Annotated in this window: 46 protein-coding genes and 3 pseudogenes; 34 read left to right on the top strand and 15 right to left on the bottom strand. The window is 47.9% G+C overall.

Annotation, left to right across the window (positions count from 1 at the left end; translation table 11 throughout):
* The 9 genes from ACE41H_RS21040 to ACE41H_RS21000 form a co-directional block, all read left to right on the top strand.
* Positions 1-751: C1q-like domain-containing protein (locus tag ACE41H_RS21040; protein ID WP_445974750.1), on the top strand; the 751-nt coding region annotated here is incomplete at its 5' end.
* 338 nt (positions 752-1,089) lie between these two features.
* A complete protein-coding gene (locus ACE41H_RS21035; protein WP_375357518.1) occupies positions 1,090-2,568 on the top strand; it encodes an Lsa family ABC-F type ribosomal protection protein in 1,479 nt (492 codons plus the stop codon).
* Positions 2,569-2,727: 159 nt separating this feature from the next.
* Positions 2,728-3,243 carry a TRAP transporter small permease gene (locus tag ACE41H_RS21030; RefSeq protein ID WP_375357517.1) on the top strand — a complete coding sequence of 172 codons (516 nt, stop codon included), beginning with the start codon at positions 2,728-2,730 and terminating at the stop codon, positions 3,241-3,243.
* Positions 3,243-4,532: a TRAP transporter large permease gene (locus ACE41H_RS21025; RefSeq protein ID WP_375357516.1), complete on the top strand. Its 1,290-nt coding sequence runs from the start codon at positions 3,243-3,245 to the stop codon at positions 4,530-4,532. Before ACE41H_RS21030 ends, ACE41H_RS21025 begins: the two co-directional genes overlap by 1 nt.
* Before the next feature lie 58 nt (positions 4,533-4,590).
* Positions 4,591-5,625, top strand: coding sequence for a TRAP transporter substrate-binding protein (locus tag ACE41H_RS21020; RefSeq protein WP_375357515.1), 1,035 nt, complete (start codon positions 4,591-4,593; stop codon positions 5,623-5,625).
* Between the two features lie 74 nt (positions 5,626-5,699).
* Positions 5,700-7,565 carry a cache domain-containing sensor histidine kinase gene (locus tag ACE41H_RS21015; protein ID WP_375357514.1) on the top strand — a complete coding sequence of 622 codons (1,866 nt, stop codon included), beginning with the start codon at positions 5,700-5,702 and terminating at the stop codon, positions 7,563-7,565.
* Complete coding sequence (locus tag ACE41H_RS21010; RefSeq protein WP_375357513.1) at positions 7,540-8,286, top strand: response regulator transcription factor; 747 nt, start codon at positions 7,540-7,542, stop codon at positions 8,284-8,286. The genes ACE41H_RS21015 and ACE41H_RS21010 overlap by 26 nt, the downstream gene beginning before the upstream one ends.
* A gap of 16 nt (positions 8,287-8,302) precedes the next feature.
* Complete coding sequence (locus ACE41H_RS21005; RefSeq protein WP_375357512.1) at positions 8,303-8,623, top strand: cupin domain-containing protein; 321 nt, start codon at positions 8,303-8,305, stop codon at positions 8,621-8,623.
* A 283-nt stretch (positions 8,624-8,906) separates the two neighbouring features.
* Complete coding sequence (locus tag ACE41H_RS21000; RefSeq protein WP_375357511.1) at positions 8,907-10,820, top strand: exosporium glycoprotein BclB-related protein; 1,914 nt, start codon at positions 8,907-8,909, stop codon at positions 10,818-10,820.
* Between the two features lie 186 nt (positions 10,821-11,006).
* Here the strand turns inward: ACE41H_RS21000 and ACE41H_RS20995 are convergent, their stop codons facing one another.
* Positions 11,007-11,903: a LysR family transcriptional regulator gene (locus ACE41H_RS20995; RefSeq protein WP_375357510.1), complete on the bottom strand. Its 897-nt coding sequence runs from the start codon at positions 11,901-11,903 to the stop codon at positions 11,007-11,009.
* A 182-nt stretch (positions 11,904-12,085) separates the two neighbouring features.
* Here ACE41H_RS20995 and ACE41H_RS20990 point away from each other — a divergent pair, with 182 nt between their 5' ends.
* From ACE41H_RS20990 to ACE41H_RS20975, 4 genes are read left to right on the top strand one after another with little or no spacing between them, the layout of a single operon-like run.
* Entirely contained in the window at positions 12,086-13,150 is a 1,065-nt protein-coding gene (locus tag ACE41H_RS20990; protein ID WP_375357509.1) for an extracellular solute-binding protein, read from the top strand.
* A 15-nt stretch (positions 13,151-13,165) separates the two neighbouring features.
* Positions 13,166-14,839 (top strand): ABC transporter permease, encoded by a 1,674-nt coding sequence (locus ACE41H_RS20985; RefSeq protein WP_375357508.1) that lies wholly within the window; start codon positions 13,166-13,168, stop codon positions 14,837-14,839.
* 2 nt (positions 14,840-14,841) lie between these two features.
* Positions 14,842-15,969, top strand: coding sequence for an ABC transporter ATP-binding protein (locus ACE41H_RS20980; protein WP_375357507.1), 1,128 nt, complete (start codon positions 14,842-14,844; stop codon positions 15,967-15,969).
* Positions 15,970-16,004: 35 nt separating this feature from the next.
* Positions 16,005-16,664: a metallophosphoesterase gene (locus ACE41H_RS20975; protein ID WP_375357506.1), complete on the top strand. Its 660-nt coding sequence runs from the start codon at positions 16,005-16,007 to the stop codon at positions 16,662-16,664.
* Positions 16,665-16,747: 83 nt separating this feature from the next.
* Here the strand turns inward: ACE41H_RS20975 and ACE41H_RS20970 are convergent, their stop codons facing one another.
* The 4 genes from ACE41H_RS20970 to ACE41H_RS20955 all read right to left on the bottom strand — a co-directional run bounded on the left by ACE41H_RS20970 (position 16,748) and on the right by ACE41H_RS20955 (position 22,462).
* On the bottom strand, positions 16,748-18,808 hold the full coding sequence (locus tag ACE41H_RS20970) for a serine hydrolase domain-containing protein (RefSeq protein WP_375357505.1): 2,061 nt from the start codon (positions 18,806-18,808) through the stop codon (positions 16,748-16,750).
* Between the two features lie 119 nt (positions 18,809-18,927).
* Complete coding sequence (locus tag ACE41H_RS20965) at positions 18,928-20,226, bottom strand: ATP-binding protein (protein ID WP_375357504.1); 1,299 nt, start codon at positions 20,224-20,226, stop codon at positions 18,928-18,930.
* 1 nt (position 20,227) lies between these two features.
* On the bottom strand, positions 20,228-20,968 hold the full coding sequence (locus ACE41H_RS20960) for a LytR/AlgR family response regulator transcription factor (protein ID WP_375357503.1): 741 nt from the start codon (positions 20,966-20,968) through the stop codon (positions 20,228-20,230).
* Between the two features lie 225 nt (positions 20,969-21,193).
* A complete protein-coding gene (locus ACE41H_RS20955; protein WP_375357502.1) occupies positions 21,194-22,462 on the bottom strand; it encodes an alkaline phosphatase in 1,269 nt (422 codons plus the stop codon).
* Between the two features lie 220 nt (positions 22,463-22,682).
* Between ACE41H_RS20955 and ACE41H_RS20950 the strand changes: the two genes are divergently transcribed.
* Positions 22,683-23,051 (top strand): MmcQ/YjbR family DNA-binding protein, encoded by a 369-nt coding sequence (locus ACE41H_RS20950; protein WP_375357501.1) that lies wholly within the window; start codon positions 22,683-22,685, stop codon positions 23,049-23,051.
* Between the two features lie 31 nt (positions 23,052-23,082).
* Here the strand turns inward: ACE41H_RS20950 and ACE41H_RS20945 are convergent, their stop codons facing one another.
* Positions 23,083-23,751, bottom strand: coding sequence for an NAD(P)H-dependent oxidoreductase (locus ACE41H_RS20945; RefSeq protein ID WP_375357500.1), 669 nt, complete (start codon positions 23,749-23,751; stop codon positions 23,083-23,085).
* A gap of 254 nt (positions 23,752-24,005) precedes the next feature.
* On the opposite strand from ACE41H_RS20945, the gene ACE41H_RS20940 reads away from it, so the two are divergent.
* Positions 24,006-24,239, top strand: a complete 234-nt coding sequence (locus ACE41H_RS20940; RefSeq protein WP_375357499.1) for a DUF896 domain-containing protein — start codon at positions 24,006-24,008, stop codon at positions 24,237-24,239.
* A gap of 261 nt (positions 24,240-24,500) precedes the next feature.
* Positions 24,501-24,809 (top strand): hypothetical protein, encoded by a 309-nt coding sequence (locus ACE41H_RS20935; RefSeq protein WP_375357498.1) that lies wholly within the window; start codon positions 24,501-24,503, stop codon positions 24,807-24,809.
* 64 nt (positions 24,810-24,873) lie between these two features.
* Here the strand turns inward: ACE41H_RS20935 and ACE41H_RS20930 are convergent, their stop codons facing one another.
* Both ACE41H_RS20930 and ACE41H_RS20925 read right to left on the bottom strand, forming a co-directional pair.
* Entirely contained in the window at positions 24,874-25,962 is a 1,089-nt protein-coding gene (locus tag ACE41H_RS20930; protein ID WP_375357522.1) for a low temperature requirement protein A, read from the bottom strand.
* Positions 25,963-25,966: 4 nt separating this feature from the next.
* Positions 25,967-26,884: an AraC family transcriptional regulator gene (locus ACE41H_RS20925; protein ID WP_375357497.1), complete on the bottom strand. Its 918-nt coding sequence runs from the start codon at positions 26,882-26,884 to the stop codon at positions 25,967-25,969.
* Positions 26,885-27,086: 202 nt separating this feature from the next.
* On the opposite strand from ACE41H_RS20925, the gene ACE41H_RS20920 reads away from it, so the two are divergent.
* Both ACE41H_RS20920 and gdhA read left to right on the top strand, forming a co-directional pair.
* The gene (locus ACE41H_RS20920; protein ID WP_375357496.1) at positions 27,087-27,824 is read left to right on the top strand and encodes an SDR family oxidoreductase; all 738 of its coding nucleotides are present in this window, start codon (positions 27,087-27,089) and stop codon (positions 27,822-27,824) included.
* A 455-nt stretch (positions 27,825-28,279) separates the two neighbouring features.
* The gene (gdhA, locus tag ACE41H_RS20915) at positions 28,280-29,659 is read left to right on the top strand and encodes an NADP-specific glutamate dehydrogenase (RefSeq protein ID WP_375357495.1); all 1,380 of its coding nucleotides are present in this window, start codon (positions 28,280-28,282) and stop codon (positions 29,657-29,659) included.
* Positions 29,660-29,712: 53 nt separating this feature from the next.
* Here the strand turns inward: gdhA and ACE41H_RS20910 are convergent, their stop codons facing one another.
* A complete protein-coding gene (locus ACE41H_RS20910) occupies positions 29,713-30,834 on the bottom strand; it encodes a glycosyltransferase family 4 protein (protein ID WP_375357494.1) in 1,122 nt (373 codons plus the stop codon).
* Positions 30,835-31,159: 325 nt separating this feature from the next.
* Here ACE41H_RS20910 and ACE41H_RS20905 point away from each other — a divergent pair, with 325 nt between their 5' ends.
* The 3 genes from ACE41H_RS20905 (at position 31,160) to ACE41H_RS20895 (ending at position 34,260) form a co-directional block, all read left to right on the top strand.
* A complete protein-coding gene (locus ACE41H_RS20905) occupies positions 31,160-32,659 on the top strand; it encodes a monooxygenase (RefSeq protein ID WP_375357493.1) in 1,500 nt (499 codons plus the stop codon).
* A gap of 79 nt (positions 32,660-32,738) precedes the next feature.
* A complete protein-coding gene (locus ACE41H_RS20900; protein WP_375357492.1) occupies positions 32,739-33,227 on the top strand; it encodes a MarR family transcriptional regulator in 489 nt (162 codons plus the stop codon).
* 31 nt (positions 33,228-33,258) lie between these two features.
* On the top strand, positions 33,259-34,260 hold the full coding sequence (locus ACE41H_RS20895; RefSeq protein WP_375357491.1) for an ROK family protein: 1,002 nt from the start codon (positions 33,259-33,261) through the stop codon (positions 34,258-34,260).
* A 12-nt stretch (positions 34,261-34,272) separates the two neighbouring features.
* Here ACE41H_RS20895 and ACE41H_RS20890 read toward each other — a convergent pair whose 3' ends face one another.
* On the bottom strand, positions 34,273-35,109 hold the full coding sequence (locus ACE41H_RS20890; protein WP_375357490.1) for a helix-turn-helix transcriptional regulator: 837 nt from the start codon (positions 35,107-35,109) through the stop codon (positions 34,273-34,275).
* 118 nt (positions 35,110-35,227) lie between these two features.
* Here ACE41H_RS20890 and ACE41H_RS20885 point away from each other — a divergent pair, with 118 nt between their 5' ends.
* The 4 genes from ACE41H_RS20885 to ACE41H_RS20870 all read left to right on the top strand — a co-directional run bounded on the left by ACE41H_RS20885 (position 35,228) and on the right by ACE41H_RS20870 (position 39,414).
* Complete coding sequence (locus ACE41H_RS20885; protein ID WP_375357489.1) at positions 35,228-36,073, top strand: NAD-dependent epimerase/dehydratase family protein; 846 nt, start codon at positions 35,228-35,230, stop codon at positions 36,071-36,073.
* A gap of 199 nt (positions 36,074-36,272) precedes the next feature.
* Positions 36,273-37,502, top strand: a complete 1,230-nt coding sequence (locus ACE41H_RS20880; RefSeq protein ID WP_375357488.1) for an MFS transporter — start codon at positions 36,273-36,275, stop codon at positions 37,500-37,502.
* A gap of 44 nt (positions 37,503-37,546) precedes the next feature.
* Positions 37,547-38,137, top strand: coding sequence for a TetR/AcrR family transcriptional regulator (locus ACE41H_RS20875; protein ID WP_375357487.1), 591 nt, complete (start codon positions 37,547-37,549; stop codon positions 38,135-38,137).
* Between the two features lie 236 nt (positions 38,138-38,373).
* A complete protein-coding gene (locus ACE41H_RS20870) occupies positions 38,374-39,414 on the top strand; it encodes an NADH:flavin oxidoreductase (protein ID WP_375357486.1) in 1,041 nt (346 codons plus the stop codon).
* 167 nt (positions 39,415-39,581) lie between these two features.
* On the opposite strand, the gene ACE41H_RS20865 is transcribed toward ACE41H_RS20870, so the two are convergent.
* The gene (locus ACE41H_RS20865) at positions 39,582-40,727 is read right to left on the bottom strand and encodes an epoxide hydrolase family protein (protein ID WP_375357485.1); all 1,146 of its coding nucleotides are present in this window, start codon (positions 40,725-40,727) and stop codon (positions 39,582-39,584) included.
* 345 nt (positions 40,728-41,072) lie between these two features.
* Here ACE41H_RS20865 and ACE41H_RS20860 point away from each other — a divergent pair, with 345 nt between their 5' ends.
* The 4 genes from ACE41H_RS20860 (at position 41,073) to ACE41H_RS20845 (ending at position 45,853) form a co-directional block, all read left to right on the top strand.
* Entirely contained in the window at positions 41,073-42,089 is a 1,017-nt protein-coding gene (locus ACE41H_RS20860; RefSeq protein ID WP_375357484.1) for an AI-2E family transporter, read from the top strand.
* Between the two features lie 98 nt (positions 42,090-42,187).
* On the top strand, positions 42,188-43,681 hold the full coding sequence (locus ACE41H_RS20855; RefSeq protein WP_375357483.1) for an aminotransferase-like domain-containing protein: 1,494 nt from the start codon (positions 42,188-42,190) through the stop codon (positions 43,679-43,681).
* 56 nt (positions 43,682-43,737) lie between these two features.
* Positions 43,738-44,676, top strand: coding sequence for a D-alanine--D-alanine ligase (locus ACE41H_RS20850; RefSeq protein WP_375357521.1), 939 nt, complete (start codon positions 43,738-43,740; stop codon positions 44,674-44,676).
* The gene (locus ACE41H_RS20845) at positions 44,669-45,853 is read left to right on the top strand and encodes an aminotransferase class I/II-fold pyridoxal phosphate-dependent enzyme (RefSeq protein ID WP_375357482.1); all 1,185 of its coding nucleotides are present in this window, start codon (positions 44,669-44,671) and stop codon (positions 45,851-45,853) included. Before ACE41H_RS20850 ends, ACE41H_RS20845 begins: the two co-directional genes overlap by 8 nt.
* Before the next feature lie 106 nt (positions 45,854-45,959).
* On the opposite strand, the gene ACE41H_RS20840 is transcribed toward ACE41H_RS20845, so the two are convergent.
* Entirely contained in the window at positions 45,960-46,802 is an 843-nt protein-coding gene (locus ACE41H_RS20840) for a helix-turn-helix domain-containing protein (protein WP_375357481.1), read from the bottom strand.
* 425 nt (positions 46,803-47,227) lie between these two features.
* On the opposite strand from ACE41H_RS20840, the gene ACE41H_RS20835 reads away from it, so the two are divergent.
* The 4 genes and pseudogenes from ACE41H_RS20835 (at position 47,228) to ACE41H_RS20820 (ending at position 51,507) form a co-directional block, all read left to right on the top strand.
* On the top strand, positions 47,228-49,546 hold the full coding sequence (locus ACE41H_RS20835; RefSeq protein ID WP_375357480.1) for a beta-L-arabinofuranosidase domain-containing protein: 2,319 nt from the start codon (positions 47,228-47,230) through the stop codon (positions 49,544-49,546).
* Positions 49,547-49,907, top strand: a pseudogene (locus ACE41H_RS20830) (PLP-dependent aminotransferase family protein); the annotation flags it as partial.
* Positions 49,908-50,486: 579 nt separating this feature from the next.
* Positions 50,487-51,104 (top strand): protein adenylyltransferase Fic, encoded by a 618-nt coding sequence (gene fic / locus ACE41H_RS20825; RefSeq protein ID WP_375357479.1) that lies wholly within the window; start codon positions 50,487-50,489, stop codon positions 51,102-51,104.
* Between the two features lie 10 nt (positions 51,105-51,114).
* The gene (locus ACE41H_RS20820) at positions 51,115-51,507 is read left to right on the top strand and encodes a type I restriction-modification system subunit M N-terminal domain-containing protein (protein ID WP_375357520.1); all 393 of its coding nucleotides are present in this window, start codon (positions 51,115-51,117) and stop codon (positions 51,505-51,507) included.
* Positions 51,508-52,117: 610 nt separating this feature from the next.
* Here the strand turns inward: ACE41H_RS20820 and ACE41H_RS20815 are convergent.
* The 3 genes and pseudogenes from ACE41H_RS20815 to ACE41H_RS20805 form a co-directional block, all read right to left on the bottom strand.
* Complete coding sequence (locus ACE41H_RS20815) at positions 52,118-52,597, bottom strand: IS5 family transposase (RefSeq protein WP_375357519.1); 480 nt, start codon at positions 52,595-52,597, stop codon at positions 52,118-52,120.
* Positions 52,486-52,728, bottom strand: a pseudogene (locus ACE41H_RS20810) (hypothetical protein); the annotation flags it as partial. The gene ACE41H_RS20815 and the pseudogene ACE41H_RS20810, both read right to left, overlap by 112 nt.
* 247 nt (positions 52,729-52,975) lie before the next feature.
* Positions 52,976-53,555, bottom strand: a pseudogene (locus ACE41H_RS20805) (transposase); the annotation flags it as partial.
* A gap of 215 nt (positions 53,556-53,770) precedes the next feature.
* Between ACE41H_RS20805 and ACE41H_RS20800 the strand changes: the two are divergent.
* Positions 53,771-54,648: alpha-helical endospore appendage domain-containing protein (locus ACE41H_RS20800; RefSeq protein ID WP_511055613.1), on the top strand; the 878-nt coding region annotated here is incomplete at its 3' end.

The raw sequence follows: 54,648 nt of genomic DNA, 5'->3' as shown, positions 1-54,648 counted from the left end.
AGCAACAGGAGCCGGAGCCACGGGCGCAACCGGAGCGACAGGAGCTACGGGAGCAACAGGAGCAACAGGAGCCGGAGCCACGGGCGCAACCGGAGCGACAGGAGCTACGGGAGCAACAGGAGCCGGAGCCACGGGCGCAACCGGAGCGACAGGAGCTACGGGAGCAACAGGAGCAACAGGAGCCGGAGCCACGGGCGCAACCGGAGCGACAGGAGCTACGGGAGCAACAGGAGCCGGAGCCACGGGCGCAACCGGAGCGACAGGAGCTACGGGAGCAACAGGAGCAACAGGAGCCGGAGTCACGGGCGCAACAGGTGCAACCGGAGCTACCGGATCAGCTGGGCCGCAATCCGCATTCAGAGCAGCAAGCACTACAAATCAATTGATTACTTCGACTGGTGCGCCAGTTCTTTTCCAGAACGAACTCTTTGATCTAAACAATGAGTATAATCCTGCGATTTCGGTATTTACTGCGAATCAAAGCGGAGTATATTCGTTCACTGCAAGCCTCCTTATGGTTATCGGTCCAGGCACCACAAACATTATTGCTGCGATCTCTGGACCGCAACAAATAACGAAGTATGTTAATGTTGCACCGGGAGACGTTATAACAGTCGAAATCATCGGAATTCAGCAGCTCAATGCGGGAGAGCAGTCAGCTGTGGTTCTGTTACCGAATGCGGGTGCGGTTACCGTGATTGGAAATTCGGTATTTACGCACTTTGAGGCAGCACGCTTTCCATCCCCATAAGGATACAACCATTCCAGGGATGGATTTCTTCCTGGAAACAGTTGTCCCATAAGCATTCGGTTGGCTTGAAAAACCTTCAAACATTGTGTTAAGCTATAGCTAACTTAAACGACAGGAGCTGAAACGGATGGATATTTCTTGCTAAGGATATAAAACAATAATGCGAGTTAGTTCGCATGTTTTATTCTTTATGCAAGAAAGTTACTTCATCCTTTCATCTCTGCGGTATATGCTTATCTGACGCCATACGTGGGTCGGTAGGGCTTGCTGTATATTGAGGCTGCAGGAAAGTAGTAACTTTCTTGCAGCCTTTATTTTTTTGCAGGAGGCTACCACTCATGTCATTAATCAATGTAAGCAATCTGACATTCGCTTATGATGGCAGCTATGACAACATTTTCGAGAATGTCAGCTTTCAAATTGATACCTCATGGAAGCTGGGCTTTACGGGCAGAAACGGGCGGGGGAAAACGACCTTTCTGAACCTATTGCTTGGCAAATACGAATACAGCGGCCATATTTCCGCAGATATCGGCTTTGAATATTTCCCTTTTCAAGTGCAAAACAAGGAAAATCAAACCCTCGACATCGTGGGGGAAATTTACCCGGATTACGTCCTCTGGGAATTGCTGCGGGAGCTTTCGCTGCTGAAGGTTTCCGACGACGTATTATACCGTCCGTTCGATTCCTTATCGAATGGAGAGCAAACGAAGGTGATGCTGGCGGCTCTGTTTCTCAAGGAAAACAGCTTCCTGTTAATCGACGAACCGACCAACCATCTCGACATGGAGGCAAGAAGGCTCGTCAGCGACTATTTGAACGGCAAAAGCGGATTTATCCTGGTGTCCCATGATCGGGCCTTCCTGGATCACTGCGTGGATCATATCCTGTCCATCAACAAGACCCATATTGAGATTCAAAAAGGCAGCTTCTCCGACTGGTGGGAGAATAAACAGCGTCAGGACAACTTCGAGCTTGGGGAAAACGATAGACTTCGCAAGGACATCAAGCGCTTGACGGAGGCTGCCAAACGGACGGAGGGCTGGTCTCATCAGGTAGAGAAAACCAAGAACGGGACAAAAAACTCCGGCTCCAAGGTGGATAAAGGCTACGTCGGCCACAAGGCCGCAAAAATGATGAAACGCTCCAAATCCATGGAACAAAGGCAGCAGTCCTCAATTGAAGAAAAGTCCAAGCTTTTGAAAAACATTGAAACCTCGGAAAGCTTGAAAATTTCCCAATTGAGCTACCATAAACCGCAGCTCGCCGAGCTTGAGCAAGTCTCGATTTACTATGGGAAGAGAGAGGTTTGCCGGGATGTCAGCTTTACGATCGAGCGGGGCGACCGGATCGCGTTATCCGGGAAAAATGGCTCCGGCAAATCCAGCATCATCAAACTGATATGCGGCGAGGATATCAGCTATACGGGCACGTTCCGCAGAGGGAGCCAGCTACAAATTTCCTATGTATCACAGGATACCTCGCATTTGCAGGGCAATTTATCGGACTATGCGCGGGAACACGGCATTGACGAAAGCCTGTTTAAAGCCATTTTGCGAAAGCTGGATTTTTCACGGCTTCAATTCGAAAAGGATATGGCGGATTTCAGCGGCGGCCAAAAGAAAAAGGTGCTTATCGCCAAAAGCCTCTGCGAGCAGGCGCATTTGCTCATATGGGATGAACCGCTGAATTTCATTGATGTCATTTCCCGTGTGCAGATCGAAGAGCTGCTGCTGGATTATGAGCCGACCATTTTGTTTGTGGAGCATGACCGGGAGTTTTGCGGCAATATTGCCACCAAGGTAGTGGAACTATAACAGTCAACAGGAGGCCCTGTCCGGTCATGAATCGGGCGGGGCCTTGCTTACAAAAAACAAAAATATTACAAGAAAATCACAATTCATTCCCCTGTTCAGCATTTTTGCAATCGCTTACAATTGGCGAAGACTGTTAATCATGCAAAGGAGGGGTGGATATTGAACCAAATCATACAGGGCTTGAAATCGGCTGCTTTAGGCATAGATCGGGCCATTGAAACGTTTGCGGTGAGCGCAGTCGCACTCATGACGCTGATCGTAACCGTGCAGGTCATCACGCGCAAGCTGTTCGGGTTTGTATTTTTCTGGTCCGAGGAGCTGACGCTGCTGCTGCTGATCTGGTTTTCGTTTCTCGGCATCGCGATCGGCTTCCGGGAGAAGCTTCATTTGGCCATGGACGTAATATCAGGCAGGTTATCCCGTGGTATCAACCGGGTGCTGGATATTGTGATCGGGCTCTCTACGTTTGCCTTCGGTTTGTATTTGATCAAATACGGCTGGGATTTTACAAAATTAATGCATCCCAACCGCATGTCCGCCACAGAATGGCCCAGCAGCGTGATGTATGTCGTTATGCCAATCACGGGTGTACTCGTATGCATCTATGCGCTGCTGCAGATGTTGGGCATGGATACAACCCGGCACAAGCAGCTTGACGAGGAGTTGATGGAATAATGACGACAGCGATTATCGTATTGACGGTCAGTTTTGTGGTGCTGATTTGGTTCCGCTTTCCCATTGCCCTGGTGCTGGCGTTATCCTCTCTGCTGACAGCCATAACGCTGAACATTCCTCTGGCAGTAATCGGCCAGCGCATGATTCAGGGCATGAACTCTTATTCGCTGCTCGCCATTCCGTTCTTTATTCTGGCAGGACAAATCATGAGTGAAGGCGGCCTTGCACTTCGTCTCATCAATCTGGCGCAACTTACAGTCGGGGCCATTCGCGGTGGGCTCGCCATGGTGAACTGTGTCGCCTGCATGCTCTTCGGCAACATAAGCGGATCGGCTGCGGCCGACGTATCTTCGGTCGGGGCGGTCATGATCCCGATGATGAAGAAGAAAAATTACGATGCCGACTATTCGGTCGCCGTCACCTCGGCTGCGGCGATACAAGGAGTCGTCATGCCGCCCAGCCATAACATGATTTTGTATGCGCTCGCGGCAGGCGGTGTATCTATCTCCAGCCTTTTTATGGCCGGAATTGTGCCTTGTCTCGTGCTGCTTGCGGCACTGATGACGACTTCCTACTTCATCGCCCGTAAACGGGGCTACGCCAAGGGTGAACCTGTCCAGCTGAAGGAAGTTCCGAAAATCCTCAGGGACGGTTTTCTGTCAATGATGACCGGTGTCATCATTCTGGGAGGCATTTTCACCGGCTGGTTCACCGCTACGGAAGCAGGAGCGATCGCCTGCGTGTATGCTTTTATATTGACCTTTTTCATATACAGAGATATCCCGCTCTCCCGGATCAAAATCATTTTCTTGCGGACCTTTCGCACGGTGGCTATGGTGCTGTTTCTTATTTCGGCTTCCAACGCCTTTGCTTGGGTTCTGACTTATCTTAAAATTCCGACCATGTTGACTAATTTGCTGCTGAGTATTTCGGATGAACCGTTCATCATTCTGCTGATCATCAACATTCTGCTGCTTATTCTGGGTGCGCCGCTGGATATGGCCCCGCTGATTCTGATTATGACACCCATCCTGTTCCCGGTCGTGACGGCGCTTGGCATGGATCCGGTTCATTTCGGGATCGTTCTGATCCTGAATTTGGGCATCGGGCTGATTACCCCGCCTGTCGGTACAGTATTATTCGTAGGCTGTGCGATAGGCAAGGTTACGATTGAACAGGGCACCAAAGCGCTGATCCCGTTTTTCATCGTGATGGTGGCGGTTCTGATGCTTATTACCTATGTACCGTCCATTTCCATGTGGCTGCCGAATTTGGTAAACGGCTCTTAACCTGTCAAGACAAAGTGTGTGTACACGAACCAACGATAAATGAAAGGAAGGTTCTTTAATGATGAAAAGACAAAAAAGAAAAGGTCTGTTATGTGTCCTTCTTGCCGGGGTTGTTACTTTCACAGGATGCTCTGCAGGGGGAGCAGAGAACCCTGGTACGGGGAATGAAGAACAGGGAAGCGGTTCGACATACAATTTCCGGCTGGCCGAGACTCATCCGGCCGATTATCCGACGACGAAGGGAGATATGAAATTCGCCGAGCTGGTGAAGGAAAAGTCAGGCGGACGTATTACGATTGATGTATTTCCGTCAGCTCAGCTTGGGGAAGAAAAATCGGCTATTGAGCAGGTTCAACTGGGTGCCATCGAATTCACAAGGGTCAGCACCGGACCGATGGCTGAATTCAACAAGGATTTCGGGGTGTTCAGTCTGCCGTATATTTTCAACGATGACGATCATGTATGGAAATTCCTGCAGAGCGATGGGGGAACAAAGCTGCTGGACAGTCTGGAGTCTTCAGGCTTAAAGGGTCTTACCTACTACAGCTCCGGTTCCCGAAGTTTTTACTCCACGAAACCTCTGACCAAGCTGGAAGATTTGAAAGGAATGAAAATCAGGGTGATCGAAAACAAGCTGAATATCGAAATCATGAAAGCGCTTGGAGCAAACGCGACGCCGATGGCCTACGGGGAAGTGTACAGTGCGCTGCAGACCGGCATTATTGATGCGGCGGAAAACAACTATCCGAGCTATTATTCAAGCAAGCATTTTGAGATCGCCAAAAACTATATCCTGGACAGTCACCAGAGAGTACCGGAAGTGCTGCTGGTCTCCAAGCAGGTGTGGGATACGCTGTCTCCGGAGGACCAGGCCGTTGTAAAAGAAGCTGCTGTCGAATCAACGGCATTTCAGCGGGAAGAATGGGCCAAATATGAGAAGGAGTCGGAAGAGCAGGTGCGCGCGGGTGGTGCCGTCATTACAGAAATCAGTGATGCGGATGCCTGGAAAAATGCAGTCAAACCTGTCATCGAAAAATACCGCAGTGAGTATGGCGAAATATTGGATGCCATCGAACAGGCCAAAGCCGAATAAATAGAGGATATAACACATAGCATGCAGAATCGTTCTACAATCCGGAAGGAATTGTAGGGGAGTGCTCGAATCAGATGCCATTCAAACGCCTTTTGCGAACCATTCTGCTCCGTGACCGGTCGCTGATGACCAAGCTGACCGTATATTCGGCCATCCTTGTGCTCGTGCCCATGCTGTTAATCGGTTATATTTCCTTCCGCCAATCTTCGCTGACACTGGAAAGTGAAGCAAGACGCTACAGCTGGCAGATTATCGATCAGGTGCAGCATTATGTGGAGGATTACTTTCGCGATTTTGAGATCAGCACGCTGAAAATCATTAACCATCCCGACACTACAGCATTTCTGCGAGCTTATACGAGCGGTAAACCGACGGATGCGGACCATGAAAGCAGAGTGCGGAATGTGCTGCAAAATTCTGCATTTTCCCGATCGGATGTGGCCAACATCTCCCTGATCCTGGACCATGAACGCATCATTGATTCGAATGATCAGCCGGGTACAGTGTCTGTACAGGATGCCGAGCGGGAGGCATGGTTTGACACGGTTCCGGTCACGGGCAAACCGAAGGTGCTGGCACGGGTTATTCATTGGAAAGGAGAGGCAGAGCCTGTCGTGTCCGTCGCCAAGCGCATTGCCAGTCCGCAGGATCTCAAGCCGTTTGGCATGCTTGTCATTGATCTGAATTACAAACGTCTGGAGGATACCGCCCGCAAGGTCCGGCTTGGTCAGTCCGGAAACGGCTACCTCATGATTCTGGATGAAGAGGGCAGATACGTATATCATCCGGACCAGAAGCTCATCGGATCCCTGGCGGATTACAGGATTGTACAGCAGCTGCAGTATCGCAGCAACGGTTCATTTACGTTCGAGCAGAACGGAAAGCGCCTGCTTACCTTCAGCCGCAGCGAGGGGCTAAACTGGCATCTTGTGACCTCGATTCCATACAATGAGCTTATGGAGAGCAGAACGAGGATGGCGCATGCTATTTTCGCCACGACCGCCTGGTTTGTGCTGATTGCGTATGTGCTGAGTCTGGGGCTGGCTGCAAGCCTGATCAGGCCGATCAAGAGGCTGCATCTGCACATGAAACGGGTGGAGATCGGTGATTTCAAAGGGCATATCAAAGTGGAAAACGCGGATGAAATTGGCATGCTGACAGCCGATTACAACCGGATGGTGAAGCGGTTATCCGAGCTGCTTGAAGAAGTGTATGTCTCGAGGGTAAAAGAAGCGGAGACCCATCTCAGGCATAAAGAAACGGAGCTGCGCATGCTGCAGGCGCAAATCAACCCCCATTTTCTCTATAATGCGCTGGAGACGATCCGGGGTATGGCACTTGCGGAGGAGCGGGAAGAGATTGCGGATATGTCTGCCGCACTGTCGCGCCTGCTGCGTTATAACGTCAAAGAAGATCAACCTGTCGTCACGGTCCGGCAGGAGCTGGCTGTTGTGGAAATGTATCTGCGTATTCAGAAGTACCGCTTTGATGAGCGACTGGAATACAGCTTCCATCTGCCCGACTGGGTGCTCGAGCAGCAGCTTCCCAAATTCACGCTGCAGCCCTTGGCGGAAAATTGCATCGTGCACGGTCTGGAAGCGAGCACTGAAGGAATAAGCCTCACCATATCCGCACATCGCATCGGGAATACCTTCGTGCTTGCCGTTGGCGATGACGGGCCGGGCATGCCCCCTGAGCGGCTGGAGAGCGTTCGCCAAAGTCTGCAGCATTCGAACGCCCGTTCCTCAGGTCATATTGGAATCGATAACGTGAACCGCCGTATTCGCTACTTGTTTGGAGAACAGTTCGGACTGGTGATCGAAAGCAAGCTGTCAGAAGGGACCACCGTTCAAATGGTCCTGCCTTACGAGGAAACGAAGCCGTTCCATGAAAAGGGATGGGGGGAGGTATGGAATGACCTATCAGATTCTGCTGGTTGAGGACGAGAAATGGGTCAGGACCGCGCTTCGCAAGGTGATCGAAAAAATCAAGCTGCCGTTCACTGTCGTTCATGAATCCACCAACGGGATGGAGGCGTGGAAGTGGCTGGAACACAGTCGTGCAGATATTGTACTGACAGATATCCGCATGCCGGTCATGGACGGTTTGACACTGCTTAAGCAAATCCGGAATAAGGGGAAAGCGACGGACATTATCATCGTCAGCGGTCACGATGAATTTGCTTACGCACAGCAGGCGGTCCGGCTTGGCGCCTTTGACTATTTTCTCAAGCCTGTCGATGCGGAAGACATGACGGAATGCTTCCGGAACTGGCTTCAGCGTCAGGAGCCCGGTACCGCCGCGACTAAGGTACAGCAAGATGGCGATCAGCATATCCGACCACCGGTTGACCAGGTCATTCATTATATCGAAAGCCAGCAACGTTATGATCTGATGCTTGCCGAAGCAGCAGCACTCGTGCATTTGAATCCCAGCTATTTCTGCAAGCTGTTCAAGCAGCAAAAAGGCGTGACATTTACCGACTATATGACATCAGTCCGCATGCGGGAAGCGGTCAGACTGCTGGAGCATACCACCCTTCGCATCACGGAAATTGCCGACAGGCTCGGATTCACGGATGCGGCTTATTTCAGCAATACATTCAAAAGAGAGGCGGGGACATCGCCTAGCGAATACCGGAAAAGGCTGCATCCTGCCTAGGAGAGGAGAACATGAGATGAGAACGTTCGAAGAGTGGGAACAGGCTGAGCCGGGTGTGAAGCGCAAAATTTTCGCACCTGGTACTGGGCTGATGATGATGGAGGTCCACTTTGAAGCCGGAGCCGCAGGCTATCAGCACAGCCATCCCCATGAACAGATGAGTTACTGTATTCGGGGGGAACTGGAGTTTACAATCGACGGTACGACCCGGCGTATCAGGCAGGGTGAAACCGTTGTCATTCCCGGAGGAGCCAGACATGGGGTGATCGCCAAAGAAGCCTCGGTGCTGCTTGACTGCTTCACACCGCTCCGTGAGGATCTGTTGAACAGGGGCTAGTGCAGGATTATAAATAATACCCGTATAGGGTTTTGTGATTCTCCTATAAATCCACTGGATTCTTCAGTGGATTTTTTTAATCCATTTTACGAGTCAGATGCCTCTTGACCTGCTCAAAGAAAAAGAGCCCTTGATCAATTGGACTTTGCCCTCCCGGTTCTTTGTGCCCAATTTTAAGTCTATTAGCCCTTCATTGGTAAAATAGGAGTTCAACCTAGTACCGTTTCAGGCAAATCCCATAATTATATAGAGTAAAATCTGATTCTATTAGGGAGGTGCCATTTTGTCACAAGCGAATATACCTAATATATCCCCGTTCATTTCAGTAACCCGAGATGACGCCATCAACTTATTGTTAACATCCATTGCAATGGAAGAACTCGGTTTAAGCCATATTCTCAACGCTGAAGGGGAAAAAATTCAATTTGTGCTCGGGACATTGCCAGGAGTGAGTTCGCCGCCGGCTACGTTAAGTGATATTTTCTCGGTTAATACGAGTGTACAAAATACCATTAGTAATTTGACTAAAAAAGAACTGCTACTTCAATCCAAGCTTGAGACTGTATTAGGAGCAGCTACATCTTCGGGAGTTACAGGAACAACAGGAGCCACGGGAGCTACTGGGGCAACGGGGACCACGGGAGCAACAGGAGCAACAGGAGCAACAGGAGCAACTGGGCCGACGGGAGACCCAGGGCCAACAGGAGCTACCGGAACAACAGGAGCTACTGGGGCAACCGGTACTACCGGAACAACAGGAACCACTGGAGTAACAGGGGCAGCGGGGACAACCGGGGCAACGGGAGCGACAGGTGCTACCGGGCTAACGGGAGACCCAGGGCCGACAGGTGCTACCGGAGCTACTGGTGCAACAGGGGGCACTGGTGCCACAGGTGATACAGGAGCCACAGGGGCAACAGGAACAACAGGCGCAACGGGAGTAACAGGTCCACCAGGAGGAACCACAGGAAGCACAGGGGTAACTGGAGCCACCGGGGCCACAGGTGATACAGGAGCTACCGGAGCCACGGGTACAGCAGGTGCAACAGGAGCAACAGGAGCCACGGGAACAGCGGGAGCCACCGGAGTCACGGGAGCTACCGGGGCCACAGGTGATACAGGAGCTACGGGTACAGCAGGTGCAACAGGAGCAACAGGAGCAACGGGAACAGCGGGAGCCACCGGAGTCACGGGAGTTACCGGGGCCACAGGTGATACAGGAGCCACAGGAGCAACGGGAGCCACCGGGGCCACAGGTGATACAGGAGCCACAGGTGCAACAGGTGCAACGGGAGCCACGGGAGCCATCGGGGTCACAGGAGCCACCGGGGCAACGGGAGTTACCGGGGCCACAGGTGATACAGGAGCAACAGGAGCAACGGGAGCTACGGGTACAGCGGGAGCAACGGGAGCCACCGGGGCCACAGGTGATACAGGAGCAACAGGTGCAACAGGTGCAACAGGTGCAACAGGAGCAACGGGAACAGCGGGAGCCACCGGAGTCACGGGAGCTACCGGGGCCACAGGTGATACAGGAGCAACGGGAGCTACGGGTACAGCGGGAGCCACGGGAGCCACCGGGGCCACAGGAGATACTGGAGCCACTGGAGCCACCGGAGCTACCGGAGCCACTGGTGCGACAGGGGGCACGGGAGTTACCGGTACCACTGGCGCAGGTGCAATCATTCCGTTTGCATCAGGTACCCCGGTTACAATGACTACTCTTTTAACAGGGCTAGTCGGTACAGTGGGTCTGGTCGGATTTGGAAATTCAGTCTCGGGTGTTTCTGTGCTTGGCGGTGGAACTATTGATCTTACAGGGGCAGGAGGAACACTTCTTGACTTTTCTTTCTCTGTTCCCCGCAATGGAACGATCGACTCAATAGCGGCGTACTTTAGTACGACAGCGGCTTTGAATCTTATAGGATCAACAGTTACGGTAACAGCCCAGTTATATAGCTCAACAGTACCTAACAATATTTTTAGTCCAATCCCCGGCGCGATAGTTACGTTAGCTCCATCACTTACAGGGTTACTTCCAATTGGAACAATTAGTAGCGGGCTAGTATCAGGTTTGGGAATACCGGTGACCGCGGGCACACGCCTTCTGCTGGTGTTTGCTATAACTGTAACTGCCGGCATTGCTATTGCTACCGCGGTTGCAGGTTATGCAAGTGCCGGTGTCGGTATTAATTAACAAAAGAAAATATGATTAAATAATATAGTATCTACGCTTTTGGAATGGTTTCTATTTACCTTCCAGAAGCGTTTTTTAGTACTGGTTGGGTCAGCCCATACTGCCGCCTGAAGAAGTTGTACTCTGTGTCTAAACGGGTTGGGTTCTCTATCACGGAGAACATGCTGCGGTTAAGCTGCATGTAGCCTAGCGTTCCGCTACAGTCTGCATATAATCAATAAACATTTTAGTATGCTGAGAATAAATGGGCTCGTCCCGGTACACCAGACAGATATATCTGCGGTTGGTATACCCGCCGCCCGGGAGGGACCGTTTCACAAGCTCCCCGGCTGCTGTCTCCCTAAGCACGCTGCGCAGAGGCAGCACACCTATCCCCATACTGTATTTCAAAGATTCTTTTATCGTCTCAATAGCCCCCAGCTCCATAGTGGATCTGAACTCCAGTCCAATAGCGGACGCCCATTCTTCCGCCAGCCGTCTTGAGGTTGTGCCGCCTTCGTGCAGCAAAAAGGTTTCATCTTGCAGATCATCTGCTGTCAAATGCTCTATATTGGCCAGGGGATGCTGAGGGCTCATGACCAGCTGCAGTTCATCTTCAAGCAGCGGAATTACACAAATTCCTTTTTCTTCATCCAGGGGCAGAGAGACGACCGCTACGTCAATTTCATAATTTCGCAGCATATGCAGCATGCTCTCTGCCTTTTTTACATTCAGCAGCAGGTGAACAGATGAATATCTGTGCCGGAATTCGGCCAGATAAGGCGGCAAATAGTAGGTGGCTGGTGTATAGCTTGCCCCAAGCTTCAACTTGATGCCCGTTTTGGCCGCATGCATGCTCATCCGCGCTGCAGCTTCATCCATCAGGGACAGAATATGGCGTGAATAGGGAAGCAGCTCTTCAGCCGCCTTGGTCGGCCGCAGGTTCCTGGAATGCTTGCGGAAAAGCTCCACCCCCAACTCCTCCTCCAATTTTCGCAGATGAAAACTGACCGTAGGCTGCTTCAGCCCCAAATGCTCCGCCCCGCCTTGCAGCGTTCCTCTTTTCATCACTTCCACAAAGACTTTCAATTGTTGTACATTCATGGACAACCCTCGCTTTTTGCTTAAAATATAGATGATTTCTTTGTTACTAACAATACATATAGATAAATTTAATAAAAAAGGGCATTTGCTTTAACTTCGTGGTTACATTGTTTCGTTAAAGTTTGAGATAGCGCATCAGCGTTTCAGTAAATAGCTAAGTTCATATGAGGGGGAAAAGTATCGTGGGTAACAAATGGATGAAAAAAGCAGGTATTGCCTTCAGCGCGCTGGCCTTAATGACGGTCACGGCGTGCGGAGGTCAATCTCAGACTGCGGCAGGCGAGGAGCAGGGGAAAACTAACACATCATCTGCTCAAGCTCAAGAGCTTACCGTTTATCTGAATGATTTTGATGCCGTAATCGGCGACACGTTTGAGAAAAAAACAGGCATTAAACTCAATATCGTTTCCGGTAACGGAGCCGAAATCATGTCCAGGATTGAAGCGGAAAAATCCAATCCGCAATGGGATGTGGTCTGGATCGATGCCATGCCTTCGATCTATGGCCTTGACGCCAACGGACAGCTGCTGCAGGGCTGGACTCCCGATAATGCCGCAGGCTTGAAGAAAGCGTACAAAGCCGTTATCCCGGAAGATGGCGCTTATTACCCGACAGGCGCACACGCTGCCGGAATTATTGTATATAACAAGGATAAGGTGTCTGAGGAGCAAGCTCCCAAGACATGGGATGATCTGAAAAAGGATACATATAAAGGGCGTATCGGTATGGCCGACCCGGCGGTAGCAGCACCGGCGTATCCGTTCGTGTCCTGGTTTTTCAATCAACAAGGCATGGAAGGAGGACAGGCCTATTTCGACAGCCTGATGAAGCAAGGACTTCATGTATATCCTAAAAACCCGCAAGTGGTTCAGGCCATGACTTCAGGAGAGATTGACGTGGCAGCACTGCAGGAATCCAATGCGTACAGCATGCTGGCGGATGGAGAGCCGGTGAAGCTGGTATGGCCCGCAGAAGGGGCGCCTGCGTCGGTAAGGGTGGCTGCTATCCAGAAGGATTCCGATCAGATCGAAGCAGCCAAGGAATTCGTGAACTTTCTTCTTGATCCGCAAGTTCAGCAGCAGCTGGTGGATGAAGGGGACGAAAGCTATTTCGAGCCTTCCGCAGAGGGCGCCAAGCCCAAGCCGGAACGAGATCCGAATGCCAAGCTGAATATTGCCGATGCTGCCTGGGCAAGTGAACATGAAGCTGAAATCAAGCAATGGTTTGCCGACCAGTCTGTCCAGTAAGCGACAATGAAAGGTTTGAGTATAAATCGGCTGGGCTGGGCAGTCAGCCTGTTATTAGCCATTTTGGTTCTGTTTCCCTTGGGAGCGGTCATCATCCAGGTACTGCTCCCTGGTATCTTTTTTGGTGATCTGAATTTCGGAGATATCTCTTTGCTGGGAGATGTATTCACCCGGCCCTTGTGGCGAAAATCGCTGGAGAATTCGCTTCTGCTCGGGATCGGGACTGCGTGCTTCGGCACGCTGCTCGGTACCGTGCTGGCGATGGCGCGTACCCGCTGGCGGTTTCCCGGTGCGGGGCTGCTGGATGCCACTGCCTGGATACTGCTCATCATGCCATCCTTTATTCTTGCCCAGGGCTGGATTATGTTCTCTGCAGGCAATGGATTGGCCGTTTCCGTGCTCGGCTGGGAGTGGGTGACGAGAGCTGTTTTTTCACCGGCCGGACTGATCGTAGTGATGACTTTAAGCAAATTCCCGCTCGCATATCTCACGGTACGTGCGGCGATGGAATGGAAAATGGAGATGCTGTCTGATGCCGCGAGATTATGCGGGGCTTCTCCTTTCCGGGTATGGAGAACGATCCAGACGCCGCTGCTGCTGCCATCCATTTGCTCGGGTGCTGCGCTTGTTTTTATGGACACCATCGGTGATTTCGGACTTCCATCGGCGATAGCGGTCGTATATAAGTTTCCGACACTGCCTTATTCCATTTACTCTGCCATTTATACGTCACCGATCCGTTTTGATATGGCCGGTGTGCTTTCTCTGTATCTGGTTGTGATCATTGCGGTGGCGATGGCTCTGCAGTTTTATGTGCTGCGCAGGGCCCGATATGATATTTTATCCGGCCGTGCAGTACCTTCCGTGCCGACAACGGCTGGCCATTACCGATGGCTGCTCGCGGGCGGAACTCTGCTCTTTGTTCTGATCGTGCTCGGCATTCCTATCGGCTCAAGCTTTGTCATGTCACTGCTGCGTGTTCAGACCGACGGGTTGTCCAGCGGGAATCTTACGCTCGATAACTACCTGGAATTGTTCAAGCAGGGTGCGGCCTTGTTTCCAGGGCTTGGCCGATCGCTCATGATTGCAGGAGCTGCGGCCTTATTCGGTCTTCTCATTGGACTGGCGGCAAGCTTTGTGCTCGCTTATTCCAGATTCAGGTTTAAGCGGCTCATTGAAACAGCGTCACTGGTTACCTTCGCCGTTCCGGGGGTTGTGCTCGGGATTGGCTACATATTCGTCTGGAACCAGAAGTGGCTGGAGCCGCTTGGACTCCGGTTATACGGCCAACCAGCGATTCTGGTGCTGGCAGCGATCGCGGGAGCCATACCCATTATTACGCGGGTGATGAGCGGGGCTATGGCCAAAGTGCCGCAAAGCCTGCTCGATGCAGCGCAAATGCAGGGAGCATCGCTGCTGAGCCGGGTGAGGATGATCCTGATTCCGCTCGTGCGTGGAGCGTTGGTATCCGCTGGCCTTGCGGCCTTCGGGTCAAGTGTGTTCGATCTGGCGGTGAACTCGATTCTGTTTCCACCCAATTTTCAAACACTGCCTGTCGCCATTGACGATGCTTTTGAGGACATGCGTTTTGGCTACGCAGCCGCAGCCACGATCACCGGTGGGGGCATCATCGTATGTATCATGATTATCGCCGAACGTATTTTTTATAGAAAAGGGGCGAAGAAATAAATATGAAAACATCAGCTGCCCAAACCACAAGTCCACTGCTTGAGATCAGCAATATGGTTAAACGATACGGGGAGGTCAAAGCATTAAACGGAGTCAGCCTTGATCTGAAGGAGGGAGAGATCATCAGTGTGCTCGGCCCTTCAGGCTGCGGAAAATCAACACTGCTGCAGCTGGTGGCAGGGCTTGCCCAGCCGGATGAAGGCGAGATTCGGCTGCTCGGGCAGAAGATTGCTTCTTCTACCAAAATGGTTCCGCCGGAGAAGCGCGGCGTGAATATGGTTTTTCAGGATTATGCGCTGTGGCCGCATATGAATGTGTACGACAATGTCGCCTACGGATTGAAGCAAAAGCGGCTTGGCACCGACGCCATCAGGAAAAAGGTTCAGGAAGCGCTTGCGCTGCTTCATCTCGAAGGCTTTGAACACCGCTTGCCTCCCCAGCTGTCGGGTGGACAGCAGCAGCGTGTCGCCATCGCCCGCGCGCTGGTGACCGAACCGCGCTTGATGCTCCTGGATGAGCCGCTGTCCAATCTGGACATGAGGCTGCGTATTGAAATGCGCTCGGAAATGGCCGTTTTGTTCCGGCGGCTGAAAATGAGCGTATTTCATGTGACACATGATCCGGAGGAAGCGTTCGCCATGGCGGATCGTCTGCTCATTATGCGCAGCGGCGCAATCGATCAGTTCGCGTCACCAATCGAATGTTATAACCGCCCGGCCAGCAGGCAGGCTGCTTCGCTCCTTGGCGCAATCAATCACCTGTCCGGTGAATTCGTAGCAGCTCCGCATGGCCTGGCGCTCAAGACGGCAGCCGGGATACTGCAGGGAGTCCATTGTGAACCCGGAAATGTTCCCCGGGAAGGAACGGCGGGCGAAGTCCGCTTTCGCCCCGAGGCATTGACTGTACACACAGCTAATGAGTCGCAGTTAGCAAATTCGCATGACTTGCCCAAGCATAGTTTGCTTGAAGCACAGGTCATTCACTGTACGTTCGAGGGCAGCCATTGGCGCTCCCTGCTGGAATGCGGGGAAGGGAGCCGGCTGTATATGCTGAGTGCAGAGCCACTGCAGCCGGGAAATCTGGTCAGCTTGAAATTACCTCGTGAAGCTGCGTTTCTATATGCGACTTGATCATAGATTAAAGCAGAAAGGCCGTAGATAATTTGTTGAATTCAACTGAAAACACTGGCCGCCTTTTGGTCATTTCAGATATCCACGGGCACAAGCACGGATTGTCTTTACTGCTGTCCGAAGCTGCATATAACCCCCGTGAAGACCGCCTTATTCTGGGTGGAGATTACATTAATGACACGCCTGACACCTGGGACACGCTTGATACCATACAGGCGCTGGTGCAGGGCGGCGCGCAGGCCATCCTTGGCAATAAGGAGACCAAGCTAATGAATCAGCCAAAAGAGAAAACGAAAGCTGTTCGTGCCCTGATCGACTGGCTGCATTCACTTCCAGCTTACATAGAGGAGGATGGATTTCTATTTGTACATGCCGGTTTTCGACCAGGGGTGCCGCTTGAAGACCAGACGCTTAAAGATATGACCGAGATTCGTGAGGAATTCTGGGGAGAGAGTGATTCAGTCAATGATCAGCCGGGTACGGTCATCTTCGGCCATACGCCGACGTTCCGGATAGGGGCAAGTCCTGGGGAGCTATGGCGGGCAAACCGGAAAATCGGCATCGATACCGGTGCCAAGCATGGCTGCCGGCTGACACTGCTTGATGTGCATGCCCAAATGACTTATTCCTGCTCAACTGCTGCGGGTAGCATGTACGAGGATTTGCGCATACAAGATCTGAATATACTGAAATGAACTGATTATTACGGAAATCAGGATTTGATAAAAAATGGGCGAATCGTCAACGCGGAAGAAAGCGTTGCGGTTCGCCCATGATTTTATTGTTTTTTTAATGTAACTTTAAAGACATCTCCCGCATTGCCGCCAAAAACGATCAAGCCACCTTTGGGAAGGATGACCGAGCGCTCAGAGTCTACCGTTGATAAGTGCACAACCGAGTCATTTTCATCATAAACAGCAAAACCGCCGTTTTTCGGGAAATCTACAGTCATGGTTTTATTTGCTGTACTTTCGTCAATTTTAAACCATTGAGCAAATCCATTAGATGGTACTGTATATTGGGATGTTTCCGCAGCAGGCAGCGGTTTCATAGCATCCTCACGAATAAAGTGTTGATCACCAGACTGCAAGTACTCCGAGTTATCCTTTTTGTAAAAATTCAAATCAAATGTATCTCTCCCGTTCATCACAGGTATTTCGACGGCATTGACAGCATGGTTTTCATCTACAATTCTAGTGCCGCTGGCATAACCTTTATCAACAGCTATATTTTTTATTAAAATTGCTGCAGGCACCAAATAAAATAGTGAATTTATTTTTTCATCCAGGGCATAGTATTTCTTATTATTTCTATCTCCCCATGCCTTTTTCACAGAATCATTTACAGGGTTATCGTCCAGCTTTTGATATTCATAATACACCGCTTCCGTTTGACCCAAACCTGGGAAGTCCAAAAGCACATTCGCTTTGATATAGGTTTTTCCATTGGTTTGTTTCTCAAAGCTTACTTCAGCACTGCCGTCACTGCTGGTGAAGCGGCTGTTGCCTGTATAAACATATTTCTGGGCTGGTATCATTTCACTCATCAGACCAGGCAGCTCAAACTCCCCGTTTTGAATATTCACATGTATGGTTGCACCAACGGTTCCGTATAAGCCTGAATTAGCGGCCAAATCTGCGGGCATATCCACTTTTACAGGAGGTATAGCTGTTTTTGGAGGAGTGATATCTTTAATAATGCCTTTCTCCTTTAAAACCTCCTGCAAAATATTAGAAGCAAATATCGTATCATAAATTGAAGATCCGCCGGAAGAAATGACTGCCATTGACAAATGATGCTCGGGTAAGGAAATCAGGGCAGAGTGGTACATTATGGTATCCCCGCCTTTGTTTAAAGCAGTGATGCCATAATCACTAAACGGAGCCAATTCGACCGCATCCCAGCCGAGCCCGTAATTATAAATATTTCTCTCTTCAGGAACCCAGACTCCTTTCCGGTATTCGGGATTTTCCATGGCAGCTGCCGATTGCTTGGATAAAATATCCGGCTTCTGGCCCATTAAGACTTCAGAAAATTTGGTCAACTCTTCTGCTGTAGAGTAAAGACCGCCTGTCCCGAGAATATTGGGATTTTCAACAGGCAGGGGTCCCTCAATTCCAGGAAAATATGTTTTGGCCAGCTGCTGTCTGTCAAATGAATCAAGCGGTGTTTTTGTGAAATTTAAATTCAACGGTTTACTGATATGGGTCGCAAGGAATTCGCTGTATGTCATACCACTCACACGTTCAACCAGAAGTTCCAGCAGCTGAAATCCGTCATTGGTGTAAACGGAGTATTCACCAGGGTTCGATTTCAAACGCTCAGACTGCAGCTTTTCCAATAGCTCATCATGCTTTTCTGTGGAATTGTCATCGAATAACATGCTGTTTTTATAATGGGAACCATAAAGACCTGACGAGTGATTGAGCAGCATCCGCGGTGTGATTTGCTTGTATCTTTCATCCGCCATTTTAAAATCCTTGATATAGGTCGTAAGCGGCTGATCAATATCGACCTTACCGGCATCAACCAGCATCATCGTTGCGGCAGCTGAATACATTTTGCTGACAGAACCAATGGCATACATCGTATCTTTATTAATGGAATCATCGGCTTCCTTCCCATTTACTCCTGCGCTATCGGATAAGGTAATTGCACCGTTATCCAGAATGGCATATTGAACGGAACTAACCCCATAATCGGATATTAGTGCCGAAGCCAGCTTGCGGGCTTTCTCTGCAACCGTATCATCATTGCCTTCGGCCGAAGCCCCGGAAGCCCAGGGCACCTGCAGCAGCACAAGCATTATAGCGATAACTGTAATCCCTATTTTTTTCAATTTCTTTTTCCTCCTTGTATGCTCTAAATGAATAGCTGCTTTCAGCATACATTCAACAAGGAGCAGGAAGGGCAAGAAGACCCTCAAACGCAAAAAACAATCCCCAAACGACAGAAGGCTTAGGGATTGTTCGTATGAAAAGGCAGTACAACCATGTTATTAAATACTTTATTTTTCATCTCAATCGTCATGTTCCCGCCGTACTTCTCGCATATTCTTGAAATATTGGTTAAGCCAAGTCCATGAAATTCCGGATTGGGTTTCTGGCTGTACAATGATACGTCCTCTTTTTCCACATGATTGAGAATGTGAAGGAAGAGGGCGGATTCATTAGAATGGATTTTAATAAGCATATACCTGTCATCCGCGATCTTGATCTTTTTGGATGCTTCTATCGCATTATCCAGCATGTTGCCCAAAACGACACATAAGTCGTACCGTTCAATATGAATGTCTTTCATGGCTAGACTGAGTTTTGTATCTATTTTAATGCCGTTTGCCTGTCCGATATTCAGCGTATTCGTAACCAGGGCGTCGATCACCAGGTTGCCAGTATTTACTCTATGATAGGCGTCTTCAATTTTATTTAATGTAACTCTTATGTGTTCACGCGCCTGTTCGAGCTCGTTTCTTTTGATACATTCCTCGATATACAAAAACTGCTGGTTCGTATCATGAACGATTCTTTTAATGTTTTTGAAGCTGTGCACCGTTTTCTCATAGTTGGCATCCTGATAGTCCATCTGATTTTGCAGTTGGGAATTCTGATGAATCAATTGGAATTTTTCGACAATATTATCAAAGATATAGACAATGAACACATTCAATAAAAGAAGGCCAAAGATGGATATGAAATAATATATGTTTTTTTCACTATACATAGACATAACATTGCCTTGGATAATGCTCACAACCGGCACAATCAGGAATAACAGATAGTAGCGGGTATGGATCGGGAAGCTTTTTCGTTTGGCAACCAGCCGTATGATCTGAATGAGGGGAAACATGAGCATACAGCTGAGTAGCATAATTTTGGAAAACAGAAATTGTGCATTGTTCATGTTATGCAGACTATTGAGATCAAATGTCTCCACATCATACAGAATGTAAGTAGATATATAATTAACCAGAGTAAGCAAAACGGCGTAAAGTGTTGAGAAAATGATCTTTAATTTTAAATCCACATGATAAGCATGAGCCAAACTGAAGATCACAACTAATGCACTAAGGGAAGAGACCAGAGCAGGCAGCTCGGCACATAAATATAGAAAATCCAATACCCAAAATATAAGCAAATAAACCATACTGTTGGCCTTCTTGGTGGACTTGCTCAAAACCGAGTTGAAATAAAAATTCAGTTGCAAGCACATGACGAGTGAAACAACAAAATTAAGCAGCAATAATCTGTAGTCCATCATCTCATCCCATCTCTGTGACCATAAACTTGGTATATGCGTCTTTTACTTCTTTTATTTTCGAGCGCCCAATGGGCAATTCCATTGCATTTGACATGAATACCTTGCCTCCGGCAAATTTTTTCACATGAAGCAGATTGATAATAATGGACCGATGAATTTGCAGGAAATGAAAATCCTTTAGCGCTGATGCATAGTTCGAAATAATGCCTTTGCTCTCATAGGTTTGATTCTGGGTCACAAAATGCAATTTATTTTTAATCGTTAAGCTTTTGGCAGCTTCAATGGCAATAATCTCATGATGCTTCAATATCACTTCTTCATAAGCCGACTTAATAACTATAAATTTTGGATCCTGAGCTTGAAAATACTGATGCAGCTTTACTATTTTTTCTTCAAAAATATGGGGTGCTACCGGTTTGATTAAATACTGGTATGTCACTACATCAAAGCTCTCCAGCATGTACTCCGGGTAACTGGTCAAAAAAATAATTTGCTCATCAACGTTCTTCAAGCTTCTTATTTTTCTGGCGGTTTGAATACCGTTGATGCCGTTCATTTCAACATCCAATATCAAGATATGGAAGGAGGGATTATTGTTTTCATAATAGGCTGCCAGTTCTTCTCCGGAACTGAACATTTCAATGTCAAAGTTTAAATTCGTCTTGACCGATAAAGCGATCAGCATATTTTTTACAAGCTCTCTTTGCTGCTGCTCATCATCGCATATAGCCACTTTATACATAAAATCAGCTTACCTCGCTATGGCTGTTTTTAGAAAACGAAAGTCAACTCACAGTGTATGATAGGATGGGTTAATTGTCCACTTTGTATCCATACTTTAAGGGCAAGACAGGGAGGGACCGGAAGAAGGGAAGAGGATGGTCTCCGCAAAAATTATCGAAAAAGAACGCCGGTATAATGCCGGCGTCCATGGACTTCCTGTATGTTCATTTAACACTGTTCATGCTTATTTCTTCAGTTTCAGCAATTGCACGAGCTTATCATGAATGGCGGTATTCGGATAACTGCCTGCGAATTTCTCGGAGCCAGGTCCCATGGCCGTCAGTGGCACGTTGATCGCTGTATGGCCGCCGGTAGTCCAGTCGATATAGAACTTTTCGTTAGAACCATGGATCGCAAATGGGCCGTCCTCCTTGGACATACCGTCACCGGACTCATCTTCGTCGTCCTCGCCTTCAATGGCCATACCGCCGGTTTCATGATCTGCTGTCACAAGAACAAGCGTGTCAGGGTGGGACTTGGCGTAATCCTTGGCCACCTTCACGGCTTTATCAAGCTGCTGGCCGGCCTTGATCGTTAATTCGGCTTCATTGTCATGTGCCATTTCATCCGTGGCTTCTTCCTCGACCACGAGGAAGAACCCTTTTTTATTTTTGGAGAGCACATCGATGGCTTTTGCCGTCATATCAGGCAGTGGAACCGTCGGTTTATAGGAGTTACCCAGTTCATTATGCGCCTGGAACATCTCCTCATTTGCGAACAGGCCGAGCAGCTTGCTGCCGGAAGCGGCTTTCATTTCAGCGCTGGTGGTTACATATTTATAACCCAGCTTTTTGGCCTGCTCAACCAGATTGCCCTGGGTGCCTTTGCTTGCTTCTTCAGGATCTTCAGCCGGGGCATCTTTGTGAGCGCCAGGTGTTCCTTTCGGATACCAGAAATCTTCCCCGCCGCCGAGAATGACATCTACTTTACTTTTTTCCAAATACTGCTTGGCAATGTCGCTTTGGGCTGAACGGTTTTCTACATGTGCGCCAAATGCCGCACCCGTAGCATCCGTAACCTGGCTGGTCGTGACGATACCGGTGGAAAGACCCGCTTTCTTGGCCTGCTCCATAATCGTGGTGACAGGCTTTTTCTTCATATCCATGCCAATCGCGCCGTTATACGTTTTGACTCCGGTGGCAATGGCGCTGGCCGCTGCCGCGGAATCTGTCACCAGGTTATCGCCTGAATCCGTGCTGACAAGTCCGATAACTGGCATCTTGTCCATTTCCAGATTGCCGGATTTGCCGACCGTAGCCAGTGTGACCGCATCCCGGGTGGCTTGTCCCATCCCGTCGCCAATAAACAGAATGACATTTTTCGGATAGGGAGATTTCTGGTTGTCCGATGCTGCGGCAGATACTTGAGAGAAATCGGCGGCAAAAAGTGGCGCACCAAGTACTCCGACAGCAGCAATAGACAGGATTGCTTTTTTAACAGCACGCTTGTTCACTAAGCTCACACTCCAATGTGTAGAGTATATTACAACATGATCATATATGAGTTTTGTAAAACAGAAGCGCTATTATTGTTAAATGAAGGTAATACTTATCCATAACATAAAGTCTCCATTCAGTGTGGATGGGAGATGGATCATATTCCACTTTTGCGAAGCGAACATACGTGCTATTATAAAAGAAACAACGACATATTTCGCTTACGGAGGGCTTACTATGACTAAAGATGAAATCATTGAATACTGTCTGTCATACCTAGGCTCTTATGAAGACCACCCTTTTGGGGAAGATTGGACTGTTATGCGTCACAAAGGAAATAAGAAAATATTTGCGCTGATTTTTCATCATGACGGCCACTTATGTGTCAACCTTAAATGCGAACCCAGCCGTGCTGATTTTCTGCGCAGCCTGTTTAAAGAAGTGACGCCCGGATACCATATGAACAAAGAGCATTGGAATACTCTTATCTTGGATGGGGAGCTCCCGGAGCAGGAAATTCATGAAATGGTGAACCATAGCTTCGAATTAACACGGCCAAAGATTAAAAAAAGAAAGCAAGTAAACTCAAACAGCGCGCACCAATAGAAAATTGGTGCGCGCTGGAAGCTTGACCTTTTTATTCAACCCAGCGGATCACGTCAGTCGCTTCTCTTCTTGTCTTAGGACGCGGAGCTTTGACACGGTACCCGAACGCAGCCATCACGCTGATTCCGTACTGATCGTTTTCCAGCAGCCCTTCTTCGCGTAAAATGGTGTCCACAGCGTCTCTAGCGAAGCCTTCGATCGGACAGGAGTCAATGCCAATAAGAGCGGCGCTGGTCATCATGTTGCCGAGGGCAATGTAGGTTTGCTTGGAAGCCCAATCAAACAGCGCGCGTTCCGAGTCCATCAGCTTGAAATCTTCTTCCTGGAATGACTGGTAGCGGCCCATCATGTTTTTTACGTTCTCCGCAGGGATTTGCTTAACTCCGGTCAATTGCTGCCAGAAGTAGTCGGACTTGTAGCTTGCATCTTTGCGCGCCAAAACTAATACGACATGGCTGGCTGTAGGCATATGCCCTTGTGCGCCCCAACTCACGGCACGCAGCTTCTCACGCAAATCCGCATTCTGGACAACGACAAACTTCCAGGGTTCAAGGCCAACCGAGCTTGGAGAGAGCCGGGCTGTTTCGAGAATGAAATCAAAATCTTCGGCAGAAATTTTCTTTGTCGGATCAAATTCCTTGGTGGCATGTCTAAATTCAAAGGCTGCCAATATGTCCTCTTTTTTCATGCTGTGGTTCATTAAATCCAGCTCCTTTAATATAAATCGGCTCTAGGGGAGAGTCCCAACAACGTTCTTGCCGTGGAATCAATCATAGTTCAATCCCGGTGTTCTCACAAGAACGCACATTGTTGTGCGATAGTGTAATGGATGTAATCATGGGAGCTGCTTTTTATCTATTGACACTTAGATGAAAATCATATATCTTTATATCAAGATAAATTAATGTAGAATATTTTCCGCACTCTACATTACTATGAAAGAGGGGCATTACAATGATCCAAATACTTGATAGAATCAATGAGCTGAGCAGAAAGCAGCGCGGGGAAGGGCTGACTGAACACGAGAAGTCCGAACAGGCTGTGCTGCGGCAGGATTATTTACAGATCATTCGGGGGCAATTTAAAAATACCCTGTTAAGCGTATCCGTCGTCGATCCTGAAGGAAATGATGTGACCCCAACGAAGCTGGTGGAGGAAAAGCTGGCGCAAACAAGCGAGGCAAAATGAGTTTCTGTTCAACGTCAAAAGATGGGTCAGCCATGCATTTGCTGACCCATCTTTTTTTATGCTTCTTGCGTTTTAAGTATTCTTCGATCCACTTTAGGCATCGCGATAACACCAAACTTTCCTGAAATAGTGTACAATGGACTTCAGTTATCTAGCTGTATGTTTTCAGCACTTTTTTTAAATAATAGACACATCCATTACTTAACCAAGTATTATGATATGCAAAGCAAACGTATAACAAAACATATTGGAGGAGTCTTAATGAGCCAGCGGTTTCGCATCACCAGGTCATTTCAGGAAAATTCTGCGGAACAGACCATTACTTTGCAAGAGTGCAAACTTTACTTTGCATCCCAGCCCGATTTTACATACTCACCGGTCTATACCGTGTCAGGACCTGCCAGTACAATGTCCATTGATGGCGATTTTTTCATGTGGAGCTATGGCGATTTGCAAATTCCTTTCCGGCATTATATGGGTGATCTGTATGTAGCCGTTTACGATGAAGCCGTCATCCCCAAAATGATTGAAGTGGCAAGTGATTTGAGGGCGGATTTGACGGAAGGGTAAAAATTGAGAAAACAAAACCATCCTGGAGATCTATCATTCCTGGATGGTTTACCTTTTTTCAAAATCATGTTGTTAACTTCGCGTACCCGATAAAGAACACCATGATTTCTCCCACGATTACATAATTAGGGACTTGATAAATCAAGTCAAACGCTATACAACAACCGATAATCCCTAATAATACCGCCAAATGATAGGGTTTCAAACGCAGGTGCTTGTGTCTGTACCGGTGAAAAACCAAAGATGTAGAGAAAAAATACAATAGCACAGATCCAAATACAAAAATCAGCATAAATAAGTAATCCAGCTGTTCTTGGTATAATAATTGAATGGAAGCCGCTATCATGCTCATGGATAAGTATATAAATAGGTGACCATAAATAATCGTTTGGCCGGCAGTTTGTATATCCTTGCTCACTTTAGTCTCTATATTCTCAAAGTACTGCCACCATATTGCAATGATTAATATGCTTGTAAACGCCACAAACAAAATAGAGGGCAGATCCCAGTTATTAAACTGCAATACAGCAAGTATGCTGATTACGGATTCACCTAAAAGAATGAGGGTGAACAGGGCAAAACGTTCAAATAAGTGATGGGTATTGATTGGTGTTTTCACCAGATGCCGGCGTCCAATTAAAGGAAGTAGAATATCCACAGCAATTCCCATATACAAAATGACATACCGTATCCAGGAGTCAAAGAAAAGCGAGCAGGCCGATATCAATATGCCGATCAAAAAGTGTGAGCCCAAATAGGAAGCGGTCAATCGGTGATGATCAGCGTTGGTTTTACGTACCAAAAGATATTGAATGGCTGTCAGCGCTCTCGAGCCTATGTATCCTACAAAGAAGGGAAGATAGTATTGATCAAAGTCAGGGGACAGGCTCGCTGTCATGACCAATACAAAAAATAGTTGAAGAATGATCAATATTCTATGACTAACGATATCTTGACCAAATCTGTTAATAAAGAGAGTCTGTCCTACCCACCCCCACCAGATAGGAATAAAAATCAAAATAAATTTAAATAAATACTCCATAGGAATGATTCCATGGTCTGCATGTAATAAGACATGAGTTGCTTTGGATACTGCTGCTACAAAAAGTAAATCATAAAAAAGCTCCAACCAGGTGACCTTTTTCGGTACCATAACTTCAATATCTCCCTTCAAATCCATAGGAACCTGCAAGCGAATCGCGAAGCTCCTGCACATCCAGCACCGGCGGCCGTCCGTACATACGGGCATATTCCCGGCTGAATTGGGATGGGCTCTCGTAGCCTACACGGTAGGCTGCTTCGGTTGCTTGCACGGTTTCAGTCAACATTAATCGCCGGGCTTCCTGCAAACGCACCGTTTTCTGGTATTGCAAAGGGCTCATGGCCGTGACGCGCTTGAAATGTTTATGAAACGCCGACGTGCTCATGTTCACGGACTTAGCAAGCTGCTCAATCACGAGCGCACGGTTATACTGCCGGTTAATCAACTGAACCGCTTGGGCGATGCTGTGGGCATGGCTGCCAATGATCGCGAATTGATGGATGAGCGCGCCTTGTTCGCCTTGAAGCACCCGATACAGAATTTCACGGATGACGAGCGGCGCAACAATCTGAATGTCCCGAGGTGTATCAAGCAGCTGCATGAGCCGTACGATGGCTTCCAGCAATTCGGGAGTCGTTCGGTTCACAGTGATGCCGGGACCAGCTGCTTCGGGTGCAAAAGCAGGGTCGTTCATCTCCTTCACGATGTCCAGGATGACGTCGGCGTCGAAACTCAGCTTCAAGCTTAAATACGGGATCTCTGGCGAAGCTTCGACGATTTTGCCGATGATCGGCAATTCGACGGAAGTGACCAGGTAAGACGAAGGATCGTACCGGTAGCTTTCGTCGGCCAATGTGGCCGTCTTCGCCCCTTGCGCCACGACGCAAATGGAAGGTTTATATACAGATTCAAGCGGTTCAGACAAATGAGTGGCATACATTAGCGTCAAAGAAGGTACGGCCGTTTGATGTATGCCGTTCAAAGGAGCATGGCGACGTATCAGGAGTGCCAATTGCTGCAAGACTTGCTTCATACGTTGTGACTCATTCATAGTGTCCATTGTTAGCGGGCTCCTTTCAAAAAGGTTGTAGTTACTTCTATAATAACGATACGGAAGAGAAATAGGCAAGGATCGAACAGTTATGTTCTAACAGGTTCATTCAAACATTTACTACAATAAATTTGCAAGGCCGGGCACCGACCGGCCCAAATTCAGATATAAGGAGAGAACATAAATGAGTCTAAATGGAAAAGTAGCCATCGTTACAGGGGCGTCGCGTGGCATCGGACGGCAAATAGCCATGCAATTAGCGCAATCCGGAGCAAAGGTGGTCGTCAATTATTCCTCGAATCAGGGGAAAGCGGACGAGGTCGTAAAGACGATTGAGCAAGCCGGCGGCGAAGCTGTTGCCCTTCGCGCTAACGTAGGCAAGGTAAGCGAAGTCGAAGCGCTATTCTCGGAGACACTTGAGCGGTTCGGGCGCGTGGACATTCTGGTCAATAATGCGGGCGTTATGGAAAACATGGCGATCGCTGACGTGACCGAGGAGATGTTTGACCGCCATTTTGCGATTAACGTGAAAGGAACTTATTTCGCATGTCAGCAAGCGATGCAGCATATGGCACAAGGCGGGACGATCATCAACTTCTCGACCTCCGTATCGGGTGCAATGCTCCCGACGTATAGCGTCTACGCCGCAACGAAAGGGGCTGTCGAACAATTGACCCGCCAACTGGCCAAGGAATTCGGTCCTAAAGATATCATCATCAATTGCATTGCGCCTGGACAGGTATCGACAGAGCTGTTCCTGAACGGCAAATCGGAGGAGCTGGTTAATTCATTCCGCAGTATGAACGCGTTTGGAAGACTCGGGGAACCGGAGGATATCGCGAATGCGTTAGAACTGCTCGTCAGCGACAAAGCCCGTTGGATCACGGGACAGACGATTCGCGTAAACGGCGGGTTTAACTAAACATTGCGGAAAGTTCACCTTGCAACAGGCCAAAAGACGAACGAACCGTCAACGCGGAAGAAAGCGCTGGTGGTTCGTTCGTTTGCATTCCTCATCCATGCCGTCTATGATTTGATAGAAAATATTCGCCATTTCTTCCACCCTATGCATATCAGTATTCATAGGTGTTTTTTATTGGAAAGTGCAGATTCATAGAATCCGCACACATTCTTGTAAGCATTGTACAACGAGGTAGAGTGAGCCGCCGGCAATGTGGTCAGGTGGCAGCGAAATAACAAGGATTCAAACCAATAAAAAAGTTTTATCAGCATGAAAAAATAAAAACTTAACATCCGTTGTAAATAATTGTTGCCAATTCGTTGGTATTTCAATTAATATGTTGAACTAAATAGTGATGCATGGATTTGGATTCAGCCTGGAGTTTAATATTATGATGATGAAGGTGGATGAACATCGTGGCCCATGGTTCAGCGTTGGAGCAAGTAGAAGTAACAGCAAACAAGTATATCCAGAATGTATATGAAGCTGTAGTCAAACGAAATCCTTACGAGATCGAGTTTCACCAGGCGGTGAAAGAGATTCTTGAATCGCTGGTTCCTGTTATTGCCAAGCATCCGAAATATATGCAGCATGGTATTTTGGATAGAATCGTTGAGCCGGAAAGATTGATCACCTTCCGGGTTCCCTGGGTAAATGACCAGGGTGCTGTGCAAGTAAACCGCGGTTTCCGCGTGCAGTTTAACAGCGTTCTCGGACCCTACAAAGGCGGGTTGAGATTCCATCCTTCCGTAAACGCGAGTATTATTAAGTTTCTCGGGTTTGAACAAATTTTCAAAAACGCACTTACAGGCCAACCGATCGGAGGTGGGAAGGGCGGTTCCGATTTTGACCCGAAAGGGAAATCAGAAGGTGAAATTATGCGGTTTACCCAGAGCTTCATGACAGAACTGTACAAATATATCGGCCCTGATACCGACGTGCCTGCAGGCGATATCGGGGTAGGGGCCCGTGAGATCGGTTATATGTTTGGTCAATATAAACGAATTCGCGGCGGCAATGAAGCCGGTGTTCTGACAGGCAAAGGAATCGGTTACGGCGGCAGTCTTGGCCGTACAGAGGCTACAGGTTATGGTACGGTTTATTTTGTAAACGAAATGTTACAATCCAAGGGTTTGCATTTTGAGGGAAGTACGGTGGTCATCTCCGGTTCCGGCAATGTTGCCATTTATGCCATTCAGAAAGCCACGCAACTGGGGGCTAAAGTGCTGGCATGCAGTGATTCGAACGGTTATGTCTATGATGTGGATGGGATCAAATTCGACACGGTAAAACGTTTGAAAGAAGTGGAAAGAAAACGGATCAGTGAATATGTGAAGGAGCATCCGGATGCTGTTTATGTGGAAGGCTGTGAAAATATCTGGTCCATCCCGTGTGATATCGCTCTCCCGTGCGCCACACAAAATGAAATTGATGAGCAGGCAGCTATCACACTGGTTGCGGGCGGCGTCAAGGCTATTGGAGAAGGGGCCAATATGCCATCTACCCTCGAAGCTATTGATGTATTCCACAAAGCAAATGTACTGTTTGGCCCCGCCAAAGCTGCAAATGCGGGAGGGGTCGCTGTTTCTGCCCTTGAAATGGCACAAAACAGCATGAGATACTCCTGGACCTTTGAAGAAGTGGATGCAAAGCTCCATGATATTATGAAAAACATTTATACATCGTCCGTAAATGCAGCAGCTGAGTATGGCCATCCCGGCAATCTGGTTGTGGGGGCCAACATTGCCGGCTTCACAAAAGTGGCGGATGCCATGATTGCACAGGGCGTGATCTGATTCATATTGACGCTCAATTGTACCAAGCGTTAAATGAGATGCGAAGCAGAGCCCTATCGGTTCGATTCAGATTTACCTTGTATTCTCCGTCTGACCGTCTTTTTCCGTTGCGTGAGCATACTCCGTCTGGCGGTCAGCTTCCGCTTGGCCATCACACTCCGTCTGGCGGTCAATCTTCGTTTGGCCGTCACATTCCGTTCGTCCAACACTTGCTGGTATATTTTCAAGTATTCCTCCGTCATTCTCGTGTTCGTAAATCTCTTAACTACGTACTTGCGAAGAGCCGAAGGTGCCGGATAGGCCGCTTTTTTAACCTTTTTAATCATTTCGTCCACGGAAGAGCATATCAATTGAGGAAAACCGGACAGCACTTCAGGCACCGCCCCTTTTTTCAAGGCGAGAACGGGTGTACCGCAAGCCATGGCCTCAATCATGACCAATCCGAAAGGCTCTTCCCATAATGTCGGAAACAGAAGGCACTGGGCATGCTTTAACAGCTTCTGTTTTTGTTTCCCGTCTACAGCTCCGACAAAACTTACTTTCGGGTTACTCGATATACGGGGTTTAACCTCTTTTCTAAAAAAAGAGGGAGCTTTAATCGGACCAGCAATAACTAAATGTTTTCCCGTCTTTTTAGCGATATCAAGAGCCAGTAATATGCCTTTATTACGTATGATCCGCCCTAAAAACAGCAAATAACCGTGTTTATCTGCACTAAATTCGTACTCGTCAGGATTAATGCCGTTATAAACGCAATATCCACGATTTTTACCCATAACCTGCCGTGCTCTCTTGCTTACATATACAGGATATTCAACCTGCTGCTTCACCGGGAGATGGATCGTACATACGGTGGGCACATTCGGTTTTCTCAGTCCCAACGATGAGCGGAAGGAATGGTCATGAATAAGATCAACGTTCTGGGGAAGGCGGTCCAGTACAAAGTCGGAAAGCCCCTCATGCGTTAAATTTTCAGGATAGGTGATGAGTTTGGCGCTGCTCTTGCTGCCAGGCGGGGCAAACAGCGTAATTTCATGGTCGCGCCGCACCAGCTCCTCAGTCAATTCATACACAACTTTCTCGGTACCTCCTTTGTTGGAGGGGAGAGGCTGTGCATTCGGAGATATGACCTGAACGATTTTTAACCGTCTTTTCGTTTGCGGATTAGAGGTCATTGGACCTTCCCCTTTTGAGAAGATGAAAAACGGAAAATAGTGAAATATATGGGACACATGAAGGTACACGCTCCTTTTAATCGTTGGGAAGATATCCTTCTTCTCGGATTGGACATTCATCACTTGGTTCAACATATGAAAGGTTCAATTAAAATGTTATTCATTGAGGGAGACAGGTGGCAGTACCTATTGCAACTGACGGCTTTAGCAAAGTTGGGTTTGTTGCGGAGGTTGATAGTATCGTGATACTATTTAATTGTTTCTTGAAAAACAAAATTATGATAAAATTGTTTTGTTGAAAACAAAATAGAAAGGGGAAATGAAAATGAATTATGATGTTATTGTAGTTGGCGGAGGCCCGGTGGGTATGATGGTGGCCGGGGAATTGGCTTTGGCAAATGTGAATGTCTGTGTATTGGAAAGATTGGAGGCCGCCACGCCGTATTCGCGCGCGCTCACCGTCCATCCCCGTACCTTGGAGCTTCTGGACTTGCGTGGATTGAAAGAGGAATTGCTGAAAATAGGCAAGCCTCTGCCGACTGGACATTTTGCAGGACTTGAAGCACGTATGAATTTTGAAGTCATTGATTCTTCGTCTAATTATTCACTGTTCATCGCCCAGACAGAAACAGAGAAGATACTGGAAAAAAGAGCTGTACAACTTGGCGTCGAAATTCGCCGTGGCATCGAGGTATTATCTGTTAGCCAGGGTGCCAATGCAGTGAAGGTCGTTGCTTCCGGGGCCAACGGGCCATTTACATTGTCAACAGCCTATGTGGTTGGCGCGGATGGGGCTGGAAGTATCGTGAGAAAGCAAGCCAACATTCCTTTTAATGGAACAGACGAGACACTTACCGCAATTCAAGGAGACGTTGTTTTGAACAATCCGCCTGAATCCATGGTTACTTCCCGTTTCGATGAGCGGGGTATGATTATGATTGTACCTGTGAGGGATAAATTGCACCGTGTCGTTCTTATTGATCCGGAAAGAACGTCCGTGCCCAAAAACGAACCTGTCACATTTGAGGAGCTGCGCACCGGCATGATTCGCATGCTGGGTGATGACTACGGGATTTCAGACCCGTATTGGTTGACCCGCTTTGGCAATGCTACCCGCCAGGCTGAACGTTATAGAGAAGGCAGAGTATTCCTGGCAGGAGACGCCGCTCATATTCATTTTCCGGCAGGCGGACAAGGGATGAACGTTGGCTTACAGGAAGCCATGAATCTTGGCTGGAAGCTTGCTGCTGAAATCAACGGATGGGCACCAGCAGGGTTATTGGACACTTATCATGAGGAACGCCTTCCGGTAAATACTGCTTTGCTGAATAATACCCGAGTACAAACCCTGTTATTCGGAACGGACTTCTCGCCTACCATGATTCATTTGCGCAATATAATTTCGGATTTGCTGCAAAGCCCGGAAGCGAATTATCGCCTGGCCAGCCAAATAGCGGCAGTAGACATTCGCTACAACACCCAGGGAAACATCTCGGAACACGGCCTGAATGGTTTCCGATTGGCGGAGATCAAGCTGCGCAGTCAGAATGGCGAGTCATTCAGCAGCTATGAGCTGTTCCGTGAAGGAAAATATGTACTGCTGCATTTAGCCTCAGATGAACGCGTAGAGGCCCTGATCGATGAATTGCCTCATCAACATATTAAAACCGTAAGCGCAACGCTGGTTGCTCCGGCCCAAGGCTGGGATGATGTGCATACGGCATTGATTCGTCCGGATGGTTATATTGAATGGGCCATTACGGGAACAGAGCCGGATTGTCTTGATCGCATGCAGCAAGGAATTGCGTTAACCAGCAAAGGATAAGCAGAAGCATGCTGAAAATGTTTTTTTCAAAACCATCATGTATAATGGGAAGGAGATTTATAAAGAGGTGAAATAATGAATGCAGCCAACAGAGCTTTCTAAACAATGGATATTCAAAAACTTTATTCAGCTTGTTAGTCAACAAGAAGTTCGCGAGAGCAAGCTTGCTATCCGAATGCGTGAAGAAATGCAAAATTTTGAAAAAGAATTGGGCGAAAAGAGCAGCCTGACTTTATCTGATATTCATCTGATAGCATGTATCGGAGATTTCTCACCGATCAATGTTACCTCCATTGCTGAAAAAACCGGATTGACCAAGGGCTCTGTCACAAGAATAAGCAAAAAGCTGCTAAAGCTTGAATTAATCAAAAGGCAACAGATCAATGACAATAAAAAGGAAGTTTATTATAGCTTGACTCCAAAAGGCCAAAAAGTGCATAAGATCCATGATCGCTTGCATCATGAGGCCGAGGAGCGTTTTATGACATTTTTGGGTAAGTACACAGATGAACAACTGGCTTTTGCCCGGGTACTGATGCAGGATCTGACAGAGTGGGACTTCATCTGAATGAATATAGACGTCAGGAAAGAGGGGGATTATGAAAAAAGCAAGCGCCAATCTAATGAAAGAAATCAATTTAAACAATGTGCGCCAGGTGATGAAACGAGTTGAAACAGCAACCAAACCACAGCTGGCCAAACTGACCAGTCTGAGTGTAGTTACCGTGAATTCCCTTGTGAAGGAGCTGCATGATCTTGGAGAGCTATTTGAAGATGAGATCGTTCCATCCAACGGCGGAAGACCCGCGCTAACCTATCGTTATAATTATGATTTCAGTCTCGCCCTCGTCATTTATATCAAGGAGAAACAAGGACAGGAGCTTGTTTCCGCAACGGTCGTGAATTTGGAAGATCATATTTTGTTAAAAAAAGAATACTTAATGCCGGTTTTTGATCGGCAGCACTTCTATGAGATGATCCGGCACTTCCTGATACTGTATCCTTCCATTAAAGTGATTGGTATAGGCATTCCCGGACAGACCGTCAATGGTGAAATTACCGTGAGCGGTCATCAGGAACTGACGGGGGTTCGCATGATTGAGGAAATTGAATTCCAATTCGGATTGCCCGTGATGGTGGAGAATGATGTGAATGCTGCCGTCATTGGATATTGTGCGAAGCAGGATTTGGAGGACGGGCAAATTGTACTGGGCATCTATTTCCCAACTAAATACCCGCCAGGGATGGGGATCTATCTGGATGGAAAAATAGTCAAAGGAAAGAACGGCATGGCCGGAGAGATCAAGTTTCTCCCCATGGACCTGGATTGGTATGGTGAGATGGACAACGCAACGTTCGCGGGCTCGGTATGTCAAATCATTCAAACCGTTAACGCCGTTCTCGCTCCGGACAAAATAGTAATATATCAGGACATGGTGGGAGCAGATACATGGAACCCTGCATGGGAATCGTATCAGATTCGGCATCCCATGCCATCATTTCCTGAAGTGATTTTACAGGAGACATTTCAACGGGATTTTGAAGCAGGCATGCGGCGGCTAACACTCAAAGAATTGGAGCCGGCTCTGACCCATTTCTGATCACACAAGTGATCAGAAATGCTCCTGAGTGTTTATTAAACTTTGCAAACGCGCAGCCGTATCCGTTGAAGCAGTATAGATCATGATCTTCAGATCCGGATTGGTCGGCGGCTGCAAGGTCACATGTTCAAACTCCATCTCTCCGATATGAGGATCGTACCACCGTTTGTGGCAATCGGTTACGACCTGAACGTCATGCATCGGCCAGCTCTCGCGAAACAACTGGCTGGTCTGCATAAATTCCTCTATAAGCTCCTTGAATCCCGGATCATTAGGGAAGTGCCCGTAATCCGCACGAAAGCGTGCAATCATGATTTGTCTTTTGTTTTCCCAATCCTTTATGCCTGATCCCAGCGTGGTGTCCGTCAAAAAGAGTCTCAAATAATTGGGTCTGTGCTGCGTATGATTTGAAAATGGTGGGAATTGAAAAACGAACTCTGCTGCTTTGTTCCAAAACAGTAAATCCCAGTATCTTCCGATTACGAATGCCGGATTCGGTTCAAGAGCCCTGATCATCCGTTCCAAGCCTTCATTTAATTGCTGATTTTCTACCTCTTTCTGTTGGACCGGTCTTGCAAGAAGATGGAGATGGCGGCGTTCATCCTCGGTCAATCGCAGCGCTTTTGCTATGTTATTCAGTACATCCTCAGATGGATTGACACTTCTGCCTTGTTCCAAAGAGGAATACCATGATGTTCCGATATGGGCAAGCTGGGCCACTTCTTCCCTTCGTAGCCCCGGAGTCCGTCGTCGTCCATAGGATATTAACCCTACATCTTCCGGAGTAAGACGTTCTCGCCGCGAACGCAAAAAATCACCTAAAGACATGCTGGAAGAAATCCCTTCCACTTATAACTCCTCCTTATCCTGACACTTCCAATCGTACGATAAACGCAGGAAGGTTGTTACTTGCGCGTTCTATTATACTGCCAATGTAGCTTCAAAAAAAGTTAGGAGGATTTGAAAAATGAACATTTTTGTAACAGGTGCCACAGGAAAAGTAGGAAGCCGTTTTGTGCCGCGTATGTTACAGCGGGGTTATCACGTTAAAGTGTTGGTTAGGGATGCTGTAAAGGCGGACTGGCTTCACCAGCAAGGGGCTGAAGTTGTAGAAGGTGATCTTTTGCAAGCGGACAATTATGTTGATGCTCTCCGGGGCACTGATGTTGTGATTCACCTGGCAGCACAGTTCCGTGGGGTAGACGAGCATACCACCAAAATCTCAAACTTCGATGGCAGCATAGCCCTGGCACGCGCTGCGTTACAGGCGGATGTGCCGAGGTTTGTTTTTTCCAGCACCAATAATGTATACGGTGCGGGGGATCACGCGCGACCAAACCGTGAAGATGACGAGTTGAGGCCTGCCTATCATCCTTATCCTCAATCCAAAGCCGATGCCGAAGCGGCATTGCTGCAGCTTCATCGCGAACAGGGATTAGGACTGCGCATCGTACGGCTTCCATTTGTCTACGGTGAGCGTGATTCCCATATCACAGAATTTCTGCCGTTTTTGCGTAATTGGAATCCAGCCAAACGAATGCATATGGCACACCATGCGGATGTAGCTCAAGCCCTGATGCTCGCAGCTTCCACACCAGGTATCGATGGCCGAATCTACAATGTTGCCGACGATGCGCCGATCGCCGTTGCGGAATTGTTACAGCTTCATAATAGTGAAGTTTCGTCAGAAGCGCTGCAACAGGATTTTCATCCATGGGACCAGGTTGTCGATACAACACGGATCAGAGAAGAATTAAATTATCGACCGATTTACCCGTCGTTCTATTCCGCAAGAGATGCAGGTGCAATTTAATAAAAATAGTCATTTTTATTGTTGAACAAAAGGAGAAGGATGGCTTAATTAAGATCGCCAATAGGCGATCTTTTTGCTGTTTAATTCCACGTATTTGACTTCTTGACAAAGAAAAAAAATGTTGCATACTTAATAAATATACTTTATAAAATAAATTTATAAAGTTATGCTTTTAACACTCTGACTTAGGGGGACATGTATGAACCAACCATTAAACAGTCATCAAATTCATTTATGGCGTATCGCTATTTATTTCTTTTTTGCACTGCCCGGGTATTCAATGGCATCATGGGTATCGCGTACGCCAACGATTCGGGATGCTCTGGGAGCTACAACGTCACAAATGGGCTGGATTATTTTTGGATTGGCCCTGGGTTCTATTATGGGTCTGTTGAGTGCCAGCCATCTTATAGCGCATAAAGGCGGCCGTTTTGTCATGGCTGCCGGGCTGGCAGTCAGTACGATTGGACTTGTCATTGTAGGTATTGGCGGCTCATGGCTGATTAACGGCATCACGGTGTTTTTGGGATTGGCTGTCTTCGGCTTCGGGAATGGGATCTGTGATGTGGCGATGAACGTGGAGGGGACAGCAGTTGAGAAAGCTGTTCAAAAATCGCTCCTGACCAGTTATCATGCCGCGTTCAGCATGGGAACGCTGCTTGGAGCTGTCGCAGGATCGGCTGCGATTAAGGCTGGTATACCGGTAGCTGTTCATATGGGGCTTGTCGTGACTGTTATCTTGTTGTCTGTGATATTTTTAGTGCGACTCGTGCCTGCAGGCACCGGGAAAGAAACTGGCAATGATTCGAATGATCCGCCAATGAGCGCCAGAGAGCGCATGGCTGTATGGAAAGAGCCGCGTACGGCTCTGATTGGTATCATCGTGCTTGGCATGGCTTTTGCGGAAGGCTCGGCCAACGACTGGCTTCCGCTTGTCATGGTGGACGGATACAAGGTTACACCAGCTATGGGTTCATTTGCTTTTGGCTTATTTGTGGCAGCGATGACACTTGGCCGCGCAGCAGGCGGCATGCTGCTCGACCGGTTTGGCAGAGTTGCCATTCTGCGGGGATCCGCACTTTTCGCTATTGCAGGACTGCTGATTGTTATATTCGGGCAGAGTTACGCGTTTGCAACGGTCGGGATTGTGCTTTGGGGACTTGGCGCGGCATTCGGCTTTCCAGTGGGACTGTCTGCTGCAGGAGATGATCCCCGCGGAGTAGCGGCAAGGGTAGGCGCGGTTTCGACAGCCGGTTACCTCGCATTCCTTGTTGGCCCACCTTTTTTGGGCATTATCGGCGAATCGGTCGGCCTGCTTCGTGCATTGATCGTCGTGCTTATCGCTGTAACCATCGCCGGCCTGCTGGCACAAGCAGCGAAGCCCATTGGACTTGGAAAGGAAAAAAATGAAACAAAGCTCTCTCCATAAAACACGTAATTGACTGTGTAGTCAAGAATTGATACGATACCCTTATGAGCAGACCAAGAGAATTCGATGTTGATCGTGCGCTGAACCAATCCATGGAAGTATTCTGGACGAAAGGCTTTAAAGCGACTTCCTATGATGATCTGACCCGTACGACGCAAGTGAAGAAGCAAAGTTTGTATTGTGTCTTTAAGAACAAGCGTGAGTTGTTTTTAAAAGCATTGGCGCTTTATAGGGAGAAGAATATAGCCAAGCTGGAAGAGTTTTCCTCCCAAGAGGTGTCTCTCTTGAAGAAATTGGAGGCCATATGCGAGGCTGCGCTGAATCAAAGCGATGAACCGACCAATCGAGGCTGCCTCATCGTTAATGCAGCTCTTGAATTTGGAACTGAAGACGAGGAGGTCAACCGCGAGGTCGGGTTGATGTTTAATCAGGTCGAACAGGTACTTGAGAAGGTGATTCGCAGCGGCCAGGAACAGCGATTGATTACAACCCGCCTTACCAGCAAGGAGCTTGCCCTTCACCTTAACAACGCTCTTAGCGGGGCAAAGGTGATGGAAAAGTCCGGTGCTTCACGGCAGCAGATCGCGGACGTATTGCGCACGGCTATTGCGCTTATGATGCCCGAGATCGTTTGAAAGCTTGTGAGTGATACGGAGCTGGGGAATACAACGTGCATGTACTGTCAGCAAAATGCGTGCATGTCTTTTTTTGAAATTTTCTTGACTCAGTAGTCAAAAAAAATTCGTATGCAATAACCCCGTGAAGGAGGTGATACTAAAAGAATATAGAGTGCATTAAATTTTTTTCGATTTCTCTTGACTGTAGATTCAAAAAGCTGCCGTCAAAATACAAAATAAATCTGGAGGTTGTTATGACTAACTCTAAATCCGTTCAAGCTTTGTTCCAACCGTTTTCAATTAAAAATATGACTTTGTCCAATCGCATCGTGATGGCGCCGATGACCCGGCAATTTTCTCCTGAAGGCGTGCCGGGGGCTGATGTGGCTGCCTACTACCGCCGCAGGGCAGAAAACGGAGTCGGACTTATTGTGACCGAAGGCACGGTTATCAATCATCCGGATTCGTCCAATCAGGAAAATGTACCACACTTCTATGGCGAAGAGGCATTAAACGGTTGGGCCAACGTAGCGGCTGAGGTACATAAAGCGGGCGGGCGGATCATACCGCAGATCTGGCATATGGGAGCCCGCGGCCATGTCGGCGATTATACAGAAGAAGATATCGCCGCAATCGTGGAAGCTTTTGCGCAGGCGGCAGCCGATGCGAAGCGCATCGGTTTTGACGGGATCGAACTGCATGGCGCGCACGGATATTTGATTGACCAGTTTTTCTGGAACCAAACGAACCCGCGCACTGACCGTTATGGCGGTGATATGGTGGAACGCACCCGCTTTGCGGTGGAGGTCATCGAAGCTTGCCGCCGCGCCGTCGGACCGGACTTCCCTATCGTGTTGCGCTTCTCGCAATGGAAGGGCAGTGACTATACGGCCAAATTGGCAACAACGCCGGTTGAACTGGAGCAATTTCTGGCACCGTTAACCGCTGCGGGAGTCGATGTTTTCCACTGCTCCACCCGCCGCTTCTGGGAGCCTGAATTCGAAGGCTCTGATCTGAATCTTGCCGGATGGACCAAGAAGCTGACAGGAAAACCGACAATCACAGTTGGATCGGTCGGATTGGACAGTGAATTTATGGCTCTCATGACCGAAGGAAAGGGAGCGGGTATTGCCAACATCGATGGGCTGATCGAGAGACTGGAGCGTGGGGAGTTCGATCTGGTAGCCATAGGTCGGGCATTATTGGCCGATCCCGATTGGGTAAGTAAAATCCGCGATGGCCGTATCGACGAGTTGACTCCATTTTCGCCAGATGCGCTGAAAACACTCTATTAAGTTTAGAAGCACTTTTTGCGTAATGGGGAAGTAAAATAAGGAACGAAGTGCGCAAATTCGATGCTTTCAATGAACGTGCACCGATGGAAATGTGATAACATATACGCATATACGCGTAATTTAAACATCGCCACATTGCTGGCGATGTTTTTTTAGATGTCTGGCCTTTATAATGAGTGAAAAAAGTGATGAAGCTGCCCGGCAAATAATTCAGGATTCTCCATAGCAGCGAAATGGCCGCCTTTGTTCATATGCTCCCAATAGGTTACATTATACCCTCGTTCAACCCAGCTGCGGGGAGGCATGGGAAGCTCTTTAGGAAAGACGGAGACCCCTGTTTTGACAGTCACCTTCTGGCCTTCAGAGAAAGGCAAGGGCATTTTGGGGCCTTCTGCATAGATTCGGATCGAAGAAGCGATTGAATTGGTAAACCAGTAAATAGAAATGTTTGTAAGAAGATCATCGAGCGAAAAAGACGCTTCAATATCTCCGTTACAGTCACTCCAAGCCTGGAATTTCTCAACAATCCAGCTGGCAAGACCGATTGGGGAATCACTGAGTGCAAAAGCGATGGTTTCCGGCTTCGTCTTATGGAGGGCGCCATAAGCGCCTTCACGCTCCGTCCAGCCAGCTACTTTATCCAGGTATTTTTGCTCCTCGTCACTGAGCGGAGGTGTTTCCTCGCTGAGTAGCGGCTTGTAGCTTCCAGGAATAAAGTTGAGATGCAGCCCCTTTACCCGATCAGGGTACATAAGTGATAACCATGTGGAAACACCTGCCCCAATATCTCCACCCTGCACGAAATAGCTTTCGTAACCTAGACTATCCATTAATTTTGCCCAAAGCTCTGCGACATATCTTGATCCCACACCGGGCCGGGTCGGTTTGTCCGAAAATGCAAAACCCGGAATAGAGGGGATGATTACATCAAAAGAATCCTCGGATTTCCCCCCAAAAAGCGACGGAGTTGTCAAATAAGGGACCGCCTTCAGCATCTCCATGAATGAGCCTGGCCACCCATGAGTGATCAGCAAAGGTTTCGAGGAAGCTCCTTCTCCTCGTACATGTATAAAATGAATGTTCATGCCATCAACGGTTTCAATAAACTGTGGGAAACTATTAAGCCAGTTCTCCTGTTCGCGCCAATTATATTCAGAGCCCCAATAATCTATTAATCGCTTCATAAAAGAATGATCTGTACCAAGAGCCCACGGCTTTTCATGAAATATTGACGGCCAACGAGCCTGCTTTAGTCTTGAAAAAAGATCATCTACCTCTTGTTGAGGAATTGAAATCTTGAACGGTCTGACCAATACACTAACCTCCATTTAATTGTGATGAGTTTTGTTGATTAATAAATGCTCAACTTCAGCCTATCAGAGATGTTGTCCAACGAAAAACGGAAATATCCGATTATATATATCAATTTGTCCGATGTAGAAGAAATCAAGACATGAACAGCACAAGCAGGGAACCAGAACCAATAAAACCGCAAGCCTGACCTCGATTCCGCAGGGGCTTGGGGCGGGCTTGCCTCTTGTTTCAAAGTGGGTTATTCTTAAACAACATAGAACGGATGGAATAATTTGAGCAGAAATGCAACCCAGGATGCTCACCACCGTAATAGAGGTTTTAATGAATGTAAATGAGGGGAATTCATGGAAGCGTTGCGCACTTTTTTTGCCCAGACCTGGGTTCGAAGAATCTCTTTTCTTCTACTTGTCGTTGTGCTGTTGTACAGTCTTCGGCATATGCTGAATCTTTTGCTTCTCCTGTTCCTCGTTACCTTTGTCATGGGACGCCTGCAGGGATTCATCACCAAGCAATTGAACCGTTTTTTTTCCGTATCACCGACCGTCGTCGTCATCATCTTGTACGCGCTGCTTGTGGCGGGACTGGTCATCGGCATTTCAAACTATGTTCCGAAGCTCATCCGCCAGGTTAGCGACGTGATCGACAGCATCAGCCTTTTTCTTGCCACTCCCAACGACAATCAAGTCATCCAGTGGCTGATCGATGCACTCCATAAAGGAGATGTCAAATACGAGGACTATCTGGGGAATGTCATCGAATACATTGCGAAATTGGGCAAGTGGTTGGAGATCATCCTTTTCGTCATTTTTCTCAGCTTCTTCTATTTGCTGCAGCGGAAGAAAACCATCACCTTCACGGAAAAGTTCCGCACAAGCAAAATCGGCTGGCTCTACAAGGAATTCGAATATTTTGGCCGAAAGTTTACTTCCTCTTTTGGCAAGGTCATCGAAGTACAGCTGCTGATCGCGCTGTTCAATACGGTGCTGACCATGATCGGACTGTGGATTATGGGGTTCCCGTATTTGTTCGCTTTGACAATCATGGTATTCCTGCTTAGTCTCATTCCGGTAGCGGGTGTAGTCATTTCGTTCATCCCCATCGGCATCATTGGCTTCCAGATCGGCGGCGTTACGCTTGTCATCTGGACGGTCGTCATGATTCTGGCCATTCATGCGCTTGAAACATATTTTCTCAATCCCAGGCTGTATGCACACAAAACAAAGATCCCGATGTTTTACACGTTCATGGTCCTCATCTTCTCCCAGCATTACCTCGGAATTTGGGGGCTCATCATCGGTATTCCTATCTTTATGTTTTTCCTGGATCTGTTTGAGGTTGAACAATCGGACGCGAAAATTTAAACAAAACGAAGGAACCATCCTAGGATGAAAAATCCAGCAGGGTGGTTCTTTTTTTCTTTCGTCTACCGTGTCATCATTACAAGTGGGGGCGATGATGGATGTTCCAGGATTTCAAGCTTGTCGATGACCGCCCGGTCGCGATACAAGTGAAAGAATACGTCAAACGTTTAATTATAAAAGGGGCGCTTCAGGCGGAGCAGAAGCTGCCCTCCACAAGAGAAATGAGCAGTGTGTTCAAGGTGAGCCGCAATACAGTCATTGCAGCTTATGAAGGGCTTGAAGACGACGGATTTACGTATGTGATTCCAGGAAAAGGGAGTTATGTGGCTGTTTTGGCCAGCCATTTGGCTGCGAATAACGGAGGAGCTGACGGCTCCGCCGCCGCGTGGCAGATCGACTGGAACACAAGAATGAACGAGTATGCCGTATCGGCTGTACAACTGGATATGATGAAGCAGGGCATTCGCGCCAAAAAAGGAACCATCTCGTTCACAAGCATCGCTCCGGATGAGCAGCTGTTTGATCTGGGGGATGTAAGGCGAGCCTTTCTGGACCGGATGGCCATCGAAGGGCAGGTACTGCTCAACTATGGTTATGCCAAGGGCTACAAGCCCTTGATCGATTACCTGATGCGTTATATGGAGAATAAGGGCGTCGATATCAGCGGCAAGGATATGCTGATCACAAGCGGGTTTACAGAAGGCTTTGACATTGTGCTGTCGGCACTGCGCCCATCTGCACGCCCCGGAGCGGCAATTTGTGAAAATCCGACCCATCATACAGCGATCAAAAATTTGAAGCTGCAAGGATATGAGATCACAGGCATTCCGATGGAGCGTGACGGTATCGATGTAAATCAGCTTGAGGCGGTACTGCAAAAGCAGCCACACAGCTTCGATCTGGCCTATTTAACTCCGTCTTATCACAATCCTACTGGCATCGTCATGTCGCCCGCGAAACGCAGTGCGGTGATGAAACTGATGATGCGTTATCAGATTCCAGTGATCGAGGATGGATTCAACGAGGAGCTGCGCTACTCGGGAGCGCATGTTGCGCCGCTAATAGCAACAGCAGGGCAAGGGAACGGGGTCATCTATATTGGCAGCTTCTCCAAGGTGCTGTTCCCTGGCTTGCGGGTGGGCTGGGTGCTTGGAGACCGGGCGCTGATCGACCATCTGGAAAGCATTAAGCGTGCACGTTCCATTCATACATCAACACTTGATCAATCGGTATTATATCAATATTTGCTCAACGGAAACTTCGATAAATATGTAAAAAAAGCACGGATGGAATATAAGCGTAAATATGAGCTTACGAAAGCATGCTGTGAAGCGTATCTACCTGAGGCACAGTTGTCCGGCGACGGGGGCTTGCATTTGTTTCTTACCTTCCCGGAAGGCGTAGATACACGCCAGCTGCTGGAAGCTTGCACAGATCAGGGTGTTATTTTCACACCAGGAGACAGGTTTTTCATTCAGGAAGGCGAAGGGACGAATACATTGCGGCTTGGTTTTTCACGAGTAACAGATGAACATATCGAGCGGGGGATTCGGATCATCGGTCAACAGGCGCGCAGCTTTCTCAAGGCATAACGGGAAGCGCAATCCGCGACCGTAGAACGATAATTCAAGAAAAATGAGGTGTCATGATGAAGATTGGCGTTATTATGGGTGGGATTTCCACTGAGCGTGAGGTTTCGCTGCAGACAGGGCAAGAGATGATTCATCATTTGGACCGCAGCCGCTATGAGGCTGTTCCAATTGTAATCGATCAGCGGGCGGATTTAATCACACAGGTTCAGCAGGCAGGCATCGATCTCGCGCTCTTGGCGCTGCATGGTCAATATGGCGAGGACGGCACGGTACAGGGAGCGCTGGAGACACTGGGCATTCCATATACAGGCAGCGGTGTCCTGGCCAGCAGCCTGTGCATGAATAAGCAGCTGTCCAAAATGCTGCTGAAGGCAGCGGGTGTGCATACGCCTGAGGGCCTTTACTGGCAGGGGATGGACGATTATGATCCGCAGGCAGTGGAGCAGCTGGGTTACCCGGTTATTGTAAAACCGAATATGGGGGGATCCAGCATCGGCATCCAGCTTGTGCAGCATGAGAAAGAGCTGCTGCCTGCTGCGCAGGAGGCTTGCCGTTTGGATCAAACGATCTTGATTGAGCCCTATATTAAAGGGACAGAGCTTACCTGCTCGATTGTGGATGGCGAAGTATTGCCAATCATCGGCATTCGTTCCGCGCATTCTGAGTGGTTCGATTATAAAGCAAAGTATGAGGACGGCGGAGCCGAGGAGAAGGTGATTCAGCTGCCTCCCGTTATTGAGCAGCGTGTGCGCGAGGCGGCACTAGCCAGCTATCGGCTGCTGCAGTGCAAGGTTTATGCAAGAATTGATATGATTTTGTGTCAGGATGTACCTTATGTACTGGAAGTAAACACCTTGCCGGGAATGACCGTGAACAGCCTGCTGCCGAAGAGCGCAGCTGCAGCAGGTATGACTTTTACCCAGCTGCTGGATCGTATTATTACCAGTTCACTCCATGAACGGAAACGGGAATGGGGGATGGTGCAGTATGTGTAGTGAAATGGGAACAGGCCAATTTTTGTCCTCTCGTGTACGGGAGCTTCGGCCATCGGGAATCCGCGCTTTTTTTGATCTGAATGCGGCAGGCGGAGATACCATCGCTCTTGGCGTCGGAGAGCCGGATTTCGTTACACCGGAAAAGGTACGTGAAGCTTGCATCCAGGCATTGCGGGAAGGGCAGACGAAATATACCTCAAATACCGGGTTGATGGAGCTGCGGGAAGAGATTTCGGCTTATTTTGCCAGCAGCTTCGCTCTTTCCTATGACCCCGGGCAGGAAATCATCGTGACAGTGGGCAGCAGTCAAGCCGTTGACCTGGCGCTGCGGGCCGTGATCGATCCGGGAGATGAGGTGCTGATTCCGGCGCCAAGCTATATTGCCTATGAACCGATTGCCCATCTGCATGGCGGTAAGATCGTGGAGGTGGCGGCCGCGGCAGAGGAGCAATTCAAGCTGACCCCGCAAGCGCTGCAAGCGGCGATTACACCTCATTCCAAGGTTTTGATGATCAATTATCCGTGTAATCCGACCGGAGCAGTGATGACAGAGCAGGATTGGCTGCCGATTGCAGAGCTCGTTATCCAGCATAATTTAGTGGTTATTTCCGATGAAGTTTATGCTGAGCTGACTTACGGGAGAAAGCACGTCAGTGTCGCATCTTTACCGGGCATGAAGGAGCGTACGATCGTCATCAGCGGCTTTTCCAAAGCGTTCGCCATGACAGGCTGGCGGATAGGCTATGCTTGCGGCCCGCGCGAGCTAATCGCAGGCATGCTGAAAATCCACCAGTACACGACCATGTGCGCTCCTACCATTGCACAGATCGCGGCGCTCGAATCCTTGCGTCATGGCCTGGCTGCCAAGGATGAGATGATGGCGAGCTACAATGAACGCCGCAAGCTGTTTGTAGCTGGCTTGAATGCAATCGGGCTGGCCTGTCACGAGCCTGAAGGTGCTTTTTATGCCTTCCCGTCAATTGCTTCTACTGGTATGTCATCCGAGCAGTTCGCTCTGCGCCTGTTGAAAGAAGCGAACGTGGCGGTTGTACCGGGACATGTCTTCGGATCGGGGGGAGAGGGCTTTATTCGCTGCTCCTATGCAACCTCGCTCGTCGACTTGGAGAAGGCCTTGGAGCGGATGGGAAGGTTTATGCAGGTGATGCAGCCGGTTTGATAAAAACAAGAGAAAGAGCTTCAACTTCACTGCAGTGGGTTGAAGCTCTTTTTGCCAGGTGAAAATAAACTCCTAGACTGCGATTCGCAATGCATACAGCATCCGCTCAGTCAGTTGAGCGTAAAGACCGCCGCTGATTGCGGTATTGCAAAGGCGTTAAAGAAGTGATCTTTTTGAACTGCTTGCAAAAATAAGCAGAGTCGGTAAAGCCGACAAGAGACGCAATTTCCCCGACGGAGTGGCATTCTTCTGCCAGCAGCTTCATTGCTTTTTGAACCCTGATGGAAAGCAGCAATTGCAAGGGGCTCAGTCCGTATTTTTTCTTGACAGAGCGAATGATATGGGCTGGATGAAAGGAATACTGGGCTGCAAGCTGGTTCAAATCGAAAGCGTCCTCATAATGCAAAGACAAATAATCAAAAATCTCATCCGCCAATTCTTTTTCTTTTTCGTGCTCACGCAAATCGCAAAAAATCGTTAATATTTTCAGAAATAACTGCTGGTATTCGATTTGGGATTTGGTCGATGAATAAAACAGCTTCTCATTATGATATTTGTCAATTTTGACCTGGGAAATGCTGTCCATATGATTCTTCAACATTTCATGCAGACTGTCGTCAATTCTTCCGGATTGGGGGAGCGAAATATAAAAAACATCCTTTTTATAATATTTCGTTTTGTTCATTTTGTAATCGGCAGGAGTGATGGGATTCTCGGAATAGAAATAATCTCCCGTTGTATAGAAATGAACCCAGGAGAAGGTCGTGTCAGAGGTGCAGGCTTTGTAGCCTTTATGCAGCTTGTCAGGGGTCAAAATTAAATATTGGCCAGGCTCAATCGTATATTTCCGCCCATCCTCTTCCAGATAAAGCGCTCCCGAAAAGACAAAGATCAGGTCAAACGTATGGTCAAGAACGCGGCGTTCGTGAAGATCTCCTTTTCGGAACAACGATATTCCCCCGACGATCAGATGAGGCAAAGGAGGACAGCTGAAATGGATGTATAGCAATTCTGCCACCTCAAATCAATTTTGTTATATAAACCCTACCATATAAACGCCGGGATGATCAATAAAATCTAAGTAAAAGCCAAAAATAAGGGTGATACCCAACAATTAAACAAAATAAAAATGATAATAATGTTATATTTTCGTTGTTAATAATATTATATTTTTTGTTTATTTTAATAATTTCAATCCCCCCGTCAGGCTGGCATACTTGTATCTATAAGACGATCCGCTGTGCACGATGGTGAATGTAACCGGCGATCCGGCCATTAGCATGGTCATTTCACGGATCATCGAAGGAAAGAACTGGATCAAACAAAAAATAGGCGCTGTGGTACAGGCGTAAAGTGGAGAAAGGCGGATGGGAGATGGAGTTGGGGCAAAATGCTGCCAGATCGGCAAGAGCTAAAGAAATAACGGAACTGGACGGCAATGCGATTTATTTGGGAAACTTGAATACAGTAGAGACCGATTTGAATCTTCCGCTGCAGGGTAATTACGGTTCAACCATTCAGTGGGAATCGAAAGAGACGCTATTTATAAGTCATACGGGCAAGGTGACCAGACCTGCCTTTGGGGTGGGCAACCGGAAAGTGGCCCTTGTCGCAACTTTGACCTATGAAGGAGAGGTGGCCCGCAAGACCTTTAAAGTAACGGTTCTGCAGGAAGAACATAAAGCAAAGATCGTTGCGGTAAATCCGTTAACCGTGTGCACAATCGTTGGGGAACAACCGGAGCTGCCAACCGTCGTCATTGTGAAAAATGATACCGGAGGTTATACGGTAAGCCAGGTTTCCTGGGACCGAGTCAAAGAGGAGGATTACCAGCAGACGGGAACTTTCTCAATCCACGGTAAAGTGGATGGAAGCCCCTTGAAAGCACTGGCCACGATTCAAGTGGTGGATGAGGCTGAGGCGACAGCCCCTTTCACCAAGCGGGTCCAGGAGTTTAAGGGACAGAACGTCAGACTGGACAAGGAAAGCGAATTTGCAGCGGCTATGGACCGTTTACTGCAGTATGTGCGGTCTGTGGACGATGACCAGATGCTGTACAATTTCAGGGTCACGGCGGCCTGCGACACCAAAGGCTCACAGCCGATGACGGGGTGGGACGCTCCGGAATGCAATCTGAAGGGGCATACCACCGGGCATTACCTTTCCTCACTGGCTCTTGCTTATCATGCCACAGCGGATTCCGGGCTGCTGGGGAAAATTCAATACATGGTAGCAGAACTGGGCAAATGCCAAACAGCTCTTTTTGAACAGGGGGGCTATGGTCGGGGTTTCCTGAGCGCGTATTCGGAAGAGCAGTTCGATTTGCTGGAGCAATATACGACTTATCCGGAAATATGGGCTCCTTATTATACACTGCACAAAATTATGGCCGGGCTGCTGGATTGTTACCAGCTTGCGGGGCAGCAGGAAGCTTTGGATATTTGCGATAAGCTGGGTCATTGGCTCCACAATCGGTTAAGCCGGCTTCCGCGAGAGCAGCTGAATAACATGTGGTCCATGTATATTGCCGGAGAATTTGGCGGAATGAATGAGGTCTTGGCCAAATTATATGCAATCACCGGCAATGAAAATTATTTGATCACAGCGAAATATTTTGACAATGAAAAGCTCTTCCTCCCCATGAAGGAGAATGTGGACACACTCGGAAATATGCATGCCAACCAGCACATTCCGCAGGTGATTGGAGCCTTGAAGCTGTTTGAAGTAGCAGGCAACAAGGATTATTTTGAAATCGCAGAAAACTTCTGGACGATGGTGACACAAAGCCATATTTATGCCATCGGCGGCACCGGAGAGACGGAAATGTTCAGAGAGCCGGACGCCATTGCCGGTTTTCTCAGTGATAAAACGGCGGAAACCTGTGCGAGCTATAATATGTTAAAGCTGACCAAAGAGCTTTTTCAATTTAACCCGCACAAAACATATATGGATTATTATGAGAAGGCGCTTTATAACCATATTCTTGCCTCAGAGAATAGCCAAAAAGCCGAGGGCGGAAGCACTTATTTTATGCCGCTCGCGCCTGGATCTGTCAAGAAATTTGATACACACGAAAATACCTGCTGCCATGGAACCGGACTGGAAAATCATTTTAAATACCAGGAAGCCATCTATTTCCATGATGAAGACAGATTGTATGTGAACTTGTATATTCCATCACAACTGGATTGGAACGAGCAGGGACTCAGTCTAATGCAGAAGCGGGATCAGGGAAGCCTGGAGACGGTCCGCTTTTATATCGAGGGCGGCAATGAAACGACCCTATTGTTCAGAATTCCCGGTTGGGTATCAGAGCCCGTTCAAGTAAAGATTAACGGAGAGCCTCTTCGTGAACTGGAGTATGAGCATGGCTATGTAAAGCTGCGCAAAGTATGGGAAATGGATGAAATCGAGCTGACGCTGTCGTGCTCCTTGAGACTGGAGAGCGCTCCCGATGACCACAACCTTAAAAGTCTCGCTTATGGGCCGTATGTGCTGGCGGCATTATCCGAGGAACGGGATTATATCTCCTGGGCATACAGTGAGCAACAATTGCTGGAGCAAATCATTCAACAAAAGGATAACCCTTTGACGTTTGTTCTGGATGAGCTTAAGCTTGTTCCTCTGTATCAAATTCAAGATGAACGTTATCATGTGTATTTTAAACTTAAACCAGCTGATTACCTTTCTTGATCGGGGGCACATATTGCGCCATTAATAGCGACAGCAGGCCAGGGGAACGGGGTCATCTATATTGGCAGCCTCTCCAAGGTGCTGTTCCCAGGCTTGCGGGTGGGCTGGGTGCTTGAATACAAACGCAAATATGAGCTTACAAAGGCATGTTGTGAAGCATATCTTCCCGAGGCACAATTGTCTGGCGACGGAGGCCTGCACAGAACCGGGCGTTATTTTTACACCTGGAGACAAGTTTTTTATTCAAGAAGGCGAAGGGACGAATACAATGCGGCTTGGTTTCTCACGAGTAACGGATGAAAATATCGAGCGGGGCATTCAGATCATCGGTCAACAGGCGCGCAGGTTTCTTCGAAAATGAAACAGCGGCGGACAGGACTTGAAATATAAAGTCTTGGATCGCCGCTGTTTTTATTATGTTTGTCATCCTTTGTGGATCCGATGGTGATGTTATCGTCGAACAGATAGCTTTTTATGAAGCACCTCATCCAGTAGCAGTATTTCGGCTCTTTGGCTGACAGCATGGTTTTATTATGATCCTTCCTTTCAGCCAATCCGTCACAGATTGTTTAAGCAACATCTGTCTGATAAGATAATAAAACGGCATGATTATCATTTCAACCAGCAGACTAAGTCAAAAGTTGCATAGACAACAAATTTGGTGTTTGATGTTATATGCCCATTATGAAGATAAATATGCTTTACTGGAAGAAATCACGGAACAGGTGTTTCATGAGATGATTCCTGAACAAGTGTTGAATGCGTAGGAGTTTACAATTGAAATATGTGAGCAGTTGATCTTGCTGACACATCGCTACTTCGTGAGTTCTTCAAAAACCTCGACCACCTCATTACCCTTCATCAGCGTAAGCTGGAACACTTGCAAGAACAGAAGAAAGCACTGCTGCAACAAATGTTTGTTTGACGGGAGGATTAAGTTATGGTTTTAGAAAACAAGTTAGGGATAAGCGATTCTTCGGAGCTTGCTCGTGTTGAGGAGAAAATCAGCAAGAAAAAAGCTCTTGAAATGTTTGAATCGGGTTTGTTAGATACATTTGAGGTCGGAACATTTAAGGCATTATCTGACATTCACAAGTGTCTGTTCGGAGAAATTTATGACTTCGCCGGAAAAGTGCGTGATGTAAATATTGCAAAGGGTGGTTTTCGTTTCGTACCCGTTATGTACCTTGAGGTTGCACTTGATAATATCGCAAAAATGCCGCAATCAACCTTTGACGAAATCATAGAAAAATATGTTGAGATGAATGTGGCTCATCCCTTCAGAGAAGGTAACGGAAGAAGCATAAGAATATGGCTTGATACCATATTAAAAAAAGAAATGAGGCAAGTTGTCGATTGGAGCAAGGTCGATAAAGAAGATTATCTGCTTGCAATGGAAAGAAGCCCCGTTAAGGACATCGAAATCAAGGTTCTTCTAAAAGCAGCTCTTACAGATAAGATCAATGACCGTGAAATTTATATGAAAGGCATCGACGCAAGCTATCATTATGAAGGTTACAACGTATATAAGACGGAAAACCTCAAAAATGAGCAATAATCTATAAACAATTACAACAAAACTGTGGGCGATGGCCAATGAGCTTCGTGGAAGCATGGATGCTGCAGAATACAAGAACTACATCTTAGCCTTTATGTTTTATCGTTATCTGTCAGAAAATACTTTTTCTGTATATGGCCCGACTTGTGGATCTGGGTCATTGCTGTTACAGGGACTGGTGAGGCAGTTCATAGTTATGCAGTTGGATGTACCTGCTCCCGCCCTGCCGCGTTTCTCTCGGACTGTTATAGTCGTTGAGATAGATTACGTGGATACATTTGAAGAAGAGCAAGTCATTGACCTTGCCGAAGTGAGTAAGCTATTAGCGCAAGATAAACAAGAAATCACTGAACTTGAAGCCAAAATCAATGAACAGTTGAAAATTTTGGGTATTAATATGTGAGATTTTGACGAAAAAGGGTCAAGGATATAGTGGCCTTTAAGAAATGTGTAGTCCTGTTCGAGTCCCTTCGTAATCATGCAGATGAAGATCAGATGGACAAATACACAAAGATTATGAATAATATTTTGGAAAGGGAGATTAAAAATGAAAAAGATTTTTCTTTCGATGATGCTTACAATAGGGCTAATTAGTTTTTTGGTAGTTCCTGTGGGTGGTGCAAATTTCGACCGTTATACAACCACTGAGCATGGGATAGGATACTAAACTAAAAGGTAGCGTATCGTCTTTGAAAAAGAACATATACAAGAATTCTTCTATAAGTAACGATAACGAATAATTCATCTAACAGTAGAGAATTAATAAACTACTCAGTGAATCCAAAGATGATGATATCGGAGGATAGTATTTAGCCACTTAGAAAGCAGCCATTTCGGTGGCTTTTTGCTTTAACGATACAAGCTTCGAGGATATTACGATTGTGATAAGCACGCCCTTAGGCAGGTCGTGTTTTTTGCATGCTGTTTGAAAGGGTTTTAAATTTTGTGTTTTTCTTGTGATGTTGGAGGCAGAGCTGTATCTAGGGCGTGTCTGAAAACTAACCTCAATGGAGCTATTTCAGTAAAATCATAGCAGAAGCTAAATAGGCAAAGCTCAAAAAGTGACGAGCAAGTTTATCATATCGAGTGGCGATCCCTCGGAATTGTTTGAGTTTATTGAAAAAATATTCCATGACGTGACGTTCCTTATATCGATTGAAATCACATTCCCATGGATCTGCAACATTGGACTTTGGAGGAATGCAAAACGTCGATTCCTGGGATGTAATGTGATCTCGAATCGCTTGGGTTCCGTAGGCTTTATCGGCTAAAACAACGCTTCCAGACAGCGTTACACCCGAAAGAACATCAACGGCCACCGAACAGTCATTTCGATTTCCCGCCGTTAAAACCAAATGAATCGGATTCCCCAGAGCATCCACTATGGCGTGGATTTTGGTGTTGCGTCCGCCCCGAGAAACTCCGATTTCTTGGTCGGTTTCGGCATGTTCGGCCCTTTTTTTGCCCCTGCCGCATGCTGGTGAACTTTGCAGGAAGTGCTGTCAATCGAAATTTCCTGTAAGTCAGCATCGCTGGACAGCGACTCAAACATCTTTTGAAAAACGTCGTCTTTACTCCACAAACGAAAGCGGGAATATACCGTTTTCCAAGGACCAAAACGTGGAGGTAGATCGCGCCTTTGGTATGCTCATTTTCCTTACTGCGTGCGTTGGCTTACGATTTCAGATTTTCGATCTCAAGAAACTTAGACTTCCAGGATTTTGTGAATCAATATTTCAAAAACAATGACCGCGATTGCGAATCGTTGTGGATAAAGCAGATTTGGACAGACTTATCCCTTGGTTTCACGGCTGCTTTTCGAATGAAGCCGGTTTCGATTGTGGAAAACTCATCATGCGGGCTGTTTCATCTTAATTGATTTGTTTGTCTATTCGATCGACAGCGAGCTTGCTCATCGTATAGACCAGACAAGAAATGTCGAAATCAACCTTGGCTTTTGATCCGCCACGATGCCGGATGTTGTTCAACTGGAAGAATTCCTTGAGATAAGCGTTCACGCGTTCGACTGCCGTACGCTTTTTGTACAATTCTTTGTAGCTATGACTTCCCCGTGCGGGTACGGTGTACTTTCAAATATCCGATTCGATCTTGATTTTGAACACGTTCTGACACGCTCCTTCTACCAAGAACGGGCAAGCTTCGCATGCTTTTGGATGGATATATTTGAGCGTTTCATAGGTTAGATCAAAAACTATCGTACACGTAGGAATGTCCTTTTTGGCAAACGGGTTTGAAGTCCTTATCCTTGCCTTCCATGGGTCCTTCATTACGCGGATTGTAGTCCACAAGCGGCTTGGCACCGATCCGCCGGATTTGCTCGATATTCAAATACGGATGGCGTTCTGACAAAGCTTTGATCAGCTGGATGGACATTTTGCCGTCATTCACATGCGCAGAAGAAAATAAAGCGACCAGAAAAAAGCGGGCTTCTTCCAACCCAATTCAGAAAATGAACAGACAAATTGAACCTATCTTCGCCCGCCCCCCTCGGGGGCCTTCACCTTGCACGAAATGGGGAAAATTCAAGTGCCGATTTTGAGGAATTTTCGTTTTCAGTTGTCAAAATTGAGGTATATGACTTATACCACTGAAACCAAGGCGACATATATTAATCAGACTCAAGGAAATGAAAGGAGAGATTAAATATGTCCCAATCGAATTTGCCCAACATAACGCCAACGATCACATTGACGAGAGAAGAAGCGATATCGTTAATCATCTCATCAATAGCGATGGAGGAACTGGGCCTGAGTCATATTTTGAATGCAGAGGGGGAGAAGCTGCAATACGTACTGGGTACTCTGCCAGGCGTGACTTCACCGAATGCAACCATTAGCGATCTGCTCAATATTAATGAAAGTGTGAGGAAGACCCTCCGGGAAACGGTCAAGAAGGAGTGGGTGCTCACCAACAAATTGGAAATGGCTTTGTCTGCGACTACATTACAAGGTCCGACCGGGGCTACTGGTGCCACCGGCCATGAGGGTTATCCGTCCGGTGGCACGGGCCCAGCCGGTCCTACAGGCCCAACGGGTGGAGCTGGGGTTACTGGTGCGACAGGGGCAACCGGAGTGACAGGAGCAACGGGTGGAGCTGGGGTAACCGGAGCGACAGGAGCTACCGGGGCAACCGGAGTGACAGGAGAGGCGGGAGCAGTAGGAGCTACCGGGGCAACCGGAGCAACAGGAGAGGCGGGAGCAGCAGGAGCGACAGGAGCTACCGGGGCAACAGGAGAGGCGGGAGCAGTAGGAGCTACCGGCGCAGCAGGAGCAACAGGAGCTACCGGGGCAACAGGAGAGGCGGGAGCAATAGGAGCTACTGGCGCAGCAGGAGCGACAGGAGCTACCGGGGCAACAGGAGAGGCGGGAGCAGTAGGAGCTACCGGCGCAGCAGGAGCAACAGGAGCTACCGGGGCAACAGGAGAGGCGGGAGCAATAGGAGCTACTGGCGCAGCAGGAGCGACAGGAGCTACCGGGGCAACAGGAGAGGCGGGAGCAGTAGGAGCTACCGGCGCAGCAGGAGC

Origin of the sequence: Paenibacillus enshidis, from assembly GCF_042136365.1 — a bacterium.
Taxonomy (GTDB): Bacteria; Bacillota; Bacilli; order Paenibacillales; family Paenibacillaceae; genus Paenibacillus; species Paenibacillus enshidis.
The sequence above is the reverse complement of the archived record's forward strand: the minus strand, read 5'-3'. Positions and strand labels throughout refer to the sequence as shown.

Bases quoted from the DNA above. Each gene is read 5' to 3' on its own strand.
- ACE41H_RS20935 (WP_375357498.1), top strand. From the start codon at position 24,501: ATGAGCCAGCGGTTTCGCATCACCAGGTCATTTCAGGAAAATTCTGCG.
- ACE41H_RS20835 (WP_375357480.1), top strand. From the start codon at position 47,228: ATGGAGTTGGGGCAAAATGCTGCCAGATCGGCAAGAGCTAAAGAAATA.
- ACE41H_RS20995 (WP_375357510.1), bottom strand. From the start codon at position 11,903: ATGAATGTACAACAATTGAAAGTCTTTGTGGAAGTGATGAAAAGAGGA.
- fic (WP_375357479.1), top strand. From the start codon at position 50,487: ATGGTTTTAGAAAACAAGTTAGGGATAAGCGATTCTTCGGAGCTTGCT.
- ACE41H_RS21010 (WP_375357513.1), top strand. From the start codon at position 7,540: ATGACCTATCAGATTCTGCTGGTTGAGGACGAGAAATGGGTCAGGACC.
- ACE41H_RS20930 (WP_375357522.1), bottom strand. From the start codon at position 25,962: ATGGTACCGAAAAAGGTCACCTGGTTGGAGCTTTTTTATGATTTACTT.
- ACE41H_RS20850 (WP_375357521.1), top strand. From the start codon at position 43,738: ATGAAGATTGGCGTTATTATGGGTGGGATTTCCACTGAGCGTGAGGTT.
- ACE41H_RS20960 (WP_375357503.1), bottom strand. From the start codon at position 20,968: ATGTATAAAGTGGCTATATGCGATGATGAGCAGCAGCAAAGAGAGCTT.
- ACE41H_RS20855 (WP_375357483.1), top strand. From the start codon at position 42,188: ATGTTCCAGGATTTCAAGCTTGTCGATGACCGCCCGGTCGCGATACAA.
- ACE41H_RS20870 (WP_375357486.1), top strand. From the start codon at position 38,374: ATGACTAACTCTAAATCCGTTCAAGCTTTGTTCCAACCGTTTTCAATT.
- ACE41H_RS21005 (WP_375357512.1), top strand. From the start codon at position 8,303: ATGAGAACGTTCGAAGAGTGGGAACAGGCTGAGCCGGGTGTGAAGCGC.
- ACE41H_RS20845 (WP_375357482.1), top strand. From the start codon at position 44,669: ATGTGTAGTGAAATGGGAACAGGCCAATTTTTGTCCTCTCGTGTACGG.
- ACE41H_RS20880 (WP_375357488.1), top strand. From the start codon at position 36,273: ATGAACCAACCATTAAACAGTCATCAAATTCATTTATGGCGTATCGCT.
- ACE41H_RS20980 (WP_375357507.1), top strand. From the start codon at position 14,842: ATGAAAACATCAGCTGCCCAAACCACAAGTCCACTGCTTGAGATCAGC.
- ACE41H_RS20905 (WP_375357493.1), top strand. From the start codon at position 31,160: ATGAATTATGATGTTATTGTAGTTGGCGGAGGCCCGGTGGGTATGATG.
- ACE41H_RS20860 (WP_375357484.1), top strand. From the start codon at position 41,073: ATGGAAGCGTTGCGCACTTTTTTTGCCCAGACCTGGGTTCGAAGAATC.
- ACE41H_RS20925 (WP_375357497.1), bottom strand. From the start codon at position 26,884: ATGAAGCAAGTCTTGCAGCAATTGGCACTCCTGATACGTCGCCATGCT.
- ACE41H_RS21020 (WP_375357515.1), top strand. From the start codon at position 4,591: ATGATGAAAAGACAAAAAAGAAAAGGTCTGTTATGTGTCCTTCTTGCC.
- ACE41H_RS21035 (WP_375357518.1), top strand. From the start codon at position 1,090: ATGTCATTAATCAATGTAAGCAATCTGACATTCGCTTATGATGGCAGC.
- ACE41H_RS21025 (WP_375357516.1), top strand. From the start codon at position 3,243: ATGACGACAGCGATTATCGTATTGACGGTCAGTTTTGTGGTGCTGATT.
- ACE41H_RS20920 (WP_375357496.1), top strand. From the start codon at position 27,087: ATGAGTCTAAATGGAAAAGTAGCCATCGTTACAGGGGCGTCGCGTGGC.
- ACE41H_RS20940 (WP_375357499.1), top strand. From the start codon at position 24,006: ATGATCCAAATACTTGATAGAATCAATGAGCTGAGCAGAAAGCAGCGC.
- ACE41H_RS20895 (WP_375357491.1), top strand. From the start codon at position 33,259: ATGAAAAAAGCAAGCGCCAATCTAATGAAAGAAATCAATTTAAACAAT.
- ACE41H_RS20885 (WP_375357489.1), top strand. From the start codon at position 35,228: ATGAACATTTTTGTAACAGGTGCCACAGGAAAAGTAGGAAGCCGTTTT.
- ACE41H_RS21015 (WP_375357514.1), top strand. From the start codon at position 5,700: ATGCCATTCAAACGCCTTTTGCGAACCATTCTGCTCCGTGACCGGTCG.
- ACE41H_RS20875 (WP_375357487.1), top strand. From the start codon at position 37,547: ATGAGCAGACCAAGAGAATTCGATGTTGATCGTGCGCTGAACCAATCC.
- ACE41H_RS20950 (WP_375357501.1), top strand. From the start codon at position 22,683: ATGACTAAAGATGAAATCATTGAATACTGTCTGTCATACCTAGGCTCT.
- ACE41H_RS20945 (WP_375357500.1), bottom strand. From the start codon at position 23,751: ATGAACCACAGCATGAAAAAAGAGGACATATTGGCAGCCTTTGAATTT.
- ACE41H_RS20900 (WP_375357492.1), top strand. From the start codon at position 32,739: ATGCAGCCAACAGAGCTTTCTAAACAATGGATATTCAAAAACTTTATT.
- ACE41H_RS20965 (WP_375357504.1), bottom strand. From the start codon at position 20,226: ATGATGGACTACAGATTATTGCTGCTTAATTTTGTTGTTTCACTCGTC.
- ACE41H_RS20910 (WP_375357494.1), bottom strand. From the start codon at position 30,834: ATGACCTCTAATCCGCAAACGAAAAGACGGTTAAAAATCGTTCAGGTC.